The organism is Nonomuraea sediminis, from assembly GCF_018531495.1.
Lineage (GTDB): Bacteria > Actinomycetota > Actinomycetes > Streptosporangiales > Streptosporangiaceae > Nonomuraea > Nonomuraea sediminis.
Map to the genome: position 1 here is coordinate 1 of NZ_JAHDTI010000013.1, position 56,661 is coordinate 56,661.

Sequence of the window (56,661 nt, forward strand, 5' to 3'; positions counted from 1 at the left end):
TACCACCAGCAGTACCTTTACCGCAACAAAAACGGCTACTGCGGCATCGGCGGAACGGGCGTGGCCTGTCCGGTGGGTCTGACGTCCGGCGAGGCGTAGACCTGCGTAGACAGCCTGAATCTGGCCCTTGGTCGCTCGGCAAGCCCGGTGTCGATCTAGGGCCAGAGCCGTTTTCGGCGACAAGTTTCTCTACAGGGTCAAGGGCTCGCTTCGCTCGCCGCGCCGCCGCCCGCTCCGGGCGGCCAGCGCGCCGGGCTGCGGCCTGGGGGCCGGTCCCGGCGCGCGCCGCCCCCGCTCCCCGGCGGCGCGACAGACGAGACATCCCTCTTCCTGAAACAGAGCCGTTCCGCCACCGGCCCCCACCGCTACGCGGCCCCTTCGGGGTGCTTCGCATGGGCGCCGGCCGCTCCACTCTCGGATCGATCACCCACGGGTTGATGTCCGTACCCCCGCCCCCGATACCGCATTGTTCGTGTCCCTCGGTCGGCGTCAACTCCGTCTGTGCGGCTTGGGGTGTGGGCCGCGTGGAACGCCGCAGGGCAGGGGCGTCGGAAGACGGAGTTGACACCTCGGTCGGGACACACAATCGGGCAGCTATCGGGGGCGGGGGGAGGAGTGGGCCGTGGGATGCACCGGCCCACGAGCAGAGGGGTACGGCAGCGCAGGATCGGCGGGTCATTCCAGCCACCCGGCGGGCCGGACGATCGACCACGCTGCCGTACCCGCTACGGACGAGATGACATGGGGTAGGGATCCCTTCCACGCCACCACGCCCTGCTTACGGGCCCCGAGACGGCACCTCGTTCGCATGGACGACGGCCAGCGCATCCGCCAACTCCGCCAGCGTCGGGCGGAACAGGATGTGACGAGACCCGTGTTCGGGATTGGGACAGCGCTGGCCGCACGACTTCACGGCGACCCAGCACCCATACCCCGCGTAGATCTCCCAGCGTGGGCTGTAGAGGGCCTGAACTTCCGCCAGGGTGAAACTCACGAGGTCATCTCCACGATCAGCGGGGACAGCGGGTGTGTCTGTCGGACCACGGACAGTCGGTAGGCGACCGCACGGGCAGCAGTTGGCGGGTTGTCGGCGCTGTACACGATGTAGATGCGCCGTCCGGTCGCTGAGGAGACCTGACCGTTCCACCACCGATAGGTGAACCCGTCGCACCAGATGAGCAGGTCGACCCACACCGAGACCAGAGCCACCCCGTGACCCGCGTGGACGTCGGCCGAGATGCCGAGATCACGGAGGGTCGCCCTTAAGGCGTGTGCTCCCCGCACAGCGGGACACCCGGAGGCGACGGGATGCTCAGAATGCGCCTGGACGGCTCGCACGGGACAGGACCTCGATTCCTGCTCAAGGGATCCGCCCGGCGATGCAGCTCTTTGGCGGGTTCCCGCTGTTCACGGCGTTGTCATCCATCACATCGGTCACCGCCACGCGCGGACAGGTGCGCTTGAGGGACACTGGGGGACAGTGGCGATGTCCCCTGTAGCCCGGCGAGAGGTGTTCGCATGGAGGCAAAGCGCGTCCCCACATGGGCCGTCCGACTTCGTGCCGAACGGCGTGAGCGTGGCTGGTCGCAGACCGACATGGCCAAGCAGCTTGCCGAAGCAGCCGACAGCGCCACTCGCGCGCACTTGCCTTCACGGGAGTCGATCGTGCGGCGGATCAAGTCCTACGAGGCAGGCAAGCACCAGCCCGACGACCCATACCGGCTGCTGTACAGCCGTGCGCTCGGGATCAGCGAGGACGAACTGTTCGACATCCCCGCCAACGCGTTGGCCTTCGGCGACGACGAGATGGAGGCGATGGAACTCGCCCGCAGGAGCGCCGCAAGCGAGGTCGGCAACGAGACCTTGGAACGGCTGGAACTGGCGGTTGACGATCTCGCGACCGCATATCCCGGCACTCCGCCCGCCGAGCTGCTCAACCGTGTCCGTCAGCATCTCGCCTACGTGTCCCGCTTGATGGACGCCCGGAAGACGCTCGCAGAGCATCGTCGCCTACTGGTGGTCGGTGGATGGCTTTCGTTGCTCGCCGCCACCTGTCACATTGACCTACACCAGCTCCGGGCCGGTGCGGCGCGCCTGAAGACCGCTGCGGAGCTGGCCAAGCACTCCGAGCATCCCGAGATCGCGGCTTGGTGCCTGGAAACACAGGCATGGCAGGTCCTCACCACCGGCGACTACCGCCGAGCCGTCACGCTCTCCCAGGGAGCCCAGGCCATCGCCCCGCGGGGGAGTTCGGCCTACATCCAGGCCACGGCACAGGAAGGCCGGGCGTGGGCAAGGCTCAGCGCGGGACCCGAGACCCGCGACGCACTGAACCGCGTTGCCCGCCTGGTCTCGCCCCTGCCGATGCCCGACCGCCCTGAGCACCACTACCGGTACGACCCCGCCAAGAGCGAGGCGTACATCGCGACCACGTTGTCATGGCTCGGCGACCCCGCCGCCGAACGATACGCACGTCACGTGCTGGCCCGCCTGGAGTCAGCCAAGGACGGACCGCCGCGCCCCCGCCGGGCCGTCTCGGCTCGCCTGGATCTCGCCCTGTCGCTGCTCGCCGCCGATCAGCCCGACGAAGCGGGACAGATCACACTCACGGCCATCACGAGCGGCATCCTTGTCCCGTCGAGCTACTGGCGAGCCGGAGAAGTGATCAGGGCCGTCGAAGAACGCCGTCTCCCCGAGGCGGTCGAGCTCCGCGAGGCATACCGAGAACTGAGCGCGTCGTAGCACTCACGACGAGGGGCTCTCTAAGCTCTAGCTTCCTGGTCAGCCACATGATTGGGGTCTAGGCATGCCTCTAGGTCTAGAGGCGGGCCCGCTAGACCTAGAGATCATTCCGGCGGGTCTCTGGTGCGGCGCGACCGTCGGAACGGGAGGGCGCTAGCGTCCAACGGGAGGGGAGGCATCCCCCCCGTTTCGGCTGTCTTGTGAGGTTTCCGCGTGCAGGGTGCTAGCTGCTAACGGCCTGGTAAGGGCCGTCTTGGGGTGCTAGCGGGGGTGCTAGCGCTAGCAGGTGGAGGTGCTAGCGCTAGCACCCGCTTCTAGGCGGCGTTCTCCTCTCGCTGCCGGGCGATCCGCCGGGCGGTAGTGATCCTTTGGTGGGCGAGCTGGGCCCAGAACGCCTCGCCGTTGCGGTGCCCGCTCCCGGCGTACTGCCACTCCGCGATCGTGAGGGTGGTGTCCGGATCGGGGGCCCGGAGGCCGTGGAGGAGCCGGGCTTGCTCGGCGCGGTAGTCGGCTCGTGCCTGCCGTAGGTCGCCGAGGGTGATGGAGTAGTGGCGGGACTTGGTGGAGAAGTGGCCTCGGTAGCCGAGCATGTGGGCCCACTGACGCAGGGGCAGGCCCTTGTACTGGGGTAACTGTGCCAGGCTGAAACAGGTGTAGATCATGCGCCGGGCGTGCTCGGTCACGTGCAGTCCGGCGATCTCCCAGGCTTGGCGGATCGGGCGGTCAACCGTTCCGGCCGACTCGGCCCCCTTGGTTGCGTACTTGGCCACGTACGCGGCCACTCGCTGATCGCTGACGCCGTCCAGTTCGGCCGAGACGTACACCGGTCGCACGTCGAGCTGATCACCCCAGCGGACGGTCAGCGGCGGTCCGTCCGCCTGTTCGTCGTGTGGTCCGCCCCCCACGCGGATCGTGATCTGTTCGGCGGTCTGGCGTATCGCCCGGTCGAGCAGTTCGACCGTGATCCCGTCCGGCGGTCGGTCAGTCGGCCCGTCTGGTCCGTCGAGCCTGATCACCGCGTGGAAGTGGACCAGGCCGCGCGCTTGGTACTCGGCCACCTTGGCGTACGACAGCCGGAGCCTGCGGCGTAGTTCGGTCCGGGTGGTGCCGACCAGGCGAGCCAGGACGGACGGCATGGTCTTGGTGAACTCCCGCCACAGCGCGCCCGCGTGGGCGTTCCACAGCACGGCCCCGATGTAGTCGTAGCAGTCCACGCAGAGCGGTTGCCCGACCTGAGGGTCATCGCGGTCATGGCGCAGGCCGCACCCCTCAGGCCGTCCGTGCTCGCAGATGGGACGGTCACGGCGTGGACGGCACGGCAGCGTCTGCCCGCCTGCCTGTCGGTGGGCATGGACCGCGCCGAAGGACGGGGCGGTGAAGGTGGCGAACACGCGCGGATGCTCGCTCACCTCTTCCGGGACGCCCTTGCCGCCGCGCAAGCCGGAGATGATCAGGTGGTAGGTGTCGTCCTTGTAGACCGCCGAGCAGGCCGGGCACCTGGAGGCGCGGCGGTTGCCGCACGCGGTGAGCAGGAACCCGGTCGGCTCGTCGGCGGTCCGGTATATGTCCAGGATCTCGCCCGTTCCCCGGTCGAGCGTGATCCGTTCGCCGTGCAGCCGGATCGGCTGGGCACAGCCGCCTGTCGCGTACACCATGCGTTGCCAGCGGGCGAAGTCCGGCATGGTCGCCCGCTGGAAGGCGGCCAACATGTCTGGCGAGAGGGAGGGAGCCTCGTTCATGCGGCATCCCTCCCAGGCGCGTCGGGCAGGGACTCGGTGGCGACGCTCACCCCGAGGACGGTGGCGATGCGTCGCCATTTCTCCTCGGACCAGCGAGGAGAGCGGGCGGCTTGTCGTCTGCCCCACTCCCGGGCAGACAAAGGGGTGTCAGGGTTCAGGTGGCCTCCTTCCCTCGTGGGTGGAGCCACCGCTGAGCCGGACGGTCGCGACGGGCACCGTCGCCAGGGCAGCCTGAAGACAGCCGTTGGCGGTGGTGCGCAGCAGCGAGAAGATCAGAAACGGAGTGCGGCGAGAGTGTGGATGGCGCGCTCTGTGTGGACACCTACCGCCGGGCCGGGGCCCTCCGGCGGATCATCGGTGGTCAGTAGGTGATGTTGTGCCCGGACTCGTGTATGCGCCTGAGGTGGATTCGCCGAGATGCTCGCTGTGTCGTGCCGTGAGGGAAGCGATGACTTCTTGCGTAGATCGGTTGTACCACTAGAACGACGTGTTTATGCAGGCCAGGGTTCCCGTGAGCAGTGTGTGTGGGGACGTCCGTTGGCGTCCGTCTGCGTTCGGTGGCGTCCGCTGACGTCCGGTTGCCTACGGCTGCATGGGGGCAAAAGTAAGGGAGTTACGACCTCTGAGTAAGGTCATAACTCCCCGAGACGTCCAGGACGTCCTGGCCTTAGCCCTCCCGCCAGATCGGCTCAAGCAGGTCCGGGTTGAACTTCCTGCGTCCCTTCCCGCTCGGATAGATGATCACCGCGTGTAGCGCCTCGCGGATATATGTCCGCTTGATCGAAAGCGGGAGACCACCGTCCTCCTCAGGCAGGAACCAACGCCGCCGAATCTCTGCTACGTCGGTGTCGGATCGATTGCGCTGTCGCTGGGCCGCTGCGGTGAAGCTCTGTGCCTCTGCACGAAGCCGCGAGATTCGTTTCTCTAGGTCAGGGGCGCTCGAAAAGAACAGCTCGTTGCTGATGTTCCCAGCGGTCCACTGCCTACGAAGTTCTTCTAGACGAGTCTTCGAATCCTCGTACTCCCGCTGCCCTGACCACTCACCGGACTCGGGAGAGGCGGCGAGCTGCACCTCTTCCAGCTTGGCAAGAATCGCTTCCGAGATGTACAGGTCCACCATGTCACCGCGCCGTCCCAGACCACCACAGCCACCCACTGTCTTGCCGGGGCAGATGTAGATGTGCTGGACGCAGTCCTTGCTGTGGGTGACGCGGAGAGAGGCATTGCAGAGCGAGCCGTCCTCCTTGGCGCGTCCGCACCGGAGGAAGCCCGTCAACAGGTAGTTGGGCTCGCGGAAGTCTTGCGCCAGCACCTGGCCAATGCGCCCGTCGCGGTAGACGTAGTGACCTTTACGAGCGTCGAACAGATTCCTCACAGCCATCCACTGCTCGGGGGTGACGATGGGTTCCCATTGGCCGACGACAGGATTGCCGTCGCTGCCACGCACCAGTTCGCCGTTGATCTCGCGCCAGCCGCAGATACGCGGATTCGAGATCGTGAGCTTGACAGATCTGGATGTCCACTCGTTGCCCAACGAGGTCTTCGCACCCTCACGGCGCCATTGGTTCGTGATCGAGTGGATAGAACGCCCGGCGATCACGTCGAGGACGGCTTGCCGTATTAGGGGAGCCTCTTGCGGGTCGAGCGTCAGGCGGTCGGGCTTCCACCCGAAGGGGCGAGTCCCGCCCACAGGCACGCCCTGTTCTGCCCGCATCCGATGAGAGCGGCGCATACGGCGTTGCATCTTGCGGACCTCCATCTTGGAGATCACCGCGCCGAAGAGGCCCATGCTCTCGGCATCCTCGTTGTAAAGATCCTTGGCGCCGCGAGCATCGGCGAACACGCGCCCGTCCTGGTAGGTGATCGCCTCCACGAAGCGTTCGTAGTCGCCGGGCCGCCGGGCAAGACGGTCTTCGGCCACGATGACGATGCCTTGCACCGCCGTACCGTCGGGCAGCTCACCCGCGCGGAGCACCTTGAGCATCGCCTCGAAGTCGTCGCGAACCACGTCGGCCTTGGCGGCCGACTTGTCGTTGTCCGTGTACTCGTGGACGACCGTCCACCCAAGACGCGCTGCGGTCTCACTGTTGAGCTTGTGCTGGTCCTGAACTCCGTGTTCGTCGCGCCTGACGTCTGCGGAAATGCGAGCGTAGGAGACGACGGGGATAGCTGAGCCGGGCTTAGCCATGGGGGACCTCCGCCAGAATTATTGCGCCTGACGAAGTTCTACCACCAGCAGTACTTGTTCAAGGTCCCGAACGGCTACTGCGGCCTCGGTGCTACGAGCGTGTATCTGTGTGACCCATCACGAGACGCGCAGCCATCTCCTGCCGCATCAGCCGGCACCGCTCAGGCTCGGGTCCTAGAATCGCCCGCCGTGAGGCCGACTGCCGCAAGCTCCGGTCGGCATGAACCCCACGCGAACTGCAGGACGTCACCAATCCTGCCGACCGTCACGGCATCGAACTGGCCACCGTCACCGGCGACATCGACCAGTCGCCTCATCACCCACATGTTTGGCGCCACCGCCCGCCGCGATGCCCGAAACGCCAGAAACGCAAACGCCGCTGAACGCCGAATCAGGCAATGTCTCCAGCAGAGGCCTACGCCTGTACGGCTACGTCGAAGAGCACATTACGGTGATCGAGCAGGAAACCGAGATCATCCGCGAGGCCACCCATCAACTTCAAACGATCCGCCCCTCTCGGCAAATCGTTGCGGACGCAGTCTGGCCAGCGATCATCATCCCCTCTGCCCCGACCGACTACGAACCGTGCTGAGCGACCCGGCGCCGGCGTCTCCTCATGCACCCGCACCGCCGGAAGCCGCCAACGGGACCACACGCCCGACCCCCACCCGCCGGACCTGATGCCCACTCCCCATCGTCATAGATGGCCTCGGCTGATTAGGACCCTGGTCAGGCACTCGCGGACGGTGCCGCAGACTTGCCCACGCGTCTGATTTCCCGCACCCGGGACTGTATCTCGGCTCTACGGTGATCAAGTAACAATAGGGTCACGCAACACCAGCGGCGACCTGCTGTTTTCACGGAATGTAACCATCGCTGGGCAAGACTCCGCGACCGGCGCCAAAGCAGATCTCCGCAGCGGAGAGCGCGTACCCGATGCCTTTAGAGCATGCGTTCGAATCCAAAGGAAGGTCACCGTGTGCTCATTGACTGACAGGTCAGACCATGGCGTCATTGCAGGTGGCTCAGCTTGGAGATCTTGAGCAGAGCTGGAAACGGCGAAGGAGGCGTGGATCGGTCGTGTCAGTCGCAGGCCAGCTGTGCTCAGGATGACACGAGCGCCTTCCCGTACCTCGACGTGACGTACGAGAAGTCAACGACTGCCTCGGTCCTGTAGCCGCAATTTCGTCCCCCTCGGAGTGGAGTTCATGTGCGCCCATTACCCTCAGAGCTGGCTCGTACCGGCACCTCGTTGATCAGGCGGTTGATCGCTCTCACCAGTGCCCTGGCCATCGCTGCCGGCCTGACCGTCGCCGTCGCCCCCGCGGTGTCGGCCGCCGACTCCATGACATACCTCGACGGGATGACAAAGGCCCGCGATGTGGCCGCGGGCGGTGGCAAGGTCTTCGTCTCCGGTGATGACCAGATCATCGTCACCAACTCCCGCGGCACCATCACCAGCACGATCACCGACCTCCCGGGCGCGTCCGGCCTCGCGATGACACCGGACGGCACCCACATGTTCGTGGCGCTGAGCGGCGTACAACAGGTGATTGAGCTCGACACGGACTCTCTCTCCGTCATCCGGCGGATAGACGTTGCTCCTCACCCGTGTCCGTCGAACCTGGCGTTGTCCGGTGATCGGCTGTGGGTCGGCTACGGCTGCGGCAACACGAACAACGGTGGCGTTTTCGGACTCGACCTGTCGGCTGCCACACCGGAGCCAGCGCCGGTCGTGGGCAACATCTACAACGCCCCGCTCATCGACGCCGCCGGGGGCACCCTCGTCGTCGGCGAGACCGGCCTCAGCGCGTGCGACCTCATGGTGTACGACGTGAGCGGCACGACTGCCGTCCAGCGAGGCATCGTCGACGGCTTCGAGCATTCCTTGGACATAGACGACCTGGCGATCACCTCGGACGGCTCGATGGTCATCCTGAACAATCTTGAAGGATGGGACACCACTAGCCTGACCAAGACCCTTTCCTTCGAAGGCGATGCCGGCTCCGTCGCGATCAGCCCGGACGGCGCTCACCTGGCAGCCACAGGGACGGCCGGCTACGACATCACCATGTACGACTTGGGTACGGCGACGCAGACCTACCGGGTCTTCGCCTCCTCCGCCAGCCCGGTCACCGGTACTCTCGCCTTTTCGGGCACCGACGTCTTCACCGTGCTGGAGGAGACCACGTCCCAACGGCGGCTGCGCCTATGGAGAGCGGAAGGCGCCACACTTCCGGGATCCACGCTGAAACTGACGGCTCCGTCCACAGGCACCGCCCTCGTTCCCGTCACCGCGACCGGAACGCTCACGCTTCCGGACGGCTCGGCTCCCGGACCGCAACCACTTGTGGTGACCCGGAAACTTCCCGACGGTACGAGTACGACGCTTCCGGATGTAACAACGTCCTCGGACGGCGCGTTCACCTTCACCGATACCCCGCCGACCTCTGGGGCGGTCACGTACGAGGTGCTCTGGGACGGCAACGCGGACTTCCGATGGAGCCGGGCCTCCGGGACCGTCACCGTGGCCAGGCACCCATCCTCGATCACCTTGTCCGGCCCCACGAAGGGAGTGGTCGGCAAACAACTTTCGTTCCGCGGCAACCTGGACGCAGGCGATCAAACTCCTCCATCGGGCGCCCTGCTAGTGGTGTACCGGACCGTCTCTGGCGGAAACCTGCAGCTGGTGGGGACGGTGAACACGAACAGCGACGGATCCTTCAGCTTCGTCGACACCCCCGCTGTGGGCGGTGAGTACATGTATGAGGTCCGGTGGGACGGCACGAACGTCTTCATGTATGCACGCGCCACATACAACGTCACAGTCCAAGGACGGCCGTGATCCTTTAAGGTAAGGAGCTCTAACTCCATGGAAAGCGCTGCCTTGGACGACCGCTCCGGAGCTGGAGAAGCAGATCGCCCGGCTTCGCACCGAGGCTCAGGGCTTTGCGGCCTCGGTTCAGCGGCAGCGAAGCCGCCCGAACACCGATATGGACGAGATGCGGCGGCGCTGGTATCTACCTGAGGAAGAAGGAGGGCTCCCGCTGACGGTGAAGAGGACGTACATCCGTGAAGCCCTCCATGCGGTGATCATCTACCCCAGCGGCAAGGGGCGTCGCAAGTTCAATCCCGACCTGCTTGAGCCGATCTGGCGAGAAGAGTGAGCCGCAGGACGTCCAAAACGTCCTTGGGAGCTGCGACCTTACCGAGAGGTCACAGCTCCCTTACTTTTGCCTTGTGCAGCCGTAGGCAGCCGGACGTCAACGGACGCCACCGAACGCAGACGGACGCCAACGGACGTCCCCACACACACTGCTCACGGGAACCTTGGCCTGCATAAACACGTCGTTCTAGTGGTACAACCGATCTACGCAAGAAGTCATCGCTTCCCTCACGGCACGACACAGCGAGCATCTCGGCGAATCCACCTCAGGCGCATACACGAGTCCGGGCACAACACAACTTCTCGACCACCGATGATCCGCCGGAGGGCCCCGGCCCGGCGGTAGGTGTCCACCCAGAGCGCGCCATCCACACTCTCGCCGCACTCCGTTTCTGATCTTCTCGCTGTTGCGCACCACCGCCAACGGCTGTCTTCAGGCTGCCCTGGCGACGGTGCCCGTCGCGACCGTCCGGTACAGCGGTGGCTCCACCCACGAGGGAAGTGGGTACCGTCCCTAGGCTCGCAGCCATGACGGTTCTGATCTCGGTGTGGGGAGCATCGCCCGGAGTGGGCAAGTCGACGTTGTGTGCCGGACTGTCGCTGTGGCTGGCCGATATGGGGCTGCGGGTGGACCACTTCCGTGAGGAGGAGATCTTGACCCGGCCGCAGTTCGCTGCGGTGGCGGAGGATTTCGAAGCGACGGGCATGGTCAAGCCGGAGACGTTGATCGCGGCAACTGCCCAGTTCGTTGATTCGATTCTGGTGAGCGGCGATGACGTGGTGATCGCGGACGCACTGGTGCCGTTCGTGCCGTCTCTGCTGGCCATGGGGCACGGCGAAGAGACGATCGACGCGTTCATGACTGACCTCACACAGGTGCTGGCACCGGTCTGCCCGGTCATGGTCTTCCTCGATGGGAATGCCGAGGTCGCATTGCCCAGAGCAGCGAGGAGAGAAGGCGCGGAGTGGCTGGACCAGTACATCGGAAAGCTTGCTCGGTACGAGGTAAGCCCTCCAGTGGCTGACGTCGCGTCGGCGGTGACGTACCTGCTGCACGAGCGTGCGGTGACGCTTGGCACCGTCGGCCGTAAGGACTGGGGTCTCGTTGTGATCGAACGAGCCGATGAGCTACCCCCGGATGAGGTGCTGCGGGTCGCGCAGCGCGGCCTCAGGCCGTGGATGGGCAGCGCGGCCGAACACGGATAGGACTCGGATACCCGGCGCCACTGAGACCGCCAAGCCGCTCACGAGCCATGAAGATCACTATCTAGCACTCCGCACGCGGAAACCACACATGACCGCACAATCGGGTCGGACGCGAGCGCCATCCCGCCCAACGGTCGCACCGCACTCGCGACCGGTCGCGCCGCCGTGGAGCGGGGGCGACGCGAGCGCCGGGACCCGCCCCCGGGCCGCAGCCCGGCGCGCTGGCCGCCCGGAGCGGGCGGCGGTGCGGCGAGCGATGACCTGTAGAGAATCTTGTCGCCGAAAACGGCTCTGGCCCAAGATCGACACCGGGCTTGCCGAGTGACCAAGGGCCAGATTCAGGCTATCTACGCAGGTCTACGCCTCGCTGGACGTCAGACCGATCGGGCAGGCTACGCCCGTACCGCCTAACCCGCAGTAGCCGTTCGGGACCTTGAACAGATACTGCTGGTGGTAGCGCTTCGCTGCAGGCAATAGCCGTGCAACCTAACGGACCTTCGATCGGTACTCAGCCCACAAGTCGACGGCCTCTTGGAGATCAAGAGCAGCAACGTCCTCGCGGGCCATCCCGGCTGTGTAGATCAACCGATCCGCGAGCCAATCCGGAACCGGTTCTCTAGGGGGTGCTTTCTCCACCCGAATGTGATCGGCCAGCGTGCCAAGGCGCTCGATCACCTGGCCGAGCTGGACGATCTCGGGACGGCTAGCACCCGCCTCGCGAACCCTCTCCGTCGCCTCCGCGTACACTTCTGCGTCGGCCCGCTCACCGACAGCCCACACCTCGCAGATCTCCACCGACTTGTCCTCGGTGATGCGGTAGACGACACGCCAAGTGTTGCGACCGACTACCAGCTTCCGGAATCCGGTCAGTTCCCCGCCGAGCGGGTAACCAGCCTCAGGGTTGTCCAGCAGGAGAAGAATCTTCTTGAGTACCTTGGGCACCGCGTCTGGGCCAATGCGTCGGAGGTCATCGACCGCTGGCGCCGTGAAGACGACGTCGGACACGTTTACTCGTCGTCCGGGATGGCTGCCAGCGATTCGCGAGTATGCCCGAAAGCGGCCAGCACCTCATCGAGCGAGACACGCTCACCCGTGTCCGTGACCGACCGGGCAAGCACAAGCGCCAGATCACGCAGATCAGCCGCCGCTTCCTCCAACTCATTGAGCCGGCGAATGCTTACCACGGCCGCCACCGGCTGATGTCGACGGGTGACCACCAGATCGGCCCCTTGCTCCGCATCAGCCACCAGGCGGGCAACCCCCCGCCGGGCCGCCTCTGTGACGCTTAGCTCAGTCGCGTCGTGCAGAACAGTCATACATCAACTGTATATCTTTCTGCACAGAACCGCGATCCTCGGAGCGGTGAGCCGTCTTTCAGCTCGCGCACGCTCATGCTGCCCGGTTTGAGTGGCAAACATGGGCGCTCCGCCGTACGGTGTGGTGATCTCCGTAGTAGTCCGGTGTCAGATGTGCTGCAGACTCTTACCAACCCCTGTTAGGCGGTCGTCCGCCGGCGGCGGCAGGCTCAAGAGCGTGGCCTCCCGGCTGACGGTCAAGGACCTGGCCGCCTTGGTCGCCTCGGGCCAGGCCCGCCCGGCCCGCGTCGATCCCGTCCCCGCCGACACCAGCGACAACCTGGCAGCGGTCGAGATCGACCGGCTGGTCAGCTCGATCGGCACGGTCAGCGTGTCCAGCCGCGCGTCGTGCATCGGCGCCCACCTGGCCGGCCAGCGCGTCACCCTGCGCCTGGACGGCATCACCGCCCACGTCATGAGCGACCAACGGCAGCTCCTGCGCGCCGTCGCCTGCCCGCTCCCACTGTCCGAATGCGTGAGTCTGCGTGGCGTCCGACGGGCCGGACCGCCGCCCCACGTGCCCACCGAGCCGGTGACCGTCCAACGGGTGGTCTCCAGCCGCGGCGGCTTCCAAGTCGTGGGCCAGAAGATCCAGGTCGGCCGCATCCACGCCCGCAAGATCCTGGAGGTGACCGTGGACGACACCTACATCACCATCCACGACAACGGCGAACCCATCCGCATCGTGCCCCGGACCACCACCCAGGAGATCATCCGGATCAAGTCCCAGGCGCATACTAAGAAGCGAAAGATCGGCTAGGAGTGTCAAGCATCAAGTGAGTTCACACATCATGGGCTGAGATCTGGCTGAGGCCAGAGGCCACCGGCGTCGTTGATCGCGAAGTCCGTACGCTACGTGCCATGTCTACTGAAAGTCCGGGTTGTCGGTGCATTCTCTGCCACGACTACGGAGACCGTGACGAGTGGGATGCCATGGATCGGCACACCGTTGAGCACGTCCAGAGTCGGGGCTGGAGCGTGAAGATGATCCCGGAGGACGATGCCGGGCCGGGCTTCGCCTACACGGTCGGCCTGTGGCACAGCTACCGGTCGCCTGAGCTGGCCATGTTCGGCTTGGACGTTCATCTCATGCATGAGTTGTTGAACCACCTCGGCGATGGGATCGCGGCGGGTGAGCTTGTCGTAGCGGAGCAGGAGCGGCGCGATGTCATCGAGCGACATCCCGTTGTGTTCAAGTGGGTCGACATGAGGTGGTACCGCGAGTACTTCGGGCAGGCGATCGCGTTCTATCGGCGGCCACCATTTCCGATCTTGGAAGTCGTGTGGCCTGACCGCGACGGCCGCTTCCCCTGGCAGCCCGAATTCAGCGAGCACTATCGGGAGCTACAGCCTCCGCTGTGGCTGTGGCCGAGTGACCAGCGGGGCGAGTGAACGTCCGACGCGACGCCGAAGGACGACTGTCCTCGCCGGTCGGCCAGGTCGATGACGTCTTCCAACTCGCGTGGGGATCGTGTCAGCCTGTCCACGTGCCAGCACACGATCGCGTCGACAGTCCCGGCCTCGATGTCGCCGAGAAGTCGTTGCCACATGGGGCGCGGGCTTGCCGAGTAGGCGCTGCGTCGTTGTCGGAGTAAACGTCGATGACCTGCCATCCCCGACGTTCGACAAGGGCTCGGCAATCGGCTTCCTGGCGGGCGACACCAAGTCCAGCGCCCGTGCGATCCTGGCTGATCCGGCAGTAGATCGCAGCTCTCCGCATGGGTCACATAGATACACGCTCGTAGGTACCGGGGTTTCCTGTCCGGTGGGGATCGCGTCTGCGGGCGAGTGAACAAGGCCGTGTTCGACGAGGTCTCGGTCAGCCGTTTCCCGGTATGGGTGAGGTCTGCTCGGACGGAAGGCGCAGGGTGAATGTTGTGCGGACGGTCGGCACGCTGGTGACCGTGGCTGTGCCGCCGTGGGCCTCGGCCAGGTTGCGGACGATGGCGAGCCCGAGGCCGCTGCCGCCGGTCTGGCGGTTACGGGACTTCTCCACCCTCCAGAACCGGTCGAAGACGTGGGGGAGGTGCTCGGCGCGGATCCCGATCCCTGTGTCGGTCACCTCGATGAGGATGTGGTCGCCATCCTGGCGGGCGCTCAGCGTGATGTGCCCGCTGCGTGGCGTGTAGCGCAGGGAGTTGGTCACCAGGTTGCCGATGGCCTGGCGGAGCCGTACCGGATCCGCGGTCAGCGGAGGGTCACCGGTGACCTCGGTGGTCAGGGTGAGCCCTGCCGCTTCGGCCCGGCCGCGGTGGGCGGTGGTCACCTGGTCGAGAAGGTCGCCGAGGTGGACGGGTTCGAGATGCAGGCGGAGCTTGCCCGCGTCGGCGAGGGCGAGCTCCTGAAGGTCGTCGACGATGTGCTGCAGCAGCAGGATCTCCTCGACCAGCGAGGCGATCAGCGTGGGGTCCAACTCGGCGACGCCGTCCTGGGCGGCCTCGAGCCAGCCCCTGAGGTTGCTCAGCGGTGTGCGCAGCTCGTGCGAGACGTCGCTGACCATGGCCCTGCGCTGCTCCTCCATGCGCTGGAGGTGTTCCGACATCTCGTTGAACGCCGTTGCGAGCTCGCTGATCTCGCCGGTGGTCCTGACCGTGACGCGGGCGGAGCTGTCCCCGTCGCGCATCCGCTGCGCGGCGTGGGTGAGCGCGTTGACGGGCCTGACCAGGCGCCTGGCCGCCATGATGCTCACGCCCACGGTCAGCACGAGCACGAGGAGAGCGGCGCCGGCGATCGAAGGCAGCGGGATGCGCTGGCCGGTGGCCTCGGCGGGGGAACCGATGTACAGGTACGCCGCGGGAGCGACGTAGGGATCGAGTTGCTCCTTGCGCGCGCTGACGATGCAGGAGGAGATCGTCTGGTCAGGTTCGGCGGCCGGCAGCATCGGCCGCTTCTCGTTGGAGACCCAGGTGAAGTCGAGGCCGACTGAGCCCCGTTCCGCGCTCTTACCCTTGAGACACCTCCTGACCAGGAGGTTGAGTTGTTTCAACGCGGCCTTCTCGGTGCGCGTCGGCGTGCTGTAGGCGGTGGCGTCGCAGACAGCCATCACCGTAGGGGCCTGGCTCGGCACCGGGCTCGGCTCCTGACTGCCCCCCTTGCTGGTCGTCGTCACGAGGGGCCTGCCGGCGTTCGAGATGGTCACCTGTACGGCCTGCCCGGTACGGCGCCCGCAGGCGGCGTAGGTGTTGGCGGCCTTTATGAGCCGGGCACGGTCACGGGCGGACAGCAGGAAAGGACCTACCGCGCGTGGATCGATGCGGTCCCTGGCCGCCCCCGGCACCAGGGTCACGTCCACGGCCAGCGGGTCGACGACAGCCGACACCTTGGTGGGCAGCGGGGTCCCGGAGGTCGCCGAGTCCGCGATGAGGGTGCCGTTCTCGGTGGTCAGGGCGATGCGGCGGCTGTTCTGGGCGGCGAGATCGCGCAGGGTGGCGGCGACGTCCGACCAGTTCGAGTGGCGGGCGGCGTAGCCGAGCAGGGTGTTGTTGATCCGGGCGTCGCTGGCCAGCGTCTGGCCCTGCTCGCGCTGGATGGCGCCGGAGGTGCTGCTGGCAGCCAGCCACGCGGTCGCCGTGATCGAGCAGACCGCCACGACCGCCGAACTCGTGAGCAACCTGACGAACAACGACCTCATGCGCGGGTCAGTTTGTAGCCCACGCCGTACACGGTCAGCAGCCGGACCGGGCGGCGCGGATCAGGCTCGATCTTCTTGCGCAGGTTCATCACATGCACGTCGACCGTGCGTTCGGTGATGAACCTGTCGAAGCCGTGGATGCGTTCCAGCAGCTGCTTCCTGGTGAACACCCGCTCCGGCTCGGCGGCCAGCGTCTCGATGATCCGGAACTCCGCGAGCGTGCAGACCACCGGCGTGTCCGCCGCGGTGACGGTGTGCCTGACCGGGTCCACGAGGAGATCGCCCGCCTGGAACACCTGGCGATCGGCGTCCTGGGACTTCCCGGTACGGCGCAGCAGAGTCCGTACACGGGCCATCAGCTCCCGCGGGCTGTACGGCTTGGCGACATAGTCGTCGGCACCGAGGTCGAGCCCCAACAGCAGATCGTCCTCGGTCGACCTGGCTGTCAGCATCAGGATCGGCAGGTCGGACTCGGCGCGCAGCACCCGGCAGACGTCCAGCCCGTCGACCTTCGGCATCATCACGTCGAGCACCACGAGGTCGGGATCCGTCCGCCGTGCCTCGTCGATCGCGGAACGCCCGTCGTGCACGACGAGGACCTCATGGCCCTCCCGCTCCAGGTATCGCCTGAGCAGTTCGGCCTGCTTGGGATCGTCCTCGGCGACCAGCACGTACGCGCACATGGCCTGAGGCTATGCGCATGTCAGGGGTGCATATGGGATCTGCATGACGAGCAAACAGGTTTCACACATTCTGTCGCCAGGCTGCGGCGGGTGAGAACCAACCTGCTTCGTACGGCTGCTGTGGCGACACTCGCCCTCCTGCTGACCGGCTGTGCGGGCAGCGCGCGCAGTGCCGTACGGCCCGAGCCGGTGAGCGGTGCCGTACGGCCCGAGCCGGCGAGCGGTGCCGTACGGTCCGAGCCGGCCCGCAGCATCAGTTCGAAGATCGCGACTGTCAAGGGATCTCGGATCACGGTCTACCGAGACAAGGAGGGAGGGGCGCAGAGGACGATCACGAGCCCCAACGATTACGGCGCGGCGCGTGCCTTCCTGGTGGAACGTGACGAGGGTGAGTGGCTCCAGGTGCTGCTGCCGATCCGGCCGAACGGCAGCAAGGGCTGGATCAAGGCCACCGACGTGACGCTCGCGGAGACCGCCTACCGGGTGGAGATCGAACGCGGGGCGTTCAGGTTCACGGTCTATGACGGCGACAGGGCCGTCAGGACGGGCAAGGTCGCGACGGGCGAAGCGGGCACACCGACACCTCCAGGTCGCTACTTCTTCACCGAGCTGGTGAAGCCCGCCGACCCGGGCGGGGCCTACGGCGCCTACGCCTTCGGGCTGAGCGGCTTCTCGCCGGTGCTGAAGAGCTTCGCCGGCGGCCCGGGCCAGCTGGCGATCCACGGGACGAACAAGCCCTCCGCCATCGGTACGCGGGCCAGCCACGGCTGCGTCCGGATCAGCAACGACGACATCACCTGGATGGCGAAGAACCTGGCGATCGGAACTCCGGTCGTCGTCAAGGGCTGAGGCCCGACTTGAATGAACAGGGGAACCCTATGAAGATCAAAGCCACGCTCATCGGCATCGGCGCGGCGCTGGCCCTGACCGTGGGCCTCGCAGGCCTCTCGGGCACGGCCTCGGCCGAGCCCAAGCAGCCGTCTCCCTCGCCCTCCGTGGCGCCGGCCGACCAGCGGCCCAAGGTCAAGTCGACTGCGGGTCCGAAGGAGCCCGTCGTCATCAAGCCGGCCTACACCGGCTGATCGTGGCGCGCCCCACTTCGACGCGGTCGACGGGCTCGCCCTGGTGATCCCGGTCGGCGCCAGGCCCGAGACGAGCGCCGCGACGGCGTCGTAGCGCACGCCGGCCGGCTGTGCCAGGCGCCGCCGTACTTCCTCTCCTGCCCGCGGTCGCATCAGCGACCAGGCCATCGCGGGCAGGAGCAGGATCCCGTACGCCTGTTTGCGGTGGGGAGGGACCGGGGTTTCCTCTCCGGTAACAAGGCCGTGTTCGACGAGGTCTCGGTCCTCTGGCGCGATCTACGGGCAGCCGGTGGCGTATCTCGCGTTCTGTATCGCGGGGTCGTTGACCGGTTTTGTCTGCTGTTGGGGAGGGTCGCGCTGGGGTAGCGAGGGGCGCGCCCCGCGGGGTGGATCCTCGTGGGGCGCGGGTGGTGCTACATGTGCTGGTGCTGGTTCATGTGGTGGTGCTGGTTCCACCACGAGTTCTTGCACCACTGCTTCTCCCAGTGGCCGTGGGACCAGCACCACTTGCACCAGCGGTGGTGCGAGTCCCACATCCACTTGCACTTTTTGGCCGAGTGTACGGCCTGCCTGGCCGGGACCGAGCAGCTTGGAGTCGTGGATGCGCTTGCTGCCGAGGTCGTGACCGCTCCGGTGAGCGTGAATGTCGAAGCCGCGAGCGCGGCGCCGATGACGAGGCGCTTGAGCATCAGAGATCACTCCCTGATCGAAGGCCCAGGCGGTGCCCGGGCGGATGGAACGCGCCTAATCCCGGCCACCTGGACACGCGAATAGGGCGCGGTTGAACGTAATGAGGCTAACCAGAGGCGGCTCCCGCAGTCGCCCTTTGGGGAGCAAAACCTCATGTCCGACATTTCGATACATATTTCGAACATAGGCTATAAAGCCTGACAAATGGGGCTTCGGGCGTGAGGTTGGATCATGAGGGCGACCTGCAAATTTGCCGCCTCGAAGGGGCGTAGGGCGAAGCGGGAGGCCCGTGTACCCCGGGATTGTCAAGAGACTCCTGGCGTGATGGCAAACATGAGGAAAGCGGCAATCTTTAGGTTTTTCGGAATGCCGCGACTTTTATACCTGTACTGGGTTGTGGATCACGGGAGGTCGATGAATCCGAGGCGGCGGTTCATCGAGATGGCCGAATCGTTGCGGGGGTGGTGGATGGTGTCGAGCCAGCGGCACCCCTGGTCGCGTACGAATCGTATGGCGAGGAGCTTGAGCGCCAGGGAGAGGCCTCGGCCGCGGTAGGGGCGCAGGACGCCGGTCATCTCGCTGAAGGCGCGGCCTTCGGGGTGGAGCGATGTGGCGGACATGCCGATCCAGGTGTCGCCGTCGAGGGCCACGATGATGCCTTCCGGGGTGAAGGAAGGGACCTCGATGCGTTCTGCCACGTAGGACTCGTAGCTGTAGAACTCGCCTCGCTCGGGGATGTCGGCCGAGCACGTCTTGTTGAGCTCGTAGAGGGCGCGCCGGTTGTCCGGGGTGTCGGTCATCGGGGTGAACCAGATGCCGGACGTCAGGGCGCGTTGGAGGTAGGGCTCGAACTCCTTCTCATCGAATGCGTCAACGTCGAGCCGGAGGCGTACCCAGTCCATGGCGCGACCCTATCGGCGGACGTCGTAGGGCTTTCCGCGACGCTCACCTGCTGCGTGCCGCCACGGCGCCTCGTAACCGTGGCGAGGGCGGTCTTCGGTTGGCCGCCGTACAAGGGCGCCGACCTGGCCGTACATCCTCTTGCTGACTCGGCGCCCGGGAGGGTGGCTCGGGCAGGGAGAGGAGCCGGAGGTCGGGGAGTTCACGTTCGGCGGTGGCCGGGCGGATGGACCTCAGCGGTCGAACCACCTGCCCGCGGCGGGCAGCAGGAGCAGCACGATGACCGCCGCGGGAAGCAGCGCGTTGGGCGACAGCAGGCGCAGGATCCGCACGCTCGAGTCGGCGACCATCGGCCCCAGGTAGGCCGTCGCCGCGACGACCTGCAAGGCGATCATGGACCAGCGGATGAGCCGCCGCCGCGTGTCGAAGCGGCCCATCACCAGGCCCAGCGCGACCGTCAGGGCTATGCCGCCGCTCAGGATCAGCGCCGGCAGCCAGTCGATGCCGCCGGCGAGCATCAGGCTGCCGGAGATGAGCAGCGCGACGATCGCGAAGGCGACCTGCAGCGTGACGATGAATCTGGCGGCACTGACCACTTTCGGCACGGGCGTCATTCTAGGCGCGTGATCTTCTTTCGTACGGCACGCCGAACCAGGGGCCCCATGTCGTCCAGCACAGCCACCAGGACGGCCAGTTGCTCCAGCGAGTCGAATGCCCGGGTGGCGGACGAGGGATCGACCCCCTCGTACAGCTCCAGCCCCACGAACGCGGCCGCGGTGGCCCTGGCCAGCCCCGCCACGTCGGCGAACTCGGCCAGCGGTGAGTCGGCGAGCACCCGGGCGAGCGTCCGCTCCACCTCGGCCACCCAGAGCCCGAGCCCGGCGGCCGTGGCGGGCGCCAGCGCGGCGTCGGTCTGGCTGCCCGCGAGGAGCTGGGCGAGCGCCGCGACGTTGCCCGCGGCCCGCTCCTCCTCGTGGACGGCCCGCCCGAGCGCGAGCAACTCGCGCAGCGTGGTGACGGCGGCGAAGCGCTCCCGGTAGGCGGCCACCCGCTGCTCGGAGCCGTGCAGGCAGGCGTCGGCCAGCAGCTGGTCGACGCTGCCGAAGTGATAGAACACCAGCGCCTGGTTCACGCCGGCCGCGGCGGCGATGGTCCGGGCGGATACGCCCGCGATGCCCTGTGTCTTCAATGTCTCCAGCGCTGCCTCGAGCAGCTTGGAACGGGTGTCGCCCACCCCCAAAGTGTCGCCGAGATTTGGTACACAAGAGGCCATGGGTGTGAGTGTCGACGAGTTCCTGCACGTGCTGGAGGAGCTGCCCGAATACAAGGTGTCCGACGGAGGCAGCTGGCAGGCGCTGAAGGTGCGCGGCAGGGGCTTCGGCTACCTGTGGGAGGAGACCAGGACCGTCGGCCTCAAGAACACCGTCGACGAGCAGCTGGCGCTGGTCGCGGAGCGGCCGGACGTGTTCGAGATCCAGTTCACCGCTGGGCGTTTTGGGTGGGTTGTGGTGCATCTCGATAAGATTGATCGGGATGAGTTGTTCGAGCTGGTGGCGGAGGCGTGGTGTCTGACCGCGCCCAGGGACATGGTGGCCGCCTTCGAGGAGAAGCTCCAGCTGTGACGCTGCGCGCCTGGCGCGCCGGCGACGCGCCGGTGGTGCTGCGCGCGTTCCAGGCGGCCGACATGGCACGGCAGACGCCGTGGCCGATCCTGACGCTCAAGGACGCCCAGGGCTGGATCGCCTCGTGGGAGGGCGTGGGTGACGCCTTCGCCGTGCTCCTCGACGGCAGGATCGCCGGCAACGTGGCGCTGACCGGCGTCGAGGTCTCCTACTGGACCGCACCCGAGGCCAGGGGCCAGGGCGTGGCCACGGCGGCGGTCAACGCGCTGGCCAGGTGGGCGTTCGAGGAGCGCGGGCTGTTCCGGCTGGAGCTCGGGCATCGCACCGACAATCCGGCCTCGTGCACGGTCGCGCTGAAGGCCGGGTTCCGCCCGGAGGGGGTGGATGACGACGTCGAGCGGCATGCGCGGCTCGCCACCGACCCGGGAGCTGATCTACGCTCGTGAGGTGGACAGCGAGAGCCGGGCCGCGGCCGGTCTGCTGGCGACCCTGACCCGGGTGGCGCACCTCCTCGCCGACCTCCACCATCCCTTCGCCCGCAGTGCCGCCTTCTCGTACTACGTCCCGCCCGCGGGGACCAGGATGGGCACCGTCTTCACGCTGCCCGACGGCCGCGAGGTCCAGATCGCCCTCACGGTCACCAGCGACGCCCGCGGCTTCGCCGTCGACGGCGCCATCACCGCCGAGGACGAGGTCCTCCTCGCGTTACCGCGCAAGCGCACCCCCGACATCGACGAGGGCCTGGCCGTGCTCGACGACTACGCCGACCAGCTCGCCCGCCCCGCGGTCCGCATTCTGGACGGATTATTGGACGACATTGTCTGATTGTCAGACAATGTGAGTATGAGGAACGGACCTTTCGCCGTGCTCGGCGCCGCCGTGCTCTGGGGCACCGCGGGCACCGCCGGGCTGCTCGTCTCGGCCGACTCGGTGGCGCTGGCCGCCGCCCGCCTGGTCATCGGCGGCGCGGCGCTGGCTCTGCTGGCCGACAGGAAGACGGTTACCCCGCGCCTGCTGCTCGCCGCGGTCGCGGTCGCCGCCTACCAACTGTGCTTCTTCGCCGCCGTCGGCCGCACCGGCGTCGCGATCGGCACCGTGGTGGCCATCGGCAGCGGCCCCGTCTTCACAGGGCTGCTGTCCTGGCTGCTGTACGGCAGGCGCCCAGGAGCCCGCTGGGCGGTGGCCACCGCGGCGGCCGTCGCCGGATGCGCGGCCCTGATCGTGGGAGGCGGCGCCCAGGCGGGCGGCCAGGTGGTCTCCGGCGTGCTGCTCGCGCTGCTCGGCGGCCTGGTCTACGCCTTCTACGCGGTCACCGCGGCCGACGCGATCGACCGGGGCGCGAGCTCCAACGCCGTGATGGGCGTCCTGTTCGGCGGCGCCGCGGTCATCATGCTGCCGATCCTGCTCTGGCGCGGCGTGTCCTGGCTGGCCGAGCCGCGCGCCCTGCTCGCCGCCGTCTACCTGGGCCTGGCCTGCACGGCGCTGGCCTACCTGCTGTACGGCAGGGGCCTGCGCACCACCCCGGTGGCCACCGCCGCCACGCTGGCCCTGGCCGAGCCCGCCGTCGCGGCCCTGCTCGGCCTGGTGGTGCTCGGAGAGCGGCTGACCCCGGTCTCGGTCGCCGGACTGATCCTCCTCGCGGGGAGCCTGGTGGCCGTGTCGGTGTCAGAATGGCCCCGACGGCCGGCCGTACTGGAGAAGGAAGTCTCGTGCTGAAGACCGTGTCAGCGGTGGGAGCGCTGGCGGACGCCCTGCGCGGGCGGATCCTGTCCGGTGAGATCGAGGCCGGGCGGTCGCTGCCCGAGCAGGAGGTCGCGGCCGAGTACGGGGTGGCGCGGCCGACCGTGCGCGAGGCGCTGGCGGTGCTGGTGCACGAGGGGCTCCTCCGCAGGGAGCGCAACCGCAGCGCCCACGTCCCCGAGGTGACGGTCTCCGACCTGGACGATTTGATGTACGTACGCAGGCCGCTCGAGGACCTGATGGTCGAGGCGGTCACCGGGCGCCGGGTGTCCGGCGCCGAGGAGGCGCTCGCGCGGATGGCGGCGCTGCCGTCCGACGCGCCGTGGTCGTCGGCGGTGGCCGAGCACATGGCCCTGCACGAGGCGCTGATCGAGGCGGTCGGCAGCCCGCGGCTCGAGCGCCTGTACGGCGTGCTGGCCGCCGAGACCCGGCTGGGGCTGGTCGGGCTGCGCGAGGTCTACACCGACAGGGACGTGCTGGTCAGCGAGCACCGCGAGTTGCTGGACGCGATCGCGGAGGGCCCGATCGCGGCCGCCAAGGCCATGGTCAGGGATCACCTGAGCCACTCCTGGGGGCGGTAACACCCCGGGCTCTTGCGGGACAGGCCGATTCCTCGCAAGAATCGCGCCCATGCACGGCAACCCGATGCCGGACTCCTACGTGTACGTCACGGAAGAGGGCGTGACCCGTCACTACTCCGACGGGAGCGTCGAAGCTCTGGCGTGGGAGGACGTCGTCGAGGTCCGCGTGGTGACCGAGTCCGGGGCAGACGTCCTGTACATCCTGCTCGATCGTGACGGCGAGGGCTGCGTGGTGCCGCGCTCGGCGACCGACGCCACGTTCCTGGCCCGGCTGCGCTACCTGCCCGACTTCGACCTCGACCGGCTGCATCTGGCCTCCGAGTCGGCGCACGACGGCGTGGTGGTCGTCTGGCGCAGCCCGGATCCGCCGACCGCGCTGCCGGACCTGGAGTATGACTAGAGATTTCTCGTACCGATTGAGGATGCTCTCCACCCCTTGCTTGTGAATAATTTCCCGATTCAAGCAAGGCACTTTTGTGGGGATAGGGGGAGCGATGCTCCCGATCGGCGCAAGACTGATCATTTTTGCCGCAATCTCGACCCTTGTCGCCGCCCTCACCACGCCGGTGTCGGCGGACGCGGCGACCACACTCTACGTGGACAGCAACAACAACGCCTGCTCCGACCAGGGGCCGGGCACGGGGGCACAGCCGTTCTGCTCGATCATCCAGGGAGCAAAGGTCGTCCTGGCCGGCCAGACCTTACAGGTGGCCTCCGGCACCTACGGTGGGCCGGTCAACGTCACGCACTCAGGAACGTCCGGAGCCCCGATCACCATCACCGCGGCGCCGGGAGCGACGCCCACGGTGACCGGTTCGGGCGCGGGCTTCCAGATCAGCTCGCAGAGCTACGTCGTGATCAACGGGTTCACGATCACCGGCACGACCGGCAACGGGATCAGCGTCTCCGGCGGCAGCAACATCACGATCAGCCGCAACACGGTGACCAAGGCGGGCCAGCGGGCCTCGGGCAAGATCGCGGCGGGTATCAAGCTGGCGGGCACCACCGACTCGCTGGTCTCGCAGAACGTCTCCAACGACAACAGCGACCACGGCTTCTTCCTGGCCGCCAACACGACGCGGATCACCGTGAGCAACAACAGGGCGACGCTGAACGCCAACGGCTACCAGCGCAACGCCAACGGGATCGACGTCATCGGGCCGGCCAACTCGATCATCAACAACGTGACGTACGAGAACGAGGACTCGGGCATCCAGTTCTACACCGGCGGCGACAACAACCTGGCCGCCGGCAACGTCTCCTACAACAACGGCGACCACGGCATCGACGACCTGAACGTCACCGGCGGCCGCCTCATCGGCAACACGATCTACCGCAACTGCACCACGGGCATCAACGTGGAGGGCGCGTCGGGCAACTACACGATCGCCAACAACATTGCCTTCGACAACGCCGTCTACCCGGCCTACAAGGGAATCTCGTGCAGCAGGCGGGCCGGGAACATCGGCGTGTGGGACTCCGCCCCGAACGGGACCGTGGCCAACCACAACCAGGTCTGGCTCACCAAGTCCGGCAAGATGTACGTCTGGGCGGGAAACACCTACAACACGCTGCCCAGCCTGCAGTCGGCCACCGGGCAGGAGAACCGCGGCATCTACGCCGATCCGGCCTTCGTCTCGCCGGGAACGTGGAACCTGCAACTGCTGGCCGGTTCTCCGGCGATCGACTCGGCCAACTCCGGTGTGTCCGGCCAGCAGACGATCGACGTGCTGGGCAATCCGCGGGTCGACGACCCGGGCGTGGCCAACACCGGAGCCGGTCCCCGGGCCTACGACGACCGCGGCGCCTACGAGCGCCAGGCGGGCCCGCCGCCGCCCGTCCCGCCGACCGCCGCGCTGAGCCTGACCCCTTCATCGGGTACGGCTCCGCTGAACCTCACCGCGGACGCCTCGGGATCCACCCCCGGCGACAACCCGATCTCCAGCTACCGCTTCGACTTCGGCGACGGCACGACCGTGGGCCCCCAGTCGAGCCCGTCCGCCGCGCACACCTTCGCCAACCCGGGCACGTACACGGTCACGGTGACGGTCACCGACACGGCGGGCAACGCGGGCGTCTCGTCCAGGTCCGCCACCGCGCTGCCCTCGCACACCCCGCCGAGCCCGAGCCTGACGCTCACGCCCTCCTCGGGCACGGCCCCGCTGAACGTCACCGCGGACGCCTCGGCATCCACCCCTGGTGACAGCCCGATCTCCAGCTACCGCTTCGACTTCGGCGACGGCACCATCGTCGGACCGCAGGCGGGTTCGACGGCGACCCACGTGTACGGCAGCGCGGGCTCGTTCACCGTCACGGTCACGGTCACCGACACCGCCGGCCAGACGGGCAGTACGTCCAAGGGAGTCACGGTCTCCGGCGGCGGCGGTACCGAACTGGTCGGGAACCCGGGCTTCGAGACCGGCACCACCGGTTGGAAGGCGATCCCGACCGGCTCTGCGACGCTTTCCACCGTCTCGGGCGGCCACAGCGGGAGCTTCGCGGGCGAGCTGCAGAACGTCACGACCGGCGCGATCAGCTGCACGCTGAACGACTCGCCGAACTGGGCGCTCACCACGCAGTCCGGCACGCTGACGGCGAGCGCCTGGGTCAGGGCGAGCACGGCAGGCCAGACGATCAAGCTGAAGCTGACCGAGTACGTCGGGTCCACCAACGTGGGCTCGGCCTCCGCGACGCTGACGCTGGGCACCGCCTGGCAGCTGATCAGCGTGCCGTACACGGTGACGAGCCCGGGCTCGACCGTGGACTTCCTGCTCTACACCTCGTCCAACCCGCCGGGGCAGTGCTTCCAGGCCGACGACCTGTCGCTGCTGCGCAACGCCACGCTGACCGCGGGAAGCACGGCCAACGCGGTCCGTTAGAGGCCCGGGCCCCGTCTCCGTGGACGGGGCCCAGGCCCCCCGTACTAGATCTCCCTGGTCGGCAGGGGCTGGGACCTGGCGTTCAGGCATGCGCCGGTGGCCAGGTCGAAGGTGAAGTTGTGCCCCAGGCAGTAGACGCGGCCGTCCTCGATGATCGCGCCCACCGACAGGTCCTCGCCGGCGTGCGGGCAGTAGCGGCCGATCTCGAAGGTGCGCCCGCCGTCGGTCACCGTGATGCGCTCGGCCTCGTCGCGGCCCGTCTCGTACTCCTCGATCGCCTGCAGCGCAGGGGCATTGGCGTGCTTGAGCAGGCCGACCAGGTAGTCGTTGTAGACGTCGGGGTCGCGGTGCAGCTGGAAGCGCATCGACAGCAGCAGGTCCTCCCAGGCGATGTCGCCCGACAGGATCGGCTCGACCCAGCGTCCCGGCACGGTGACGGTGTAGCCGGGCCGCTCGGCGAGCGGCGGGCCGATCGCCAGGCCGTCGGCGTTCATCCTGACGTCCCAGACGCCGCCGTTGGCGCCGCTGATCTCGAAGCGGACCGTCATGTCGATCTGCTCGAGGAAGTAGGAGCTCAGCGAGCCCAGCCGGACGAAGTGCTCGACGAAGCGCTCGGGGAAGTCCCTGCCGGGCGAGGGGTGCGCGTCCCTGGTCTCGTTGATGACGGTCGCCCGGTCCTCGGCGTAGCGCCGCAGGTACTCCTCGCGCCCCTCGGTGAAGCTGAAGGCCGCCGACACCGGGTCGCGCTCGATCTCGCCGGTCTCCAGGTCGAGCACGTCGCCAGGGCGGAAGGTCTCCCACCGCTGCGCGGGAAGGTGCTCGGCCAGCCACTCGCGGGCCGTCTCCGGGTCGACGAAGGCGCCGTACTCCGGATCCAGCACCCAGTTCAGCTCGCGCAGCTCGGGGTCGAGGAAGCAGGGCGGCCCCGCGAACGGCACGGCCAGCTCCGGCGCCGTGGCACGCACCAGCCGCTGCACGGCGCGCAGCTTGGAGATGCGCTTGTCCATGGCGATGCGGCGCTGCTCCTCCACCGGGTAGGAGTAACGCATCGGGTGCCAGGTGGCCGCGGCCGCCTGCACGCCCATGAAGTCGAGCGTGCCGCCTGCCAGGTGTTTGGCGCGGCGGGCCTGTGAGGCGGTCAGCCGGGCGTCGTTGCAGTTGAGCACCGAGCGTCCCTCGGCCACCAGCAGGAAGCCCGAGTCGTGGCACATCGGCGACAGCTCGGGGATGCAGGTGATCCACGAACCGTCGTCCGCGAGGGGATATTGCTCCCAGGGCTCCAACTCGACGATTTTCCTGACGCCGACGTCCAAGAGCCTGTCACCGAATGCGGGCGAGGGATATTTCGGAATAAGGACGGTAGTTTCATCGCTCAGCTGCTCGAGAAACCAGCTGTCCATATGGTCCAGATGCTCGTGGGAGACCGCCACATACTGCGCCGCGGTAAGCGGCCGTATGTCGATGTGATCGTTACGCGGGTACTGGAACCACGATCCCAGATACGCCCCCGACGGGCTCATCCACGGGTCGAAGACCAGCGTGAAGGCGCTGCTCTCGACGGACAGCCCGGCATGCCCCAGGAATTTTACGCGTGCCATGGCTCCACATCCTGGGGCCGGCCTGATCGGCCCGCATCGGCAGGAAGACGCAGGCGCCCCTACGTCATCAGACGGTTATCCAGCAGAAACACTGGTGAATCTGGGAACGATGAGGCTGTAGCGGTATTTTTCATCCTTCGCACGGAGACTTCCATATGCGAAGATTCGTAAGTCTGCCCATCGTGGGGATGAGGGGAATAGATGCCAGGCAGGGGTGGGGTCCCCCGTGACGTGGTCACCACGCGCACTGGGGTCGACGATGGCGCGCTGACCAGGCGTCGCTTACGCCACGACATACAGCACGAGATAGCGACCGTCATGATGCTGGCCTCGGCCATCGCCACGGCGGACGACATCGGCCAGGACAGCAGGACCAGGGTCCAGCAGCTGGTGGGGGAGACCCGCTGGCTGGGCATGCTCCTGCAGCAACTGGACGACGACGGGTTCATCGAGTCTCCGCAGGACCGGCTGCTGACCGAACTGGTCAGGGTCGACCTGCTCGTGGCCGAGATCGCCGACGCCATGCGGCTGTCGACGGCCACCACGGTGTCCAGTACAGGACAGACCGCCTACGCGCACGTCGACCGGCTGGCCCTGTGGCGGGCGGTGCGCAACATGCTCGACAACGCCTGCCGGGCCGCCGGCCCCTCGGGCCGGGTGACCGCGCGGGTGCTGGTCGAGTCGGGTTGGACCGTTGTAGAGATCCATGACGACGGGCCGGGATTCGGTGCCAGGGTCGGGAGCGGACTGGCCTCTCTCGGGTTCGGCATCATCCACGACTTCGTCGTCGAGTACGGCGGAAGCATGGAACTCAGGCAAGGAGAGCTGGGCGGCGCGTGCGTCCGAATCCAGTTACCCGCAGCGGCGGCTCCGGGATACGGCACCGAATGGGAGCCCGAGGCCGATGAGGTTCCTCATCTGTGATGACCACAAGGTTTTCGCCGACTCACTCGCTCTGCTGATCGAGCGGGCCGGCTGGGAGGTTGCGGCCATCGCCGCCAGCGTCGAGGAAGCGGCGAGGTTCCTTGACGACGGCGAGATCGACGTCTGCCTGATGGACCTCACGTTTCCCGGAGGGTCCGCGCTGGAAAGGCTGCCCGAGCTGTGCGCGTCGGCGCCGGCGACCAAGTTCGTGGTGCTGTCGGGCTTCACCGACGGCGCCACGGTCGAGGCCGTGCTGGCCAGCGGCGTGCACGGCATCGCGCACAAGGGACATCAGGTGGTCGACCTGCTCGACGTGCTGCGCGAGGTGATCGCGGGCAAGCGGGTGACGCCGCGGGCGTTCGCGGTGGAACGGGCCGGCTCGTCACAGTCGAGCGCGCAGCGCCTGGCCTCGTTCCTGACCAGCCGCGAGCGGGAGGTGCTCTGCTCGCTGGTGAAGGGCGCGAACATCGTCTCGCTGGCCAAGGAGCTCGGCGTGGCGCGCAGCACGGCACGCAGCCACGTGCAGAGCGTGCTGACCAAGCTGGGCGTCCACTCCCAGCGCGAGGCGGTCATCGTGGCGGCCAGGCACGGCCTGGTCAGCGTCGACACCGGCGAATGGCTGGTGCGCTAGCGGCGAGCGCTGATCGCCGAGGGCGCCCTCGGCGATCAGCGCGCCTGTCACACGAAGGCAGGCTGCAGCACCATCGTGTTGAACCCGTTGTTCACGTACGGCCCGCGATGCAGCAGGCCGGAGCCCAGCGCCGTGGCCATCTCGTGAATTCCCCCCAGCACCGTCCTGGACGGCTCGAACCCGGTCGCGGCCCGCAACCGGTCGAAGCTGACGCGGTAGTCGCGCGGATCGGGCCCACCGGCCAGCGTCTCCACGTCGACCCCGTTGTAGTAGCCGCGCACGAAGCTCGCGATGTCCTTGGTCTGGTGGTTCTCCGACCCGACGTTGAACACCTGGTGCGCCACCGCGTTCCTGGGCGAGGACAGCACCGAGGAGATCGCCCCGGCCGCGTCGGCCACGTGCAGGTAGGGCCGCCAGGAGTCCGGCCCGTAGACGGTCAGCTTGCCGCTGGTCTGCCCGAGCAGCGTGAACTTGTTGACCACCAGGTCGAAGCGCATCCGCGGGGAGAGGCCGAACAGCGTCGACAGGCGCAGCACGGTCGCCGCCGTGCCTCCCGTGCGCGCCTCGCGCAGCAACTCCTTCTCCGCGTCGATCTTCGTCACCGCGTACAGCGACTGCGGGTTCATCGGCGATTCCTCGGTGGCCACGAAGTCGCCCGGCTGCTTGCCGTACACGCTGCAGGTGGACATGAAGACGAAGCGGCCGACCTTGGCGCGCTGTGCCGCCCTGAAGACCAGCAGCGTGGAGTGCAGGTTCACCTCGGTCGCGACGTCGGGCTCCTCCGCGCAGGCCGGGTCGCCGACGATGGCGGCCAGGTGCACCACGGCGTCGACGCCCTGCATGGCGGCCTTGACGTCGTCCTCGGACCGCACGTCACCGATGGCGGGTTCGAACCTGTTGTTCGGATACAGCGCCAGGAACCCCCCGCCGCCGAACCGCAGATTGTCCAGCCCGCGGACGGTGTGACCCTCACTGAGCAACTGCGTCGCGACGACTGTGCCCAGATACCCCGCAGCGCCGGTTATCAAGATGTTCAAGCGCGCCCACCCCACATCCTCGATCCCCCACTCCCTTTTGGTCGCGTTCCAAAAAGAAACCTCGCGATCGAGGCACGCGGTAGGGGTGCGGCGTCATCACCGGGGGGTGCGCCGGGTGTGCACCCATGCAACCCCCGTGTGCGGTTGTAACCTGCTTTTCCCCCGCAATTTGACTAGCGTTCCTCATCTCGTTGCCTGATCAGTCGAAGGCCCGTCCCTGCTTACCCTGAGCCGTGGTTCCAGACCAGTCAGATGCCTCCGGCTCCGGGCGGCCGGTGCTCAACTACGAGCTGGCGACACTGCTGTCTGAGGCCGGTTTCTCCAGGGAGGCCCTGGCCAGGCAGGTCGCACTGCAGGCACGCCAGGAGTACGGCCTGCGGCTCGCCTACGACTACCGCTCGGTCGGCCGGTGGCTGCGCGGCAGCGTACCCGAGCCGCCCATCCCCGAGGTCATCGCCCAGGTGCTGACCCGGGCGGTGGGGCGGATGGTGACAGTGAACGAGCTGGGGTTCCAGCGCGGCGGCCAGGTGACGCCGGGAGTGGAGTTCCCGCAGACGCCCGACCAGGTCGTGGAGTCCGTCACCGAGCTGTGGAGGGTGAGCAACGAGCGGCCCAACGCCTTCGGGCAGGCCTCCTTCCACCCCGTCCAGGCACTCGAAACGACGGTCGACTGGCGTTTCGGCAGGCCCGGAACCCCGTCGAGCAGGACGGGCTCGCGCCAGGTCGTCGCGGCCGACGTCGAGCGGGTCCGCTCGACGCACATCGAGTTCAAGAACCTCGACCACACCCACGGCGGCGGCTTCGCGCTCGGCTGGCTGGTGCGCTATCTGCGCGAGGACGTGGCGCTGCTGCTGCGCGGCAGGTACGGCCACGCCGTCGGCAGAGACCTGTTCCAGTCGGCCGCCGTGCTGACCAACCTGGTCGGCTGGATGGCCTACGACTACGGCAGGCACGCCCTGGCCCAGCACCACTTCACGCACGCCGCGGCCCTGGCCCAGCAGGCCGGCGACCCGCTGTACGGCGCGGCGGTGATCGGCAACCTGGCAACCCAGGCCCTCTACCTGGGCCACCACCGCACCGCGCTGCGGCTGTCGCTGGCCGCCAGGGACGGCGCCGGCCGGTGGGCCCCGCAGGGCCTGCTGGCCAGGCTGGCGGGCACGGAGCTGCGCGCGCTCGCGCTGCTCAACGACCGCAGCGAGTTCGCCAAGACGCGGCGTCTTGCCGACCGCGCCATGGAACGCAGGAACGAGGCGGAGGAACCCGACTGGATGGGCACGTTCACGCCTGCGCATTTCGCGGGCTCCACCATCCACGCGCTGCGCGACCTGGGCCGCGCCAAGGAGGCCAGAGACCTGCTCGACGACGCGCTCGACCTGCCCGCCCGCCACTCCAGGGCCAGGTCGCTGCACCAGGTGCTGGCCGCCTCCGTGCTGGCCTGCTGCGGCGAGCTGGACGGGGCCTGCGAGTTAGCCCGGCCCGCGCTGGCCGCGGCGCGGGCCATCAAGTCCACCCGGCTGGCGGAGCGGCTCAACGAGTTCGCCAGGCAGGTGGAGGGCGATGCCGACAGCGAGCTTGTCTCGGCGTTCCTGACAGAGGTTAACGACATCTGAACACATAGTTCAGAAATCGTGCATTTGCATGATGCCTGAATGACCTTGTCCGTTCACCCTGCTGCTGTGAGGCAGACCCGCATTCTGGTGATGGACGACCACAGGCTCTTCGTCGAGACGCTCGCCGTGCGTCTGGCGATGGAGCCCGACATCGAGGTGCTCCCGGTGGCGCACGACATCAAGGGCATGCTCGCCATCGCCAAGACGGGTAGGCCCGATGTCGTCGTGCTCGACCTCATGCTGGGGTCGGTGAGCACCGTTGGAGCGCTCCAGGACCTGCTCGACCGGTGCCCCGAGGCGCGAGTGATCTTCCTGACGGCCGCCCAGGACGTCTCGCTCATGGTGCAGGCGGTCCGCTCGGGCGCGGTCGGCTGGGTCCCCAAGTCGGTGGGCGCCGACCAGCTGATCCGCGTGATCAGGACGGTCGCGCTCGGCGGCGGCTACATCCCGTCCAGGTCGCTGGCCGAGCTGCTGCGCAGGCTCACCACGGGCGACGAGGTGGCCGAGGCCGAGCACCGGCTGGCCTCGCTGACCCAGCGCGAGCGCCAGGTGCTGAGCTGCATGGTCGACGGGCTCGGCCGCTCGCAGATCGCCGAGTCGCTGGGGGTCTCGGTCAACACCGCGCGCACCCACACGCAGAACCTGCTCAACAAGCTAGAGGTGCACTCGGCGCTGGAGGCGATCTCGCTGGCCATGCGGGCAGGACTGCGGCCGTCCGTGCCCGCGGCCTGATCGCAAACCACCACATATGGCGTAGTGAGTCGTCGTCTCGTTGGGCGATCCCATGCGGAGACGGGTTCCTTACTGTGGCCGAATCCGCATCTTGGTCGCCCGGGGGTGAATGGTGGAGCTGGACGAGGTTGCGGCCCGGCTGATCCGCAGATACTGGCCGATCATTCTGCTGTGCGCGCTGCTGCCGATGCTGGCGATCGGGTACTACGCCAGGTCGCAGCCGCCCACGTACACGGCGAGCGCGACGCTGGTCATCGCCAGCAAGGTGCCGCAGGCGGCCGGTGAGGCGGCCGGCGTGGCCGGTCAGGCGCAGGCCTTCGCCACCAGCCCGGACGTGCTGCGCTCCGCGATGCAGTCGGCGGGCGTCTCCCGCGATCTGACGGAGCTCGCCAAGAACGTCACGCTGACCGGACTCGGCTCCTCACCACTGGCCTCGCTCGAGGTCACCGACAGGGACCCCGACGCCGCCAAGGCACTGGCCGCCGCGCTGGCCGTGCAGGTGACCGGCCAGATCGACCAGTCGCGGGTCAGCGGACTGCGCACCGTGCTGCACGACGTGACCCAGCGCATCTCCGATCTGACCTCGCAACTGGCCAAGGCGCAGAAGGCGGTGCTCGGCGCCCCGAAGAACGCCGACCTGATCCAGAAGCGCGACGACATCCAGCGCTCGCTGACCGACCAGAAGGCGCTGCGCGCCAACGTGGTCGACCAGGCCGCGCTGGCCGGGCAGTCGCGGGTGGTCAGCTGGCCCGCCCGCCCGCCGCAGGCCGACTCGCAGCGCCTGCTGCAGATGCTGGTGGTCGCCCTGGTCGGCGGCCTCGTGCTGGGTGTCATGGTGGCCTCGGCCATGGAGACCGTCAGGCCGACCGTGCCCGGCGTCCGCCGGGTCTCGCGCCGCCTCGGGGTGCCGCTGCTCGGCTGCGCCAGGGGTAGGCATGCCGCGATCGAGCCCCTGGTACGCAAGCTGCGGCTGGCCGCGCGCAAGGCGGGCGTGCACACCGTGGTCCTGGTGGGCTCGGGCGGCAGCGTGGCGCCCGAGGTCATGACCGCGATGAACAGGGCGCTCACCGTCCCCCCCGCCAAGGAGCCCACGCCGGAGTCCGGCCACGACGAGACCACACCCGTGCCGCGCAAGACGAACGCCTCCGGCGGGGTGGCCACGGCGCTGGCGGCCAAGAAGGTCGTGATGACGGAGGACACCTCCCCGATCCCGGCCATCCTGCCCGCCGTCAAGCTCGTGTCCCTGGAGGACCTGCCGCAGGAGCAGGAGCTCGAGGGCGTCGGCCTGGTCCTGGTGAGCAAGCAGGTGACCCGCCTGGCCAACCTCTACGTGATCAACGACCTGGTGGAGGCCTCGGGGTGGCCGCTGCTGGGGGTCGTGGCCGACTACGCGCCGCGCCTCAGGCTCAAGAGGAGATGACCTGTGCTGACCGTCCCCTACTTCGTGCCCTCGTTCGCCGGTGACGCCTCGGCCGCGGTCCTCGAGGTCATGGAGTCCGGCTGGGTGACCACCGGTCCCCGCGCCGCCGCCTTCGAGGAGGAGTTCGCCGCCTACCTCGGCGCGGCGCACGTCGTGGCGGTCTCGACCTGCAGCGCGGCGATCGAGCTGTCGCTGCGCGCGCTCGCGCTGCCGCCCGGCAGCGCCGTGCTCACCCCGAGCCTGACCTTCTGCAGCGCCGTCGGCGCGATCATCAACGCGCGCCTGCGCCCGGTGCTGATCGACATCGACGAGCACACGCTGGTGCCCACCCCCGACACCGTCGCCGCCGCGGTACGGCGAGCGGGCAAGCCGGCCGCCATGGTGGTCACCCACATGGCCGGGTACCCGGTGGACGCCAAGGAACTGGCCGCCGCCGCGGGCCTGCCCAGGGAGCGCGTGGTCGAGGACGTCGCCCACGGCCCCGGCGGGCTGCTGCGCGGGGCCCCGATCGGATCCGACTCCTACGCGGCCTGCTTCAGCTTCTACGCCACCAAGAACCTGCCCATCGGCGAGGGCGGCGCGGTCGCCACCTACGACGCGGAGCTGGCGGCCAGGCTGCGCGCGATGCGGCTGCACGGCATGACCAAGGACGCGTGGAAGCGCTACCTGCCCGGCGGCAGCTGGCGCTACGACGTGGCCGAGCTCGGCATGAAGGCCAACTTCACCGACCTGCAGGCCGTCATCGGCAGCGCGCAACTGCGGGCCCTGCCCGGCATGCAGGCGCGCAGGCACGAGCTGGCCGCGCGCTACGACGCGGCGCTGGCCGGCCTGCCCGGGCTGCGGCTGCCGCAGCGCCCCGCCAACGGCCACTCCTGGCACCTGTACCAGGTCCGATTGCGCGACAGAACCACGGTCGACGTGGCGCTCGGCGAGGCCGGTATCGGCACCTCGGTGCACTTCATCCCGGTGCACCAGCTGACCGCCTACGCCAAGGCGCTCGGCCCGCAGGAATGCGCCTCGGTCCCGGCCACCGACCGCGTCGCCGAGGAACTGCTGTCGCTGCCGCTCTACCCGGCGCTGTCCGATGAGAAGCAGGACCTGGTGATCTCCGCACTCGCCGAGGCGCTGGACGGTCGACCGTGCTAGCCCGGCTGCGCGCCAGGAAAGCGCCATCCGGGTTACCCGCCCTGCTGATCGGCACCGGCGCCGACACCAGGACCCTGGCCCGCACCCCCTACCCGGGCGTGCTCCCCGTGGGCTTCCTCGACGACGAGCACACCGGCACGGTCGAAGGGCTGCCCGTGCTGGGCAGGATCTCCCAGCTGCGCGAGGCCGCCACGACCGCCGCCGCCCAGGCCGTGCTCGTCAGCCATCCAGGCCGCTCGGCGATGGAGCTGGCCAGCCTCAGCGAGGCCGCCGCCGGCGCCGGGCTCGCCTTCGGGCACGCCGACCAGGCGGTGGCGCCGACCCGGCTGCTGGGCAGGGAACCGGCCGACTTCGACCACGGCAGGATCAGGCGCGCCGTACAGGGGCGCAGGGTGCTGGTCACCGGCGCGGACGACCCGGTCGGCGCCCAGCTGATCACCTGCCTGCACGCCGCGGGCGCCGGCGCCGTGGAGGTCGCCGACCGGCACGCCGTCGAGGGCGCGTGCGAGCGGATCCGGCCCGAGCTGGTCTTCCACGCCGACCTCATGCACGATCTCAAGCTCGCCGAGCGCGAGCCGTGCGCGGCCGTCGCCAGGAACGTCGGCGGCACGCACCGGGCGCTCAGCGCCGCGATGCGCCACGGCGCCGAGCGGTTCGTGCTGGTGTCCGGGGTCGAGGCCGCGGACCCCGCCTCGGTGCTCGGCGCCAGCTACCGGGTGGCCGAGCTGACCGTCCAGGCCAAGGCGGGGATGGGCCTACGGCTGGCCGCCGCGCGCGTGGCCACGCTGGTCGCCACCCCCGCCTCGCTGCTGTCGGAGCTGGCCAGGCAGGCCGGCGCGGGCGAGGCCATGACCGTCGCGCATCCCAACGCGACCCGGTACTTCATGACGCTGTCGGAGGCCGTCCACCTGACGCTGGAGGCGGTCGCGCTGGCCGAGCAGGGCGAGGCGTTCGCCCTGGACGTCGGCGAGCCGACGCCGGTGGTCTCGCTCGTGCACACCTTCGCAGAGCAGCTGCGCCTGCCGCAGGTCCGCATCCGCTTCAAGGGCCTGGAATCGGGCGAGCGGCTGGACGACAAGCTCTTCTCCGGCGGCGAGTTGCGCACCCGCACCGCCAACCCGCAGGTCTGGGCCGCCCGCCCAGGTCCCGCGCCGACCGGCCAGGCGGTGCTGCTCGAGCGGCTGCACGCCGCCGCCGACCGCGGCAGCGAGCAGGACGTGCGCATGCTGCTGCGCCGCCTGCTTCCCGAATACCGGACCGCTCCAGTACGCGCGCCCAACCACCTCATCCAGGAAGTGCTGTGATGCCGAGCTACGTGATCACAGGCGGAGAGGTCCTGGAGATCGCCGGCGGCGCGCCCGGGTGGATCCCCGGCCTGATCGAGGAGACCGTCGGCGGCACGCCGCGCACCTCGCCGCCCGCGCCCCCGACCGTCCGCCTGCGGATCGAGGACTCCACCGAGCCGTTCTCCAGGGCCGGGATGAGCGTGCTGACCCGCGGCGCCCACGGCGACGGCTCCCGGGTGCTGCTGGCCGACGCCTGCTCCTCCGGGTTCGACCTGCTGGCCGAGGCGGAGGACGACGTGCTGACCGTGCGCGCCCGCTACCGGCCCGCGCCCAAGACCAGGGCGGCCAACACCGTGCTGCGCTCGCGCTTCCGGCTGCTGGCAGGGCAGACGCTGGTCCACTATCCGGTGCTCTGGCGCGCGGGCTGGCGTGGCAGGGCGCCCCTGCACGTCTCCGTCGTCGGTACGGCCGGCCGTACGGTCATGCTGGCCGGACCCGGCGGGGTGGGCAAGTCGAGCCTGGTGCGCAAGGCGATCGCGCTGGGAGCCAGGGCGACGGCCGACAACCTGTGCGTCGCCGACGCCACCACCTGCTACGGGATCGCCGAGCCGATGCGGACGGACGCGCACGGCGCGGGCGGGCCGGCGACCTCGCACGGGCGGGTCGCGCAGCCGTTCGCCGACCGGATGGAGCGGCTGGACCCGGACCGGCTGGTGGTGCTGGCCCGCGGCCCCAAAACGGAGATCGCCGAGCTCGGCCCGGCCGAGGCGGCGCGCGTGCTGACGGCGGGCACCTACGCCGGCGGCGAGTTGCGCCGCTACTGGGCCTTCTGCGCCACGCTCGCGCTCGGCACGGGCCGCGGCCCCGCGCACCCGCCGATCGCCGAGCTGGCCGAGGGGTACGCCGCGGCGCTGCCGCGCTTCCTGGTAACCATCGCCGACGGCGAGTCCGTGGGCATCGAGGAGCTGCCATGACCCGCATCCGGGTGGCCAACGTGATCACGCGGATGACCGCGGGGGCCGGAGGAGTCGCCTTACGCGGCGCGCTCGCCCTCGACCCCGACCTCTATGAGGTGTCGTTCATCGCCGGAGGCACCGGGCTGGACGGCACGCGCGGCGACAGCACGGCGGAGAAGCCCGAGGTGCTGCGTGGCGAGGAGGCGGTGGCCGCGGCGCCGCCGGCCGACCTCATCGGTGAGGCCTTCCTGGCCGGCATGGAGGTCCTCCAGGTGCCGTCACTGGTACCGGAGATCTCCCCGCGCAACGACAGAGCCGCCCTGCGCATCCTCACCCGCGTCCTGGCCGAGGGCGGCTACGACGTCGTGCACACCCACAGCGCCAAGGGCGGCGTGCTCGGCCGCCTGGCGGCGGCCAGGGCCGGTACCAAACGGATCGTGCACACCTGGCACGGCTTCCCCTTCCACGACTTCCAGGCGGCCTGGCGGCGGGACATCTATGTGCGCATCGAGCGCCACTGCGGCAAGCACACCGACGCGTTCCTCGCCGTCGGCGCGCAGGTCGCGGTCGAGGCGATGCGCCGCAGGATGGGCACCGCCGACCGGATCAGGACGATCCCGCCGGCCGTCGACACCTATACATACGCGCCGGGAAACCGCGAGCAGGCGCGCGCTCTGCTCGACCTTCCCGTGGGCGTCAGGATCGTGGGGACCGTCGGCCGGGTCTGCTTCCAGAAGGCGCCCGAGCACTTCATCGAGGCGCTGTCGAAGCAGCCGGCCGACGTCTACGGCGTCTGGATCGGCGGCGGCGAGGATCTGGACGAGATGAAGGCCCTGGCCGAGCGGAAGGGCCTGGGCGAGCGGATGCGCTGGCTGGGTCACCGCGACGACGTGGTCAGGCTGCTGCCCGCCTTCGAGGTGTTCGCCATGGCCAGCAGGTACGAAGGCCTGCCGTGCGTGGTGATCGAGGCGGTCAACGCCGGCGTGCCCGTGGTGGCGACCTCGGTCAACGCCCTGTCGGACGTGGTCGTGCCGGGCGAGACGGGCCTGCTGGTCCCGCCCGCCCGTCCCGCGGAGCTGGCCGCCGCCATCACCTACGTCCTTGATCACCCGTCGGAGGGCAAGCGGATGGCCGAGGCGGCCAAGCAGCGCATCGGCGCCGACTACACGCCCGCGGCCCTGGCCACCGTGCTCGACCAGGTCTACCGCGGGCCTTACCGGCGACCGTTTCAAGAGGGGAAATAGTGGAGCTGACCGTCTTTAGCCCCAGGGTGTTCGACAGCACGGACATGCCCGCCGACGCGGCCGTGCTGGACGCCCTCGGCCACCAGGTGTCCGGGGTGGACCTGGCCGCGCCGCCCGTCGTGCTGCCCGACTTCCACCACAAGTCGAAGATGGAGCTGCCGTCGTCCGTCGCGGTCGCCACGGCCGGGACGGTCAGGCCGACGCTCACCTCGGCCTCGGTCAACTGCGGCATGGCGCTCATCTCGCTCGACCTGGGCGAGCGCCCGAGCACGGCCGCCGTCGACACCTTCGTCCGGCGCATCAAGGACCGCTACCCCTACCCGCCCACCAAGAAGCGCGAGCTGACCCTCTCCGAGGTACGGCGGGCCGCGGTGGACGGCGCCGCCTTCGCCGCCGAACGCTGGAGCGTTCCCGCCGAGGAGCTGGAACGCATCGAGGAAGGCGGCCGCCTCGACCTGGAGCGGTACGGCGGCGCGGCCCGGCTGCTGAAGGAGATGCCCGCGATCGCCTTCCAGCTGGCCAGGATGCGCTTCGGCACGGTCGGCCCGTCCAATCACTTCGTCGAGCTGCAGCAGGTGGAGGAGATCTACGACGAGCCCGCCGCCGCCCTGCTCGGCCTGCGGCACGGCCAGATCACCATCCAGTACCACGGCGGCGGCGGCGTGCTCACCGGCGAGGTCGGCGCCCTGTTCGGCCCGCGCAAGCACAACCCGCGCAACCTGCGCCTGGCGGCGGCCGTGCAGAAGCCGCTCTACCACCTGGCCACCTCGCGCTCGATGGCCGAGCTGAAGCGGCGCTACGCCCTGTACTTCTCGCACGCCTGCCCGCCGCTCGACCTGGACTCCACCGAGGGACGGCGGCTCATGCTGGCCAACGCGGCCGCCATGAACTACGGATTCGCCTTCCGCCTGGCCACCTACTCCTACCTCAAGCAGGTCGCCAGGGACGTCTTCGGCGGCGCCGACGGCCGGCTGGTGGTCGACTCGCCGCACAACTCGATGTACGAGGAGCCCCTGCCCGCCGAGTTCGGCGAGGGCAGGACCGCCGTGGTGCACCGGCACAACTCCTGCCGCGCCTACCCGGCCGAGCTGATGCCCGAGGGCACCGTGTTCGGCGTCACCGGCCAGGCGCTGCTGCTGCCCGGAACCAACAGGACCTCCTCCTACGTGGCGCTGCCCGGCGACGACGTGGCCGACAGCCTGCACTCGGCCTGCCACGGCGCCGGCACGGTGATCTCCGATTTCGAACGCCGCGGCCTGTCCACGCAGCACCCGCAGGGCCACGTGACCCGCCGCTACCGCTACAGCGACGCCGCGCCCGCCGAGGTGGCGCACCTGGACGACCACGGCGTGAACGCGGCCGTGGCCATCCTCACCGACAACAAGCTGGTCCGTCCCGTGGCACGGCTGCGGCCGTTCGCGGTGCTCAACTAGGAGGAATCCGGTATGCCCGATTGGGCAGCACATGGCGAGCGGTGGCGACTGCTGCTGCCGCCCGGCACGGAACTGGTCCGCGTGCCGGACCATCCCGTGCTGCCGTCGGGCAAGCAGGTCGCGGTGCTGGGCGGGCGCCGGCAGGTGCGCGCCGCGCTGCGCCGCGCGGGGCTCCACCCCGAAACCGTCTACGTCGCGCTGCCCTCGTTCGCCGACCCGGTGCTGGTGGTGCCGCTGCGCTCGCCGCTGCTCGGCTGGGCCGCGCGCGGCGTGCTGACCGTGCCACCCGACGTGACCTGGCCGCACCCGGTGTACTCGCTCGCCGTCCGGCTGGTCAGGCGGCTGCCGTGGCTGCTCGGGCTGCTCGCGCGCCAGCGCCTGGTGATCGCGTCATGAGGGAGCTGCTCGGCGGGGGAAGCGTCGCGCTGCTGGCCGGCTCCAGGGACCCGAACGCCAAGGTCACCGCGGTCGTCATGGACGGCTCGCGGCTGCGGGTGGTCAAGGTGGCCACCACCGCGGAGGCCGCCGCGGTCGTGCTGGCCGAGGGCCGCCTGCTGGAGGAACTGGCCACCCGCGCGCCCGAGGCGGTGCGGCGGACCGTGCCCGAGGTCCTCGGGCATGGCGAGGTGGACGGGCTGCCCGCGCTGATCACCCGCGGCATGCCGGGAACGCCGATGCTGGCCGACTACCACCTGTGGCGGCACGTGGCACGGCGCCGCCGGGTGGCGGCCGACTTCACCGCCGCCGCGGCCTGGCTGGCGCTCCTGCAATCCGAGCCCACCGGCCCCGCCAGGCCCGTCTCCCTGGCCACGCAGGCCGTCGACCGCGTCAGCGCCAGGTACCGGGCGCCCACCACGCTCGAGACCGCCCTGGCCGAACTCGCCGCGACCAGCCTGCCGCGCACGATCTCGCACGGCGACTACTGGCTCGGCAACATCCTGGTGAGCCGCGGCCGCGTCACCGGCGTCGTCGACTGGGAGGCGGGCGAGATCGACGGCGACCCGTTGCGCGACGTGGCCCGCTTCGCCCTGTCCTACGCGCTCTACCTGCACCGCCACACCCCGCCCGGCCGCCGCGTGGCAGGGCACCGGGGACTGCGGGCGGCCGGGTTCGGACCCGGGATCAGCCATGCGCTGCTCGGCGCGGGCTGGTTCCCCGCCCTGGTCGAGCGGTTCGTCGCCGGGGCGCTTGAGCGGCTGGGCGCGCCGGGGCGGCTGTGGCGGGCGGTGCTGCTGGCCGGGCTGGCCGACGTGGTGGCCACGGCCGACGACCCCCGCTTCGCGCAGGATCACCTCGGGCTGCTCGAACGGCTCTGCGAGGTGACGCCGTGACCGGCATGACGATCGACACCAGCGCGGTCATCGCCCGGCTGGAGAACCCGCCGCCGCGCCGTGCCCGATCGCTGGCCGCCTTCGCGATCGCCGCCGCGATCTTCTCGCTGCCGCTGCTGCGGCCCCTCGGGCCGAGCAACACCGGCATCCCCGACGCCGGACTCGTCCTCCTGGTGATCATCACGGTCCAGTGGGCGAGCGGCAGGGCCTACAGCCTGCGCACGCCGTACATCGTGGCGATGGGGCTGATCGTGCTGGGCGGCGCCATCCCGGCGACGATCACCGGCGAGGGCGGCCTGACGCTGGCGCAGGACGTGTTCGTCTTCTTCTGGGCGATCGCACTGGCCAGCCTCGGGCGCGACCCGCAGCTGTTCGCCATCGCCGTGCGCACCTGGGTGGTGACCGCGGTGCTCGGCGCGGTGCTCATGCTGGTCGGCATCTTCGCCGGCATCCCGTACCTGTCGGGGCAGAACATCGCCGAGGGCGTGCGGGCCGGATACACCTTCGGCGAGCCCAACTACGCCTCGAACTTCTTCCTGACCGGGCTGTTCCTGCTGCGCGCCGCGCGGTATCCGCGGCACAAGGTCTGGCGCTGGCTGTGCGTCGGCGTGCTGCTCGTGGCGCTGGCCTACAACGGCTCCAACGGCGCGTTCCTCGGGCTGACCATCGGCACGATCGCGGGCGCGTTCTTCACCCGGGTCAAGCGCCGCCAGATCACCGCGGCGATCCTGCTCGCGGGCAGCTGCCTGCTGGTCGCCGGCGCGGGCAAGCTGCTGATCAACACCGACGCGGTGCTCGACCAGGTCTCGAGGATCTCGCCGGTGGCCAAGGACTCGATCGGGCGCCTGACCTCCAGCGAGGGCAGCCGGGGCGAGGTCACCGAGCAGACCACCGGGATGTGGTTCAACGACGCCCCCTGGTACGGGCTCGGGCCCGCGCGCACGCTCGGCGAGATGCGGCGCCTGCTGGAGCCGTACCCCAAGGAGGCGCACAACGACTACATCGCCGCGCTGCTCGAACGCGGGCCGATCGGCGCGCTCGGCATCCTCACCCTGATGGGGTCTCTGGCCGTGCGGGCCAGGCGGGTCTCGGCCAGGGACGCGCTCAAGCCCGAGTACGAGCGGATCATCCCGCGGCCCGAGCTGCTGGCCGCGATGACCGGCGTGATGGCCTTCTCCGGGCTGTTCTACGAGGTGCTGCACTACCGCCATGCCTGGGCGCTGTTCGGGGTGCTGGCCGCGCTGGAGATCTGGGGGCGCAAGCCGCAGCAGCCGGGAGTGCTGCCATGAGGCTGATGTCGCTGCTGGCGGGCAACGCCGCGGCCCGGGTCGGCGCGATGGGCACGCTCGCGCTCGGCACCGTCATGGTCGCCCAGGCGGGCGGTGCGGTGCTGGTCGGCGAGTTCACGCTGTTCCGCGTCCTGCCGGGGATCGTGTGCGTGCTGGCGGTGTGCGGGCTCCCCGCGGCCTCGCCGTACTTCCTGGCCCGTGAGAGCGTGGAGCGGCAGGTGCGCCCCGCGCTGTGCGTGATCCTGCTGGGCGGGGCCGCGTTCGGCGGGATCGCGTGGCTGGCGCTGAGCCCGCTGCTGCACCGGGTGTTCCTGTCGGAGCTGAGCCTGCCGATGGTGGCGGCGGCCGCGATCCCGACCTTCACCCAGACCTTCGTCGCGGTCGGCAAGTCGCAACTGCAGGGCGGGCAGGACCAGCGCGGCGCGAACGTCGCCATCTTCGCCGAGGAGGCGGCCTTCCTGCCGCTGTACGGCGCGGTGCTGCTGGTCTCGCACGACGTGCGCGGCATGCTCGCCGGCCTGGTGCTCGCCGACGTCACGGTCGCCGCGGGCATCGCCGTACGGCTGGCGCGGACCGGCTACTTCCGTAGCTGGGAGCGCCCGAGCCGGCCCTTGATCATGGAGATCTGCGGATACGGGCTGCGCGGGCAGGTGGGCGGGCTCCTCCAGCTCGTCAACGACCGCTTCGACGTGGCGCTGCTCGCGGCCGTGGCCAGCCCGTCGGTGCTGGGCGTCTACGCGGTGGCGAGCAAGCTGGCCGACCTGCTGCGGATGCCGGGGCTCGCGCTGACGTACGTGCTCTACCCGAGCTTCGCCCGCGACCCCGAGGGGGCGGCCAAACGGACCGCCGGCTTCATGGCCAGGGCCTTCGTGGCCAGCGCCGTCGTGGCCGTGCCGCTGGTGCTGCTGTCGGGCCCGGTGCTGCCGCGGGTGTTCGGCGCCGAGTTCGCCGCAGCCGTGCTGCCCAGCCAGATCATGATCGGCGGCACCGTCGTGACCAGCGTGGCGGGGCTGGTGACCGCCTACCTGCTGGGCATCGGCCGCCCCGGCGCCAACTCGATCTCGATCGTGGCCGGGGTGGTCATGACCGTCGCACTCAACCTGCTCCTCGTCCCGCGGCTGGGCGCGGTCGGCGCCGCCATCGCGGCGGCCTCGGCCAACCTCGCGACCACGGCGACCCTGCTGGCCTTCTTCGTGGCCGTGCGCGGCAGGAAACCCCTGCCCGCGGAGGTGATGACATGACCAAGTGGAAGCTCGCCGCGGCGTCGGGGGCGCTGGCGCTGGCCGCAGGATGCGGCGCGAGCAGCGGGGTGACGCTGACCGCGCACACCCCGGCCGCCTCCGGCTCCGAGGACCCCGACGGCCCGGCCATCACGTCCGCCACCACGCAGAGCGTCGGCCCCAAGGTGGCCAGCCCGTCGCCGCTGCCCTCGCCCACCACCTCGCGCAAGCCGCAGCCGCGTGACCTGTCCAGGGGTGTCAGCATCCCGCCGCAGAACAAGTACGAGGAGGCCGCCGACGCGGCGGTCGCCCGCGGGATGACGGTGTGGGTGGAGTCCGACCTGAGGAAGCAGTGGCAGGCGGGCCCCGCCGCGTTCGAGACGGCCATCGCCAAGATCAAGGGGATCGCCCAGCGCAAGGGCGTCGCCGGCGTCAAGATCGCCGACGAGCTCGGCTACAACGACGGGATGGACTCGCCGGCCCAGATCAAGGCGTTCCTGGCCGACAGCGCGCGGGCCCTGCGCAAGGCCGTGCCCGGTACCCAGGTCATGGTCGACTTCTACGTGCCGACGCTGGGCTGCCAGCCGGGCTCTGTGCACCCCAAGGCGGTGGCCTGCGCGGAGGCGGCCAACTGGAAGTACCCGCAGATCTCGCTCGGCAACATGGACTACTACCTGGCCGGCGGCAACATCGACGTGCTCAACCTGAGCACCGCCATCCAGACCGACGACGTCTACCGCGCCTGGGGCACCACCAGGGCGATCACTCAGCGGTCGGCGTGGACGGAGGTCACCGCGCGGGGCTGGGCCTACTACGTGACCGTGTTCGCCCGCCGCGGGCTGGCACACCCCGGCGCCTTCGACGGAGACAGGGCCAGGGCGGAGGACCTGGGCTCGGTGTTCATCGACATCCCCAGGTCGTTCGGCGTCGGCGCCACCGACGTCTGGACCTGGCGGCAGACCTACAAGAACGACACCTACCGGCTGATGGATCCGGGGCTGAAGTCCAACCCGCTCTGGGAGGCCCTGCTGGCCCGCCGCAAGGCGGGCGACCGTCTGATGACGCACTTCACTCCGAGCTCGGTGGAGCGAAGCGTCCCCGAGGACCTGTCGGTCCTCTCGACCGTGTTCACCGATGTACTGATCGCCGCAGGAACCGGGTGATTCGTCATGACCAGTCACGCCTACTCGCTCCCCACGGGAGAAGCGCCCATTGTCTCGGGGCCGGGTGTCGCGCCGGCGACGTCCCGGCGCCTGCTCGACCTCGCCGTCGCCGGGACCGCCCTGCTGGTCCTGGCCGTGCCGATGCTGGTGATCTACCTGATCGTCCGCTGGTCCAGCCGCGGGCCAGGCTTCTTCGCCCAGTTGCGCGTCGGGCAGGGCGGCCGGCCGTTCTCGATGTACAAGTTCCGCACGATGCGGGTCGGGGTGGGCGGGCCGCTGGTCACCGCCTCCGCCGATCCGCGGCTCACCCGCGTCGGCGCGTTCCTGCGGCGCTACTCGCTCGACGAGCTGCCCCAGCTGTGGAACGTTTTACGCGGCCACATGACGCTGGTCGGCGTCAGGCCGGAGTCGTACGGCATGGCGGTGCTCTACCCGATCGAGCGGCGCTGGATCTTCGAGCACCGGCCGGGGCTGACGGGCCCCGCCCAGATCAGGTTCCGCGACTTCGACATCCTGGGTCCCGGCGAGGTGGACCTCAGGATGTACATCGAGAAGGTGGTGCCCGCCAGGGAGCGGGTCGACGCGTGGTTCCTGCGCAGGCCCACCTTCGGCGCCACCGTCATGGTGCTCACCGATACGGTCCGTTACTTCCTGGGGATGCGGTTGGGGCCTGAGCGGCAGCTGTGAGTGGGTATCCTCGCCGCCGTGTCCTTCTTTCGTGATCGCGCGGTGCTGGTCTGCGGCGGCGCCGGGTTCATCGGCTCGCGCTTCGCCGCCGACCTGGTGGCCGAGGGTGCCAAGGTGACCGTGCTCGACCGCCTGTCCTACGCCGGCGACCGGGACAACGTACCCGACGGCGCGGCCTTCGTGCACGGCGACGTGTGCGACGCCGTCCTGCTGGCCGACGTGGTGCCAGGGCACGCGATCGTGGTCAACTTCGCCGCCGAGTCGCACGTCGACAGGTCCATCGAGGCGCCGGAGGTGTTCACCAGGACCAACGTGCTCGGCGCCCAGACGCTGTTCGACGCCTGCCTGCTCGGCGGCGTCGCGCGGGTGGTGCAGGTCTCGACCGACGAGGTCTACGGCTCGATCGTGGAGGGCTCGTGGTCGGAGGACGCCCCGGTCATGCCGAGCTCGCCGTACTCGGCCTCGAAGGCGGCGGCGGACCTGATGGCGCTGGCATACGCGCGCACGTACGGGCTGCCGGTGAGCATCACCCGCTCGGCCAACACCTACGGGCCGCGCCAGCATCCGGAGAAGCTGATCCCGCGTTTCGTGACCAACCTGCTGACCGGGCTGAAGCTCCCGCTCTACGGCGACGGCCGCAACGTGCGCGAGTGGCTGCACGTGGCCGACCACAGCAGGGCGGTGCGGCTGGTGGCCGAGGGCGGCGAGCCCGGCACCGTCTACCACGTGCCCGGCAGCGTGGAGCTGACCAACCGCGAGGTGACCGAGCGCATCCTGGCCGAGATGCACGCCGACTGGTCGGCCGTCGAGCACGTCGCCGACCGCAAGGGCCACGACCTGCGCTACTCCCTGGCCGACAACCGGCTGGCCGCGCTGGGATACCGGCCCGGCGTGGGCTTCGAGCGGGGCCTGGCCGAGACGCTGCGCTGGTACCGCGACAACGAGGCCTGGTGGAAGCGGCGGCTCTAGTGGCCGCCTGCGCACAGTGAGCACGAGTGCCGGATCCGCCGGTGCGCGGTGCGCGGGCCGGGCGGGCGCGCCGCCGACAGCGAGGAGTCGCTGGTCAGGATCGCCACCTCGAGCCTGCGCAGGTCCGGCGACGGCTCCAGGCCCAGTTCCTCGCTGAGGATGCGCCGCCCGTCGCGGTAGACCTCGAGCGCCTCCGCCTGCCGGCCGCCGCGGTAGAGCGCGATCATCAGCTGGCCGCGGAACGTTTCACGCAGCGGGTGCTCCTTCACCAGCACCGTGAGCTCGCCGATCACCTCGGCGTGCCGCCGCAGCCGCAGGTCGGCGTCGATCCTGTCGGCCAGCGCCGCCAGCCGTACCTCTTCCAGCCTGGTGCTCTGCCGGTGCAGGAACGGGATGTCGTCCAGCCCGGACAGCGCGGGCCCGCGCCACAGGGCCAGCGCGGAGCGCAGCAGGTCGCGGCCCTTGGCCACGTTGCCCGAGGCGAGTGCCTGCTGGCCCCTGTGCACGAGGCGTTCGAACCGCCAGGCGTCGACGGCGTCCGGTCCGACCCGCAGGGTGTAACCGGTGGACTCGTGGGCGATCACGCCGACCGCGCCCAGGGCCCGTCTGAGCCGGTGTAACTGCAGGCGTAATCGTCCTGATCCCGCGTCGCCCGCCTCGGCTCCCCAGAGCGCGTCGATGAGGTGGTCGGCCACGGCCACGGTGCCGGGGTGGCACAGCAGCATGGCCAGCAGGCTGCGCTGCTTACTCGAACGGAGGGATAAATGCCGCTCCCCGTTCACCACTTCAAGCGCGCCCAGAATTCCGAATCTCAGATCATTTCCCGACACAGACAGAGAGTAAGCCGAGATATCCCCTTTCGGGGAAACTTAACTGAAACTCGAGGGAAACTCGCTGATCTCACACTCGACCTCGCCACACGTTCCAGGTGGGGGGATAAGGTGAATGTAATTCGGAGAATGTTATTCGGTGGTGTCCTGATTTTTGGGTTTATATCGGCACCAAATAGCGACACACCGGGCCATGACGGCCCGCTCCGGGCCGATCTTCAGCGTCCGAAAGCCGTCAGACCAGGCCCGCTGCCCTCCAAGAAGGGCGCCATCACCCTCAAGGGCGCTGCCGCCGCCACGATCGCCTCCGTCAACGACAAGGTGGCCCTGCGGCCGCTCGTCGTCGCCGACGGGGCCGGCGACTGGGGCCTGGCGACCTGGCGGGCAGTGCTCGACCGCATCGGTACGCCGTACGACGTGCTGCTCACCGACAGCCAGCAGCTCAACGCCGCGGACCTGGTCCAGCCGGACGGGACGGGCAAGTACAACGCGATTCTGCTGACCAACGGCTATCTCGGCTCTCTCGACGCCGGCGAATGGAACGCTCTATGGGCCTACGAGCGGGACTTCGGCGTACGGCAGGCCTCGCTCTACTCGGCCTACGGCACCTACCCGGAGGACCTGTGCCTGCGCCCCGGCAGCGAGGGCGGCGTGGGTGACACGCCCATCACCGCCAACCTGACCACCGCGGGCGCGGGCGTGTTCGACTACCTCAAGACCGGCGTGAACGTGCCGATCTCGCTGTCGTACGTCTACCGCTCCACGATCGCGCCGGGCTGCGCGGCCGACCCGCTGATCACCAGCGGCTCCGACGTGCTCGGCGTCCGCAGCACCTCCAGCGACGGGCGCGAGCGGGCCGCGCTGACGTTCACCTCCAACCAGTACCTGCCGCAGGCCGACCTGCTCACCTTCGGGCTGCTGCGCTGGGCGACCCGGGGCCTGTACCTGGGCGAGCAGCGCCACTACCTCGGCGCCGACGTCGACGACTGGTTCAACTACACCGACCATCTGCGCACCGACGGCACCGTGGACGCCAACCCGGGCTTCCGCCTGCGCTGGACGGACGCCTCCAACGTCTACAGCCAGCAGAACAGCTTCCGCTCGGCCAACCCGCTCGCCTCGGGCTTCACGCTGAACGTGGCCTACAACGGCGAGGACGCCAACCCGTCCGCGCCCTCCTCGTGCCTGCCCATCCTGCTCAACCCCGACCCGCTGACCGCCTACTCGCGCTGCCGCGCCACGTCGTTCAGGTGGATCAACCACACGTTCACGCACCCCAAGCTCAACTTCACCGACTACCCGACGACCTACGCCGAGATCCAGAACAACCTGACCAGGGCCGCCCAGATCGGGTTGAGCGTGCCCGCCTCGGTGCTCAAGACCGGCGAGTACTCGGGGCTCGGCGTCTACAACCCTGACCCGAACAACGACATCGACCCGCCCACCGACTACGGGCTGAACGCCTCCAACCCGAACCTGCTGCAGGCGGCCAAGAACCTGGGCGTGAAGTACCTGCACGGCAACATGTCCTTCGCCAGCCACCGCCCGGCCTGCTTCAACTGCGGCATCTACCACCCGATGGAGCCGTCGGTGATGGTCGTGCCCGACTGGCCGACCAACATCGCCTACCACACCACGACGGACGCCGAGGAGACCTACTTCTACAACTCCTACTACGGGCCCAGCGGCAAGTTCCCCTACTGGCCGGTCAACCAGACCTACGCGCAGATCCTGGACCACGAGAGCGATGTCGCGATGCAGCACGTCATGTCCGGATCGGTCTACGTGCACACCTTCCACCAGGGCAACCTGCGCAACTACAGCTCAGGCAAGACGCTGGTCTTCGACTGGCTCAAGGCCGTGCTGGCCAAGTACAACGGCTACTACAAGGTGCCGGTGCTGACCCCCAACTGGGTCACGCTCGCCCAGTACGTGGAGAACAGGACCAAGCACTTCGCGAGCCTGCCCTCGGTGAACGCCGTCTACGACCGGTCGGCCGGCACCGTCACCTTCACCTCCACCGCCGCCGCGTCCGTCTTCGCCACCAACGCCGCGCTGCCCGGCGCGACGGCCTACGGCACGGACACCTCCGCCCTGGTCACCCTGACCGCGGGCACCCCTGTCACCGTCGCGGCGAGCGTACGGCCGTGAAGGTGACGCTCGTGTCGGAAGGCACGTACCCCTTCGCCATGGGCGGGGTGAGCGTCTGGATGGACCAGCTCATCCGCGGCATGCCCGACTACACCTGGGACGTCGTCACGATGACCGTGGACGGCGCCGAGCGACCCGTCTGGGACCTGCCGCCCAACCTGGACCAGGTCATCGCCATCCCGTTATGGAAGCCCGCCCCGGCCGCCAAGGCGCCCGGGGCGGGGTTCCGCACGCCGTACGGGCTGTTCCTGGAGATGGTGCTGACGCCGGCGGTCATGGGGGAGGGCAGCGCGGAGTTCCTGCGCGTGCTCGAGGCGCTGTTCAGGTACGCCCGCGACGGCGGCGACCTGGTGGGCGCGCTGACCGCCAACGAGTCGCTGGCGCAGCTCATGGACGCCTGGGATGGCTACCGCAGCGAGGAGCTCAACCTGGCCGACGCGATCACCGCGGGGCACCTGATGGGGCACATGCTGCGCCCGCTGGCCGAGCCGCCGGTGCGCACCGACCTGACGCACGTCGCGATGAACGGCCTGAGCACCCTGGTCGCGATGGCCGCCAAATGGGAGTACGGCACGCCGAGCGTCCTGTCGGAGCACGGGCTCTACCTGCGGGAACGCTACCTGCAGTACGTCAACGAGCCTGTCTCCCACGCGGTCAGGGTCCTGCTGCTCAGCTTCTTCAGGCGCCTGACCGGAGCGGCCTACGTCGCTGCGGACCGGATCGCCCCGCACTCCTCCTACAACCGGCGCTGGCAGGTGCGCACGGGCGCCGACCCGGACCGGATCCGGGTCATGTACAACGGCGTCGACCCGTCGGATTTCCCCCTGGCCGAGTCGGAGCCCGACGAGCCGACGATCGTCTTCATGGGCCGGATCGACCCGCTGAAGGACCTGCACATGCTGCTGCGGGCCTTCGCGCTGGTCCGCGAGTCGATCCCGGAGGCCAGGCTGCGCATCTTCGGCGGGGTGCCCACGGGCAACGAGAGCTACCACGAGAGCTGCTTGGCGCTCATCGACGAGCTCGACCTGGAGGGCGGCGCGGTCTTCGAGGGCCGCGTATCCGCGCCGGTGGTCGCCTACCACGCCGGGCAGGTGGTGGCGCTGACCAGCATCTCCGAGGGCTTCCCCTACACCGTGGTCGAGGCCATGGCCTGCGGCAGGCCGGTGGTCTGCACGAACGTGGGCGGCGTGGCCGAGGCGGTCGACGACGCCGGGTTCATCGTGCCGCCGCGCGACCACGTGGCCGCCGCCGAGGCGATGACCCGGCTGCTGAAGGACCCGGCGCTGCGGCGTCGGCTGGGCGCGGCCGCGAGGCACCGGATGATGGAACGTTTTACGCTCCGCCGGTCGCTCGACGACTACCGCGCCGTCTACGAGGAGCTCCTCGTATGACGCCACGGTCGATCGACGATCTCATCGAGCCGATCTCCCGCGCCGTCGAACCTCTGCAGGCCGCCGCCATCCTGGAGTCCGCGGGCCTCGACGACCGGATCGCCAGGGAACGCTACGGCCATCCCGACGTGTTCGCGCTGGCCGAGGCGGTCTACTCGCGGATCGTGCCGATGATCCACCCGGCCGGTGGGCCGCCGCGCAGGGCACGCCCGATCGCCCAGATGGCCCACGGGCTGCTGTACGCGATGCCCGCCGCGCTGCTGCCCGCGGCCGGCGGGCTGGTGGGCAGGCAGTGGCTGATGCCGGGGCTGGTGCTCACCACGGGCATCGGCTGGGTGCTCGGCAGCGCGGCCGCCCAGCTGGCCTACTCCTACCTCAGCCGGGAGGCTCCCGGCGCGGCCGGGCGGGTGCTGCGCACCGGGCTGGTGATCGGCGTCGCGGTGGCGGCCGTGACCGTGAGCGCGCTCGGCCCTGTCACGCTGGTGGCGCTGTGCGTCACGCAGATGGCCTTCCAGCTCTCCTCGGGGATCCTGCTGTTCTACCGGCGCGAGGGGCTGCTGGCGGCGTTGATGCTGCCGGCCGTGCTGGCGGGCGCCGGGTACGTCGCCATCGGCAACCGCGGGGCCGCGCTGCTGGCCGTCTGCCTGGGCGTCGTCTGCGTGGCCGCGGTGTCGGGCGCGGCGATCCTGCTCACCCTCGGCCAGGTCGAGACCTCCGGGGTGCCGCTGCGGTCGTTGGTGCCGTCCGTCGTCTACAGCGTGCTCACCGCCGCGTTCCTGCTGCAGGCCGAGGCCCGCTACGTGCTCGACAGGGCCGACCTCGCGCTCGCCGGGGCGGGGCTGGTGCTGGGCATGGGGGTCCTGGAGTACCGGGCGCACACCTTCGAGGACGAGGCGCGCAGGGTGATCAGGGAGGTCCGCTACCCGCGGGAGTTCACCAGGCGCACCCGGCTGCTGCTCGGCAAGGGGCTGCTCATCTGCCTGGGCGTGCTGTCGGCGCTGTCGGCCCTGCCGCTCGGGTTCCTCTACCTGACCGGGTCGCTGACGCGGGACAGCGTGCTCATGGCCGCGGGCCACGTGGCGGTCGGCACCGCCTACTTCCTGGCCTTCCTGTTGGCCAACCAGGGCAAGATCCGGCTCCTGTGCGGGGCGCAGGCGCTGGTGCTCGCCGTACATCCGGGGGCACGAGCCCTCTGGCCCGACGTGCCGCTCTTTCTGGCCGCCGGGCTGTTGTTCCTCGTGATTCTGCTCATCCTGAACCTGCACGGTCTCAGGGACGTCCGGCAGTACCGATAAACGGGAGGGATCGATCATGCACGTCGTCATTCTCGCGGGGGGCAAGGGCGTCAGGTTACGCCCGTACACCTCCGCGCTGCCCAAGCCGCTGGTCCCGATCGGCGAGGAGTACGCCATCCTCGACATCATCCTGCAGCAGCTCACCAGCCAGGGATTCACCCGCGCCACGCTGGCCGTGGGGCACCTCAGCCCGCTGATCCGCGCCTTCGTGGGCGACGGCTCGCGCTGGGGGCTGGCCGTGGACTACACCGAGGAGGTCACTCCGCTGTCCACGATCGGGCCGCTGTTCGCCATCCGCGACCAACTGCCCGAGCGCTTCCTGGTCATGAACGGCGACGTCCTCACCACGCTCAATTACGCCGACCTGCTGGCCAGGCACGTCGAATCGGACGCGCCGCTGACCGTGGCCACCGCGCCGCGCGTGGTGAAGATCGACTTCGGCGTGCTGGAGGCCAGCGGGGGCCGCATCGTTGGGTTCAGGGAGAAGCCGCTGCTCAGCTACCAGGTGAGCATGGGCGTCTACGCGCTGTCGCGCAAGACGATCGCGCACTACCCCGACGGCATGCCGTTCGGCTTCGACGAGCTCGTGCTCGACCTGCTCGCCCAGGACACGCCGCCCGGCGTGTACGAGTTCGACGGCTACTGGCTCGACATCGGCCGGCCCGACGACTACGACGAGGCCAACGCCCGCTTCGACGAGATCAGGCCGCTCCTGTTGCCCTCCAGGGAGGCCGTACGGTGACCAGGATCCTGCTCTTCGGCGCCACCGGGTTCATCGGGATCCACGTCAGGGAGCGGCTGGCGGCCGAGGCCGAGCTGGTCTGCCCCGGCAGGGCGGACCTGGACCTGCACCGGGCGGTCCCCGGCGACGTGGCCGACCTGCTGCGCCAGGTGCGCCCGGCGGTCGTGCTCAACTGCGTGGGCACGCTGGCCGGGCGGGCCGACGAGTTCGTCCGGGGCAACGCCGGGGTCACCGCGACACTGCTCGAGGCGCTCGCCGTGGCCGCGCCGCAGGCCAGGTTCGTCCGGCTGGGCTCGGCGGCCGAGTACGGGCCGACCGCGTTCGGCCACTCGGTCAAGGAGAGCGACCCGGCCAGGCCCACCAGCGCCTACGGCATCAGCCACCTGGCGGGCACGCTGCTGACCGCGGCCACCGGCATCTCCCTGCGCATCTTCAACCCCGTCGGGCCCGGGATATCCCCGGCCAGCGTGCTCGGCAGGGCCAGGGACCTGATGCGGGAGGCCGACGACCACGTCGATCTGGGCCCGCTCGACGCCTACCGCGACTTCGTGGACGTGCGCGACGTGGCCGAGGCGGTGGCCTGCGCCGCGTTCGCGCCCGCCTCGACGGGGATCTACAACGTCGGCAGCGGCAGGGCGGTCACGGTCCGCGAAGCCGTACGGCTGCTGGCCGAGGAGCTGGGCTTCACCGGCGAGATCAGGGAAGGCGACCAGGAGTCGGCCAGGTCCGCGGCGGTCAGCTGGAGCAGGGCCGACATCGGCAGGGCGAGGGAGGTCCTGGGCTGGAAGCCGCGCCACACCCTGGACGAGTCGATCAAGGCGATGGTGTGATGCGGACCCTGCTCTCCTTCGCCCTGTTCACCTACGTTCTGCAGGGCTACCCGGGCGGGCGGCTGGACCCGGTCGAGCACGCGCCGCACCAGCTCGCGATCGTCGACCTGTCCAGGGACGGCACCAAGCACGGCTACTTCACCGCCGCGGAGATCGCGCGCGTGCGGGCCTCGGGCAAGACGGTGCTCGCCTACTTCGAGATCGGCTCGATCGAGGAGTTCAGGACCGAATACCGGCGCTCCCGCGGCCTGGCGGTCAACGTCTGGAAGGACTGGCCCGACGAGCACTTCGTGCGCTACTGGGAACCCAGGTGGTGGCACCGGGTCGTCAAGCCCAGGGTCGACCAGGCGCTGCGCGCCGGGTTCGACGGCGTCTACCTGGACACGCCGCTGGCCTACGAGGAGCTCGACCTGCACAAGGTGCCCGGCGAGACCCGGCACTCACTGGGCAGGAAGATGGTCGACCTGATCATCAGGATCAGCCACTACGCCAAGAAGATCAGACCGGGGTTCTTCATCGTGCCGCAGAACTCTCCCGAGCTGCGGCACTACTCCGGCTACACCGGGGCCATCGACGGCATCGGCATGGAGGAGCTCTTCTACCGGGCCACCGACGTGCCGTGCGAGGAGTCCTGGTGCGAGGAGAACCTGGCCGACGCCCTGGCCCTGCGGCGGCAGGGCAAGGCGGTCTTCGCCACCGACTACGCGGTTTCCCCCGCGCACGTCGCCCGTGCCTGCGCCCTGTATCGCCGCTATGGATTCGCCGGAAACGTGACCCGGGTTGATCTCGATCGAGTCAGTCCCCCATGTCACTGAAAGGAGTGTGAAATGCCGAAAACTGTCGGCGTCGTCGGCATGGGGTATGTCGGTCTCACCCTGACCGCCGCCCTGGCCGACCGCGGCTACGTCGTCCACGGAGTCGACGCCAGCCCGCACGTGGTCGAGGCCCTGTCCAAGGGCCGCGTGCACGTCTACGAGCCCGGCGTCGAGGAGGTCTTCGAGCGCTACCTGGGCAAGACCATCTTCATCTCCGGCAGCCTGCCCGACCAGCGGCTGGACGCGGCGATCCTGTCGGTCTCCACGCCGGTCGCCGCCGGCGGCACGCCCGACCTGACCAACCTCGCCGCCGCTGCCGGGGACGTCGCCGAGCGCTGCGACCCCGACACGCTGGTGGTCGTGCGCAGCACCGTCCCGATCGGCACCAGCCGCGCGGTCGTCCTGCCGCTGCTGACCCAGCGCCACCTGGTCATGGCGCCCGAACGCACCATCCAGGGCCAGGCCCTGCGCGAGCTGGTGGAGCTGCCCCAGGTGATCGGCGGCCTGGACGAGCCCTCGCTGCGCGCCGGCATCGAGCTGTTCTCCGGCCTGGCCGACCAGATCGTGCCCGTCTCCAGCCTGGAGGCGGCCGAGATGGTCAAGCTGTCCAACAACTGCCACACCGACCTGATCTACGCCTTCGGCAACGAGCTGGCCCTGATCGCCGAGCAGAACGGGCTCGACCCGCTGGAGGTCATCCGAGCGGCCAACCTCGACTACCCCCGCCCCGACCTGGCCAAGCCCGGCTACGTGGGCGGCGGCTGCCTGTCCAAGGACCCCTACCTGATGCTCGCGAGCACCGGCACCCACCGCCCCCACCTGGTCGGCATGGCCAGGAGCCTCAACGAGCGCCTCCCCGCGCACGTCGCGGAACGCCTGGTCGCCCAGATCCGCGACGTCTTCGGCCACACCGACGGCATCCGCCTGTCGGTGCTCGGCTGGGCCTACAAGGGCTGGCCTCCCACCGACGACATGCGCGGGACCCCGATCGCGGACATGATGCCGGTCTTCACCGCCGCCGGCCTGACCGTCCTCGGCCACGACCCGCTCGTCGAGGACGCGGTCATCCGCGAGTACGGCGGGCGCCCCGTGAGCCTGGACAAGGCCTTCGCCGAGGCCGACGCCATGCTCATCGTCAACGACCACCCGGACTACCGCGGGATCGAGGTGGAGGCCAGACTTGCCACCTCCGACCTGCGGGTGCTGTTCGACTCCTGGCGCATCCTCGACGAGGCCGAGGTCACCAGCCACGGCGTCCGCTACGCGGGGATCGGATACGCGCCATGAGGGTCCTGCTGCTCGGCGGGGCCGGGTTCATCGGCCTGCACCTGGCCAACCGGCTGCTGGCCGAGGGGCACGAGGTCACCGTGGTCGACGACTTCTCCCGTGGCCGCCGCGACCCCGCCGTCGAACGCCTCCCCGGCGTGGTCTCCGCCGACCTCACCGATCCCGCCTCCTATGCCGCCCTCGAGCCCGGCTGGGACCAGATCTACATGCTCGCCGCCGTGGTCGGGGTGCGCAACGTGGAGTCCGACCCCGCTAAGGTCATCAGGGTCAACACGCTGGCGCTGATGCACCTGCTGGACTGGATCAGGCCCGGCGACCGGCTGTTCTTCGCCTCCACCAGCGAGGCCTACGCCGGCGGCGTCAGCGCGGGCGTGGTGCCCGTGCCCACCCCGGAGACCGTGCCGCTGATGATCGAGGACGTGGGCTCGCCCCGCTTCACC

At 69.3% G+C, this 56,661-nt stretch carries 55 protein-coding genes and 3 pseudogenes (1 of these 58 only partly in view); 42 read left to right on the forward strand and 16 right to left on the reverse strand.

Going from position 1 to position 56,661, the window contains the following annotated elements:
* Positions 1–99: pseudogene (locus KIK09_RS58470) on the forward strand (peptide-methionine (S)-S-oxide reductase MsrA); the annotation flags it as partial.
* Positions 100–990: 891 nt separating this feature from the next.
* On the opposite strand, the gene KIK09_RS42030 reads toward KIK09_RS58470, so the two are convergent.
* Complete coding sequence (locus KIK09_RS42030) at positions 991–1,284, reverse strand: hypothetical protein (RefSeq protein WP_214325107.1); 294 nt, start codon at positions 1,282–1,284, stop codon at positions 991–993.
* Between the two features lie 234 nt (positions 1,285–1,518).
* Between KIK09_RS42030 and KIK09_RS42035 the strand changes: the two genes are divergently transcribed.
* Positions 1,519–2,742: a helix-turn-helix transcriptional regulator gene (locus KIK09_RS42035; protein WP_214325108.1), complete on the forward strand. Its 1,224-nt coding sequence runs from the start codon at positions 1,519–1,521 to the stop codon at positions 2,740–2,742.
* Positions 2,743–3,056: 314 nt separating this feature from the next.
* On the opposite strand, the gene KIK09_RS42040 is transcribed toward KIK09_RS42035, so the two are convergent.
* Both KIK09_RS42040 and KIK09_RS42045 read right to left on the reverse strand, forming a co-directional pair.
* Positions 3,057–4,481, reverse strand: a complete 1,425-nt coding sequence (locus tag KIK09_RS42040) for a replication initiator (RefSeq protein ID WP_214325109.1) — start codon at positions 4,479–4,481, stop codon at positions 3,057–3,059.
* Positions 4,482–5,148: 667 nt separating this feature from the next.
* Entirely contained in the window at positions 5,149–6,669 is a 1,521-nt protein-coding gene (locus KIK09_RS42045; RefSeq protein WP_214325110.1) for a recombinase family protein, read from the reverse strand.
* Positions 6,670–7,018: 349 nt separating this feature from the next.
* On the opposite strand from KIK09_RS42045, the gene KIK09_RS42050 reads away from it, so the two are divergent.
* From KIK09_RS42050 to KIK09_RS42065, 4 genes are all read left to right on the forward strand, one after another.
* The gene (locus tag KIK09_RS42050) at positions 7,019–7,261 is read left to right on the forward strand and encodes a hypothetical protein (protein ID WP_214325111.1); all 243 of its coding nucleotides are present in this window, start codon (positions 7,019–7,021) and stop codon (positions 7,259–7,261) included.
* Positions 7,262–7,933: 672 nt separating this feature from the next.
* Positions 7,934–9,514, forward strand: a complete 1,581-nt coding sequence (locus KIK09_RS42055) for a WD40 repeat domain-containing protein (protein WP_214325112.1) — start codon at positions 7,934–7,936, stop codon at positions 9,512–9,514.
* A gap of 148 nt (positions 9,515–9,662) precedes the next feature.
* A complete protein-coding gene (locus KIK09_RS42060) occupies positions 9,663–9,836 on the forward strand; it encodes a hypothetical protein (protein WP_214325113.1) in 174 nt (57 codons plus the stop codon).
* Positions 9,837–10,363: 527 nt separating this feature from the next.
* Positions 10,364–11,041 (forward strand): nucleoside/nucleotide kinase family protein, encoded by a 678-nt coding sequence (locus KIK09_RS42065; protein ID WP_214325114.1) that lies wholly within the window; start codon positions 10,364–10,366, stop codon positions 11,039–11,041.
* A gap of 357 nt (positions 11,042–11,398) precedes the next feature.
* On the opposite strand, the pseudogene KIK09_RS58475 reads toward KIK09_RS42065, so the two are convergent.
* The 3 genes and pseudogenes from KIK09_RS58475 to KIK09_RS42075 all read right to left on the reverse strand — a co-directional run.
* Positions 11,399–11,506, reverse strand: a pseudogene (locus KIK09_RS58475) (peptide-methionine (S)-S-oxide reductase MsrA); the annotation flags it as partial.
* Between the two features lie 21 nt (positions 11,507–11,527).
* Positions 11,528–12,046, reverse strand: a complete 519-nt coding sequence (locus KIK09_RS42070) for a type II toxin-antitoxin system RelE family toxin (RefSeq protein ID WP_214325115.1) — start codon at positions 12,044–12,046, stop codon at positions 11,528–11,530.
* A 2-nt stretch (positions 12,047–12,048) separates the two neighbouring features.
* Positions 12,049–12,357, reverse strand: a complete 309-nt coding sequence (locus KIK09_RS42075; protein WP_214325116.1) for a type II toxin-antitoxin system prevent-host-death family antitoxin — start codon at positions 12,355–12,357, stop codon at positions 12,049–12,051.
* 217 nt (positions 12,358–12,574) lie between these two features.
* Between KIK09_RS42075 and KIK09_RS42080 the strand changes: the two genes are divergently transcribed.
* Positions 12,575–13,156, forward strand: coding sequence for a hypothetical protein (locus KIK09_RS42080; protein ID WP_214325117.1), 582 nt, complete (start codon positions 12,575–12,577; stop codon positions 13,154–13,156).
* A 173-nt stretch (positions 13,157–13,329) separates the two neighbouring features.
* Positions 13,330–13,788, forward strand: a complete 459-nt coding sequence (locus KIK09_RS42085; protein WP_275956476.1) for a DUF4262 domain-containing protein — start codon at positions 13,330–13,332, stop codon at positions 13,786–13,788.
* On the opposite strand, the pseudogene KIK09_RS60785 reads toward KIK09_RS42085, so the two are convergent.
* The 3 genes and pseudogenes from KIK09_RS60785 to KIK09_RS42105 all read right to left on the reverse strand — a co-directional run bounded on the left by KIK09_RS60785 (position 13,731) and on the right by KIK09_RS42105 (position 16,710).
* Positions 13,731–14,116, reverse strand: a pseudogene (locus tag KIK09_RS60785) (recombinase family protein). The gene KIK09_RS42085 and the pseudogene KIK09_RS60785 overlap by 58 nt on opposite strands.
* Before the next feature lie 99 nt (positions 14,117–14,215).
* Positions 14,216–16,027 carry a sensor histidine kinase gene (locus tag KIK09_RS42100; protein ID WP_214325121.1) on the reverse strand — a complete coding sequence of 604 codons (1,812 nt, stop codon included), beginning with the start codon at positions 16,025–16,027 and terminating at the stop codon, positions 14,216–14,218.
* Positions 16,024–16,710 (reverse strand): response regulator transcription factor, encoded by a 687-nt coding sequence (locus KIK09_RS42105; protein ID WP_214325122.1) that lies wholly within the window; start codon positions 16,708–16,710, stop codon positions 16,024–16,026. The genes KIK09_RS42100 and KIK09_RS42105 overlap by 4 nt, the downstream gene beginning before the upstream one ends.
* 90 nt (positions 16,711–16,800) lie before the next feature.
* On the opposite strand from KIK09_RS42105, the gene KIK09_RS42110 reads away from it, so the two are divergent.
* Positions 16,801–17,559 (forward strand): L,D-transpeptidase, encoded by a 759-nt coding sequence (locus KIK09_RS42110; protein WP_308164654.1) that lies wholly within the window; start codon positions 16,801–16,803, stop codon positions 17,557–17,559.
* Positions 17,560–17,588: 29 nt separating this feature from the next.
* On the forward strand, positions 17,589–17,792 hold the full coding sequence (locus tag KIK09_RS42115) for a hypothetical protein (protein ID WP_214325124.1): 204 nt from the start codon (positions 17,589–17,591) through the stop codon (positions 17,790–17,792).
* A gap of 413 nt (positions 17,793–18,205) precedes the next feature.
* Here the strand turns inward: KIK09_RS42115 and KIK09_RS42120 are convergent, their stop codons facing one another.
* From KIK09_RS42120 to KIK09_RS42135, 4 genes are all read right to left on the reverse strand, one after another.
* Complete coding sequence (locus KIK09_RS42120; RefSeq protein WP_214325125.1) at positions 18,206–18,481, reverse strand: hypothetical protein; 276 nt, start codon at positions 18,479–18,481, stop codon at positions 18,206–18,208.
* A gap of 402 nt (positions 18,482–18,883) precedes the next feature.
* Positions 18,884–19,384, reverse strand: a complete 501-nt coding sequence (locus KIK09_RS42125; protein ID WP_214325126.1) for a GNAT family N-acetyltransferase — start codon at positions 19,382–19,384, stop codon at positions 18,884–18,886.
* A gap of 231 nt (positions 19,385–19,615) precedes the next feature.
* Entirely contained in the window at positions 19,616–19,987 is a 372-nt protein-coding gene (locus KIK09_RS42130) for a hypothetical protein (protein ID WP_214325127.1), read from the reverse strand.
* Between the two features lie 5 nt (positions 19,988–19,992).
* The gene (locus tag KIK09_RS42135) at positions 19,993–20,616 is read right to left on the reverse strand and encodes a TetR/AcrR family transcriptional regulator (RefSeq protein WP_308164655.1); all 624 of its coding nucleotides are present in this window, start codon (positions 20,614–20,616) and stop codon (positions 19,993–19,995) included.
* A gap of 37 nt (positions 20,617–20,653) precedes the next feature.
* Between KIK09_RS42135 and KIK09_RS42140 the strand changes: the two genes are divergently transcribed.
* The 7 genes from KIK09_RS42140 to KIK09_RS42170 all read left to right on the forward strand — a co-directional run bounded on the left by KIK09_RS42140 (position 20,654) and on the right by KIK09_RS42170 (position 26,204).
* Positions 20,654–21,004 (forward strand): MmcQ/YjbR family DNA-binding protein, encoded by a 351-nt coding sequence (locus KIK09_RS42140; protein ID WP_214325128.1) that lies wholly within the window; start codon positions 20,654–20,656, stop codon positions 21,002–21,004.
* Positions 21,001–21,450, forward strand: a complete 450-nt coding sequence (locus KIK09_RS42145) for a GNAT family N-acetyltransferase (protein WP_214325129.1) — start codon at positions 21,001–21,003, stop codon at positions 21,448–21,450. Before KIK09_RS42140 ends, KIK09_RS42145 begins: the two co-directional genes overlap by 4 nt.
* Position 21,451: 1 nt before the next feature.
* Positions 21,452–21,829: a hypothetical protein gene (locus KIK09_RS42150; protein WP_214325130.1), complete on the forward strand. Its 378-nt coding sequence runs from the start codon at positions 21,452–21,454 to the stop codon at positions 21,827–21,829.
* Between the two features lie 18 nt (positions 21,830–21,847).
* A complete protein-coding gene (locus KIK09_RS42155) occupies positions 21,848–22,720 on the forward strand; it encodes a DMT family transporter (protein ID WP_214325131.1) in 873 nt (290 codons plus the stop codon).
* On the forward strand, positions 22,714–23,325 hold the full coding sequence (locus KIK09_RS42160; RefSeq protein WP_308164656.1) for a GntR family transcriptional regulator: 612 nt from the start codon (positions 22,714–22,716) through the stop codon (positions 23,323–23,325). Before KIK09_RS42155 ends, KIK09_RS42160 begins: the two co-directional genes overlap by 7 nt.
* 49 nt (positions 23,326–23,374) lie before the next feature.
* Entirely contained in the window at positions 23,375–23,725 is a 351-nt protein-coding gene (locus KIK09_RS42165; protein ID WP_214325133.1) for a hypothetical protein, read from the forward strand.
* 94 nt (positions 23,726–23,819) lie between these two features.
* Positions 23,820–26,204, forward strand: a complete 2,385-nt coding sequence (locus KIK09_RS42170) for a PKD domain-containing protein (protein ID WP_214325134.1) — start codon at positions 23,820–23,822, stop codon at positions 26,202–26,204.
* Positions 26,205–26,248: 44 nt separating this feature from the next.
* Here the strand turns inward: KIK09_RS42170 and KIK09_RS42175 are convergent, their stop codons facing one another.
* Positions 26,249–27,802, reverse strand: coding sequence for a Rieske 2Fe-2S domain-containing protein (locus KIK09_RS42175; RefSeq protein ID WP_214325135.1), 1,554 nt, complete (start codon positions 27,800–27,802; stop codon positions 26,249–26,251).
* Between the two features lie 318 nt (positions 27,803–28,120).
* On the opposite strand from KIK09_RS42175, the gene KIK09_RS42180 reads away from it, so the two are divergent.
* Together KIK09_RS42180 and KIK09_RS42185 are read left to right on the forward strand one after the other, a co-directional pair.
* On the forward strand, positions 28,121–28,726 hold the full coding sequence (locus tag KIK09_RS42180; protein WP_214325136.1) for a sensor histidine kinase: 606 nt from the start codon (positions 28,121–28,123) through the stop codon (positions 28,724–28,726).
* Complete coding sequence (locus tag KIK09_RS42185) at positions 28,707–29,357, forward strand: response regulator (RefSeq protein ID WP_214325137.1); 651 nt, start codon at positions 28,707–28,709, stop codon at positions 29,355–29,357. The genes KIK09_RS42180 and KIK09_RS42185 overlap by 20 nt, the downstream gene beginning before the upstream one ends.
* Before the next feature lie 47 nt (positions 29,358–29,404).
* Here KIK09_RS42185 and KIK09_RS42190 read toward each other — a convergent pair whose 3' ends face one another.
* Complete coding sequence (locus tag KIK09_RS42190) at positions 29,405–30,394, reverse strand: NAD-dependent epimerase/dehydratase family protein (RefSeq protein WP_214325138.1); 990 nt, start codon at positions 30,392–30,394, stop codon at positions 29,405–29,407.
* A gap of 233 nt (positions 30,395–30,627) precedes the next feature.
* On the opposite strand from KIK09_RS42190, the gene KIK09_RS42195 reads away from it, so the two are divergent.
* The 15 genes from KIK09_RS42195 (at position 30,628) to rfbB (ending at position 46,880) form a co-directional block, all read left to right on the forward strand.
* A complete protein-coding gene (locus KIK09_RS42195) occupies positions 30,628–32,004 on the forward strand; it encodes an NsdA family TPR-like regulatory protein (RefSeq protein WP_214325139.1) in 1,377 nt (458 codons plus the stop codon).
* 66 nt (positions 32,005–32,070) lie between these two features.
* Positions 32,071–32,736 carry a response regulator transcription factor gene (locus KIK09_RS42200; protein WP_214325140.1) on the forward strand — a complete coding sequence of 222 codons (666 nt, stop codon included), beginning with the start codon at positions 32,071–32,073 and terminating at the stop codon, positions 32,734–32,736.
* 109 nt (positions 32,737–32,845) lie between these two features.
* Positions 32,846–34,156, forward strand: a complete 1,311-nt coding sequence (locus tag KIK09_RS42205; protein WP_214325141.1) for a Wzz/FepE/Etk N-terminal domain-containing protein — start codon at positions 32,846–32,848, stop codon at positions 34,154–34,156.
* Positions 34,157–34,159: 3 nt separating this feature from the next.
* The gene (locus KIK09_RS42210) at positions 34,160–35,302 is read left to right on the forward strand and encodes a DegT/DnrJ/EryC1/StrS family aminotransferase (protein WP_214325142.1); all 1,143 of its coding nucleotides are present in this window, start codon (positions 34,160–34,162) and stop codon (positions 35,300–35,302) included.
* Complete coding sequence (locus tag KIK09_RS42215) at positions 35,296–36,606, forward strand: polysaccharide biosynthesis protein (RefSeq protein ID WP_214325143.1); 1,311 nt, start codon at positions 35,296–35,298, stop codon at positions 36,604–36,606. Before KIK09_RS42210 ends, KIK09_RS42215 begins: the two co-directional genes overlap by 7 nt.
* Positions 36,606–37,562 carry a hypothetical protein gene (locus KIK09_RS42220; RefSeq protein WP_214325144.1) on the forward strand — a complete coding sequence of 319 codons (957 nt, stop codon included), beginning with the start codon at positions 36,606–36,608 and terminating at the stop codon, positions 37,560–37,562. Before KIK09_RS42215 ends, KIK09_RS42220 begins: the two co-directional genes overlap by 1 nt.
* A complete protein-coding gene (locus KIK09_RS42225) occupies positions 37,559–38,788 on the forward strand; it encodes a glycosyltransferase (protein WP_214325145.1) in 1,230 nt (409 codons plus the stop codon). The genes KIK09_RS42220 and KIK09_RS42225 overlap by 4 nt, the downstream gene beginning before the upstream one ends.
* Positions 38,788–40,221: an RtcB family protein gene (locus tag KIK09_RS42230; RefSeq protein WP_214325146.1), complete on the forward strand. Its 1,434-nt coding sequence runs from the start codon at positions 38,788–38,790 to the stop codon at positions 40,219–40,221. Before KIK09_RS42225 ends, KIK09_RS42230 begins: the two co-directional genes overlap by 1 nt.
* Positions 40,222–40,233: 12 nt before the next feature.
* Positions 40,234–40,617, forward strand: a complete 384-nt coding sequence (locus KIK09_RS42235; RefSeq protein ID WP_214325147.1) for a hypothetical protein — start codon at positions 40,234–40,236, stop codon at positions 40,615–40,617.
* Positions 40,614–41,552 carry a phosphotransferase gene (locus KIK09_RS42240; RefSeq protein WP_214325148.1) on the forward strand — a complete coding sequence of 313 codons (939 nt, stop codon included), beginning with the start codon at positions 40,614–40,616 and terminating at the stop codon, positions 41,550–41,552. The genes KIK09_RS42235 and KIK09_RS42240 overlap by 4 nt, the downstream gene beginning before the upstream one ends.
* Positions 41,553–41,557: 5 nt before the next feature.
* A complete protein-coding gene (locus KIK09_RS42245; protein WP_250574704.1) occupies positions 41,558–42,841 on the forward strand; it encodes an O-antigen ligase family protein in 1,284 nt (427 codons plus the stop codon).
* On the forward strand, positions 42,838–44,082 hold the full coding sequence (locus KIK09_RS42250) for an oligosaccharide flippase family protein (RefSeq protein ID WP_214325150.1): 1,245 nt from the start codon (positions 42,838–42,840) through the stop codon (positions 44,080–44,082). Before KIK09_RS42245 ends, KIK09_RS42250 begins: the two co-directional genes overlap by 4 nt.
* Positions 44,079–45,224, forward strand: a complete 1,146-nt coding sequence (locus KIK09_RS42255; RefSeq protein ID WP_214325151.1) for a hypothetical protein — start codon at positions 44,079–44,081, stop codon at positions 45,222–45,224. The genes KIK09_RS42250 and KIK09_RS42255 overlap by 4 nt, the downstream gene beginning before the upstream one ends.
* Before the next feature lie 6 nt (positions 45,225–45,230).
* Positions 45,231–45,911, forward strand: a complete 681-nt coding sequence (locus KIK09_RS42260) for a sugar transferase (protein WP_214325152.1) — start codon at positions 45,231–45,233, stop codon at positions 45,909–45,911.
* Positions 45,912–45,929: 18 nt separating this feature from the next.
* Positions 45,930–46,880 carry a dTDP-glucose 4,6-dehydratase gene (rfbB, locus tag KIK09_RS42265; protein WP_308164657.1) on the forward strand — a complete coding sequence of 317 codons (951 nt, stop codon included), beginning with the start codon at positions 45,930–45,932 and terminating at the stop codon, positions 46,878–46,880.
* Here rfbB and KIK09_RS42270 read toward each other — a convergent pair.
* A complete protein-coding gene (locus KIK09_RS42270; protein WP_214325153.1) occupies positions 46,877–47,710 on the reverse strand; it encodes an AfsR/SARP family transcriptional regulator in 834 nt (277 codons plus the stop codon). The genes rfbB and KIK09_RS42270 overlap by 4 nt on opposite strands.
* Before the next feature lie 129 nt (positions 47,711–47,839).
* On the opposite strand from KIK09_RS42270, the gene KIK09_RS42275 reads away from it, so the two are divergent.
* The 8 genes in view from KIK09_RS42275 to KIK09_RS42310 are tightly spaced (at most 16 nt apart) and all read left to right on the forward strand, a layout consistent with a single transcriptional unit that may run on beyond the window.
* On the forward strand, positions 47,840–49,861 hold the full coding sequence (locus KIK09_RS42275) for an Agd3-related carbohydrate deacetylase (protein ID WP_214325154.1): 2,022 nt from the start codon (positions 47,840–47,842) through the stop codon (positions 49,859–49,861).
* A gap of 11 nt (positions 49,862–49,872) precedes the next feature.
* A complete protein-coding gene (gene pelF, locus KIK09_RS42280) occupies positions 49,873–51,252 on the forward strand; it encodes a GT4 family glycosyltransferase PelF (protein WP_214325155.1) in 1,380 nt (459 codons plus the stop codon).
* Positions 51,249–52,547, forward strand: coding sequence for a hypothetical protein (locus KIK09_RS42285; RefSeq protein ID WP_214325156.1), 1,299 nt, complete (start codon positions 51,249–51,251; stop codon positions 52,545–52,547). The genes pelF and KIK09_RS42285 overlap by 4 nt, the downstream gene beginning before the upstream one ends.
* A 16-nt stretch (positions 52,548–52,563) precedes the next feature.
* The gene (locus KIK09_RS42290; RefSeq protein WP_214325157.1) at positions 52,564–53,289 is read left to right on the forward strand and encodes a sugar phosphate nucleotidyltransferase; all 726 of its coding nucleotides are present in this window, start codon (positions 52,564–52,566) and stop codon (positions 53,287–53,289) included.
* Complete coding sequence (locus tag KIK09_RS42295; RefSeq protein ID WP_214325158.1) at positions 53,286–54,119, forward strand: NAD-dependent epimerase/dehydratase family protein; 834 nt, start codon at positions 53,286–53,288, stop codon at positions 54,117–54,119. The genes KIK09_RS42290 and KIK09_RS42295 overlap by 4 nt, the downstream gene beginning before the upstream one ends.
* Complete coding sequence (locus KIK09_RS42300) at positions 54,119–54,934, forward strand: glycoside hydrolase family 191 protein (RefSeq protein ID WP_214325159.1); 816 nt, start codon at positions 54,119–54,121, stop codon at positions 54,932–54,934. The genes KIK09_RS42295 and KIK09_RS42300 overlap by 1 nt, the downstream gene beginning before the upstream one ends.
* 12 nt (positions 54,935–54,946) lie before the next feature.
* On the forward strand, positions 54,947–56,221 hold the full coding sequence (locus tag KIK09_RS42305; RefSeq protein WP_214325160.1) for a nucleotide sugar dehydrogenase: 1,275 nt from the start codon (positions 54,947–54,949) through the stop codon (positions 56,219–56,221).
* Positions 56,218–56,661: the 5' portion of an NAD-dependent epimerase/dehydratase family protein gene (locus KIK09_RS42310; RefSeq protein ID WP_214325161.1), read on the forward strand. 501 nt of this gene lie beyond the right edge of the window; 444 of the gene's 945 nt are visible here — the first part of the coding sequence; it begins with the start codon at positions 56,218–56,220; the stop codon falls past the right edge of the window. The genes KIK09_RS42305 and KIK09_RS42310 overlap by 4 nt, the downstream gene beginning before the upstream one ends.

Bases quoted from the DNA above. Each gene is read 5' to 3' on its own strand.
- KIK09_RS42035 (WP_214325108.1), top strand. From the start codon at position 1,519: ATGGAGGCAAAGCGCGTCCCCACATGGGCCGTCCGACTTCGTGCCGAA.
- KIK09_RS42040 (WP_214325109.1), bottom strand. From the start codon at position 4,481: ATGAACGAGGCTCCCTCCCTCTCGCCAGACATGTTGGCCGCCTTCCAG.
- KIK09_RS42045 (WP_214325110.1), bottom strand. From the start codon at position 6,669: ATGGCTAAGCCCGGCTCAGCTATCCCCGTCGTCTCCTACGCTCGCATT.
- KIK09_RS42050 (WP_214325111.1), top strand. From the start codon at position 7,019: ATGCCCGAAACGCCAGAAACGCAAACGCCGCTGAACGCCGAATCAGGC.
- KIK09_RS42060 (WP_214325113.1), top strand. From the start codon at position 9,663: ATGGACGAGATGCGGCGGCGCTGGTATCTACCTGAGGAAGAAGGAGGG.
- KIK09_RS42065 (WP_214325114.1), top strand. From the start codon at position 10,364: ATGACGGTTCTGATCTCGGTGTGGGGAGCATCGCCCGGAGTGGGCAAG.
- KIK09_RS42075 (WP_214325116.1), bottom strand. From the start codon at position 12,357: ATGACTGTTCTGCACGACGCGACTGAGCTAAGCGTCACAGAGGCGGCC.
- KIK09_RS42085 (WP_275956476.1), top strand. From the start codon at position 13,330: ATGGATCGGCACACCGTTGAGCACGTCCAGAGTCGGGGCTGGAGCGTG.
- KIK09_RS42100 (WP_214325121.1), bottom strand. From the start codon at position 16,027: ATGAGGTCGTTGTTCGTCAGGTTGCTCACGAGTTCGGCGGTCGTGGCG.
- KIK09_RS42105 (WP_214325122.1), bottom strand. From the start codon at position 16,710: ATGTGCGCGTACGTGCTGGTCGCCGAGGACGATCCCAAGCAGGCCGAA.
- KIK09_RS42115 (WP_214325124.1), top strand. From the start codon at position 17,589: ATGAAGATCAAAGCCACGCTCATCGGCATCGGCGCGGCGCTGGCCCTG.
- KIK09_RS42120 (WP_214325125.1), bottom strand. From the start codon at position 18,481: ATGCTCAAGCGCCTCGTCATCGGCGCCGCGCTCGCGGCTTCGACATTC.
- KIK09_RS42125 (WP_214325126.1), bottom strand. From the start codon at position 19,384: ATGGACTGGGTACGCCTCCGGCTCGACGTTGACGCATTCGATGAGAAG.
- KIK09_RS42140 (WP_214325128.1), top strand. From the start codon at position 20,654: ATGGGTGTGAGTGTCGACGAGTTCCTGCACGTGCTGGAGGAGCTGCCC.
- KIK09_RS42155 (WP_214325131.1), top strand. From the start codon at position 21,848: ATGAGGAACGGACCTTTCGCCGTGCTCGGCGCCGCCGTGCTCTGGGGC.
- KIK09_RS42165 (WP_214325133.1), top strand. From the start codon at position 23,375: ATGCACGGCAACCCGATGCCGGACTCCTACGTGTACGTCACGGAAGAG.
- KIK09_RS42170 (WP_214325134.1), top strand. From the start codon at position 23,820: ATGCTCCCGATCGGCGCAAGACTGATCATTTTTGCCGCAATCTCGACC.
- KIK09_RS42175 (WP_214325135.1), bottom strand. From the start codon at position 27,802: ATGGCACGCGTAAAATTCCTGGGGCATGCCGGGCTGTCCGTCGAGAGC.
- KIK09_RS42180 (WP_214325136.1), top strand. From the start codon at position 28,121: ATGATGCTGGCCTCGGCCATCGCCACGGCGGACGACATCGGCCAGGAC.
- KIK09_RS42185 (WP_214325137.1), top strand. From the start codon at position 28,707: ATGAGGTTCCTCATCTGTGATGACCACAAGGTTTTCGCCGACTCACTC.
- KIK09_RS42205 (WP_214325141.1), top strand. From the start codon at position 32,846: ATGGTGGAGCTGGACGAGGTTGCGGCCCGGCTGATCCGCAGATACTGG.
- KIK09_RS42220 (WP_214325144.1), top strand. From the start codon at position 36,606: ATGCCGAGCTACGTGATCACAGGCGGAGAGGTCCTGGAGATCGCCGGC.
- KIK09_RS42225 (WP_214325145.1), top strand. From the start codon at position 37,559: ATGACCCGCATCCGGGTGGCCAACGTGATCACGCGGATGACCGCGGGG.
- KIK09_RS42235 (WP_214325147.1), top strand. From the start codon at position 40,234: ATGCCCGATTGGGCAGCACATGGCGAGCGGTGGCGACTGCTGCTGCCG.
- KIK09_RS42240 (WP_214325148.1), top strand. From the start codon at position 40,614: ATGAGGGAGCTGCTCGGCGGGGGAAGCGTCGCGCTGCTGGCCGGCTCC.
- KIK09_RS42245 (WP_250574704.1), top strand. From the start codon at position 41,558: ATGACGATCGACACCAGCGCGGTCATCGCCCGGCTGGAGAACCCGCCG.
- KIK09_RS42250 (WP_214325150.1), top strand. From the start codon at position 42,838: ATGAGGCTGATGTCGCTGCTGGCGGGCAACGCCGCGGCCCGGGTCGGC.
- KIK09_RS42255 (WP_214325151.1), top strand. From the start codon at position 44,079: ATGACCAAGTGGAAGCTCGCCGCGGCGTCGGGGGCGCTGGCGCTGGCC.
- KIK09_RS42260 (WP_214325152.1), top strand. From the start codon at position 45,231: ATGACCAGTCACGCCTACTCGCTCCCCACGGGAGAAGCGCCCATTGTC.
- KIK09_RS42275 (WP_214325154.1), top strand. From the start codon at position 47,840: ATGTTATTCGGTGGTGTCCTGATTTTTGGGTTTATATCGGCACCAAAT.
- KIK09_RS42285 (WP_214325156.1), top strand. From the start codon at position 51,249: ATGACGCCACGGTCGATCGACGATCTCATCGAGCCGATCTCCCGCGCC.
- KIK09_RS42290 (WP_214325157.1), top strand. From the start codon at position 52,564: ATGCACGTCGTCATTCTCGCGGGGGGCAAGGGCGTCAGGTTACGCCCG.
- KIK09_RS42300 (WP_214325159.1), top strand. From the start codon at position 54,119: ATGCGGACCCTGCTCTCCTTCGCCCTGTTCACCTACGTTCTGCAGGGC.
- KIK09_RS42305 (WP_214325160.1), top strand. From the start codon at position 54,947: ATGCCGAAAACTGTCGGCGTCGTCGGCATGGGGTATGTCGGTCTCACC.